The following is a 57,671-nucleotide window of genomic DNA, read 5'->3' as shown; positions in this document are numbered from 1 at the left end:
TGCGGCATACGCAACCGGAGCCCGGCGAGTTCCTGTACTGGATCGATCGCGAGGGACGTCCGCTGCAGCTCCAGCACAGCGGCGAGACCGCCAACGGCGGTCCCTACACCATGACCCTGGCGTATTCGCGCTTCAACGATCCCGCCATCACCATCGAGTCGCCCTAGCCGGTCGCGGCCGATACTCCGGCCGCGTGATCGCGCTGTGCCAGGTATTTGCCGAACGCGTAGCCGGAACCGGCGATGGCGCAGGCCAGCGCCACCATCAACAGACCCATGAGGATTTTTCTGGGCATGGCGGACACCTGCGCTTCCGGGACAAGGTCATGTCGCCGCATGTTGCGCGGCGATGCCGGGGCCGGGAACACCCGAAAGTCACATTGAATTGAAAACAGCCAGGTCTAACTCCCGTTTAACCCGCGCATGGCCACACTCCAAGGCCTGGAAAGGGGAGCGACAAGGTTGTCCGAACGCGTCAGGCACAATGGCATCGCCGTATTCGTCGTGGTCGCACTGCATGTGTTGGTGATTGGCCTGCTCTGGCGCCTGCCGACGCCGGCGACGATGACGGATGGCGAGTCCCGCCCGCGGCTCCGTTTCTGGCCGCGTGAATCGCCGGTCGCGGCCCCGGTTCCCTTCGCCGCCCCACCGGCAACATCCAATACTCCCCGATCCCCACGCCCGGCGGCCGGTCCCCGTCCCGCATCCCGTCCGGCCACGAGCCGGACCGACGACACCATCGTTCCCCCGCCCGCCAATGCGGATACCGGTACCGGCGGCGCGGCCGATCTCCTGGCACAGGGCGTCGCCTGGGCACGGGCGGGCGACCCGGTACCGGATTTCGGCAGCGACCCGCTACGGCAACGCCGGGCGCGGATGCCCGGCGGCGAGCGACCCGGGCGATTCGTGATGCGTCGTTCGGTCAGCCCGGAGCAGGTGGTCAATTTCATTGGCCAACTGTTCGCGGGCCCCGGCTACGAGACCGATCCCTGCCTGCGCATCCGCCGCAACGTGGACAGCCTGATGACCGATCTCAGCGACCGGGGGCGCGAGCGGCTGGGCTGGGAACTGGATGAATACGCGTTCCGGTGCATGCGCTGAACCTTCTCCGCCACATGGGTGTGCGAAAACGTGAAACGCACCTGATCCGGGGGTGTCCAGACGCCACAAATGTGAATGAAAGCATGGCAGAATCGGTCACGAATCTGAATCCAAACAATCACTTGCCTTGAGCCTGGAAGTTCGGATTGTTATTCTGTAACCGTTTTCAACGTTCACATGGCGACGACGACGCAACCGCGTCCTCCGCCCGCCGAGGCCCTTCATGCCCCGTCCCAACCTGCTCGCCTTGTCCCTATCCCTGTGCCTGGCAGGCGCACCGCTGGCGCATGCCCAGGATCTCGTCCCCCCGGACAACAATCTGAAGGCGGGCGCCCAGATCACCAGCGCCAAGGCCAAGGCCGGTGGTGCGGTGACCCAGAAGGAATCCCTCGCGGTCAGCCACAAGGGAGCGCCGCTGCCGGTGCCTCCTCCGCGCCCGATGGCGGAAACGCCGACCGAACCGCTGCAACCCAGTTCCCCGTGGAGCGGCGGTGGCGAACTCGGATTCGCCTCGGCCCACGGCAACAGCACCACCGAGAGCCTCAACGCGCGCCTGGATCTGAACTACGCCGACGGCGGCGCCTGGAAGTACAGCGGCAGCCTGTCCGGCCTGCGCGCCAGTTCCGAATACAAATCGACCCAGCCCGACGGGACGATCAAGCGTGATCGCCGCACCACCGCCAACCGCTACACCCTGACCGGCAACGGTGCCTACCGGACCGACTCGCGCGGCACGGTCAACACGTCGCTGCGCCACGAGGAAGACGATTTCGGTACCTTCAGCCGACAGACCTCGGTCAGTGTCAGCTACGGCAACCGGGTGGTCGATGGAGACCGCACCCAGCTGGATCTGCAGGTGGGCCCCGGCTTCCGCCGCGCCTACGACACCCTGGAGGAGCGCAACGAATCCAGCGTGATCGGACGTGGCCTGGTGGACCTGCGGGTTTCGCTGAGCGAGAACACCGAACTGGTCAACAAGCTGCTGGTGGAATCGGGCGAGTACAACACCTTCGCCCAGAACGATCTGGGCCTGTCGGTGACGATGAATTCGCACCTGGCGCTGAAGGCCGGCTGGCAGGCGCGCCACAACAGCGATGCAGCCGAGAACCTCAAGCGCACCGACACCCTGACCACGATGAACGTGGTCTACAAGTTCAAATAGAGCGGAGCTTGCTCCGCTGACGGGATACCGGAGCTCGCTTCGCTAGCCGCGGCGTCGGCTTCTTTCCGTCTCGGGTCCATCGGCGCAATCGGCAGCCCACCTTTGTATCTCTTCCCGCCTCGTCATCGGGCAGTTGAGAAGCGAAAAAGGCGAGCGGGTGAACTTGCTTTCCCACCCCAGCGCGCAAATCCCCCGTCAACCGCTGGCGCGGGTGCCCGCCCCCTTTTTCCAAGGGGGCTAGCGGCTTTTTGGCCACCTCCTTTTCAAAGGCGGCTAGCGGCTTCCTTGCCCCCCTTTGCAAAGGGGGGACTGAGGGGGATTTGCTTTTCCCACCCCAGCGCGCAAATCCCCTCTCACCCGCTGGCGCGGGTGCCCGCCCCCTTTTCCAAGAGGGCTAGCGGCTTTTTGGCCACCTCTTTTTCAAAGGCGGCTAGCGGCTTCTTTGCCTCCCCCTTTGCAAAAGGGGGACTGAGGGGGATTTGCTCTTCAGGCCAGCGCAGCCGCAAGCAACTCGCCCGCGCCATCCGCCAGCAATTGCGCGGCAACCTTCCTGCCCAGTTCTTCCGGAGACCGCGCCGCGCCGATGCCGTCGGCGCGCACCGCGCGGCCATCTTCCGCCGATCCCACCAGGCCGTGCAGGTGCAGTTCTGCGCCATCGGCCGAGAGGGTCGCGAAGGCCGCCACCGGCACATGGCAACTGCCATGCAACGCGCGGTTCATGGCCCGCTCGGCTTCCACGCAGCAACGGGTATCGGCATCGTCCAGCGCGGCGAACAGCGCCACCGTCGCCGCATCGTCGTCGCGGCATTCCACCGCGACCGCGCCCTGTGCCGGCGCCGGCAACCAGGCCGGCGGAAGCAGGCGGGCGCGGATTCGCGCGTCGAAGCCCAGACGCTGCAGGCCGGCGCAGGCCAGCACGATTGCGTCGTACTCGCCCGCATCCAGTTTCGCCAGGCGGGTGTTGACGTTGCCACGCAGATCCCGCAGTTGGAGATCCGGCCGGCGGGCGCGCAACTGCGCCTGCCGGCGCAGCGAGGACGTGCCCACGATCGCGCCTTGCGGCAACGCGTCCAGATCCGGGTAGCGATTGGAAACGAAGGCGTCGGCGGCATCGGCACGCGCCAGGATCGCGGCCAGCGCGAACGGCGGCTCCAGTTCCATCGGCACGTCCTTGAGCGAATGCACCGCGCAATCGGCTTCGCCACGCAGCATCGCCAGTTCCAGTTCCTTGAGGAACAGGCCCTTGCCGCCGATCGCCGCCAGCGAGCGATCCAGCACCTCGTCGCCACGGGTGCTCATCGGCACCAGTTCCACTTCCAGGTCCGGGTGGGCGGCGCGCAGGCGTTCGGCGACGTGTTCGCTCTGCCAGAGGGCGAGCGGGCTCTTGCGGGTGGCGATGCGGAGTTTCATCGGCGCATTATCCCGCACACCGCGCCGGTGGGCACGGTCCATCGGGCAACCCGCGCCCCGAAGGCGGCGTCAGAGATGCTTGACCGTCTCGCGCAGGCCGGCCACGCAGCGGCGGCTGACTTCCAGCGGGGCCTTGCCGTGGCGCAGGATGGCTTGGACGTGGCCGTCGCCGGCGCGCTTGAGTTCGACCAGTTCGTGCCGTGCCACCAGGCAGTTGCGGTGGATGCGCACGAAGCGGCCGTTGAACTCCTCCTCCAGCGACTTCAGCGATTCCTCGATCAGATCCTCGCCGCGTGCGTGGTGGACCACCACATACTTCTCCTCGGCCTGGAGATAGTGCACTTCCTCGATCGGAATCAACCGCAGGCTGCCGCGCATCCGCGCGCACAGATGGGTACGGACCTGGCGCGCCGGACCGGGCTCCTGCGCACCGCCGCCGTTGGCGCGGCCGGCGATGAACATGCGCGCGCGCTCCAGCGCCGCCGCCAGGCGTTCGGCCCGGATCGGCTTCATCAGGTAATCGATCGCCGCGGCCTCGAAGGCGGACAGCGCATGCGCGTCGTAGGCGGTGCAGAACACCACCGCCGGGCGCGGGTCGAAGGCGGCCAGGTGGCGCGCGGTTTCCAGTCCGTCGACGCCGGGCATGGCGATGTCCAGCAGCACCACGTCCGGCTTGTGCTCGGCGCAGGCCTGCAGGGCGCCCACGCCATTCTCGGCCTCGGCCACCACTTCCACGCCGGGCTGTTCGGCCAGCAGTGCGCGCAGGCGCTCGCGGGCAAGCGGTTCGTCGTCGGCTATGACCACCTTCACGGCACGGGCTTCCTCACGTTCGAACGCCAGGGACGTCCTCGCCGATGGTAGCCCCCGTCGTTGCGGACGTCATCCTTGGCGAAGAATCGCGATTTCTCGCGGCAATTTCTCCCTACAACGCAAAAACGCGCGACATCCAGTCACCGAGATCGCGGATTTCCTCGGCGCAGACCTGGTGGGCCATCGGATAGCGATGCCAGTCCACGGCGAATCCCATGGCCTGCAGGGCCTGCGCGCTGCGTTCGGCATGGATGAACGGGATCACCGGGTCACCGATGCCGTGCGCCATGAATACCGGTTGGCGCGTCGCGGCCGCGTCGAGATGACGGCGGGCCTGATCGATGCCGGGCAGATAGGTGGACAGGGCGATCACACCGGCCAGCGGCTGGCTGCGCCGCAGCGCGGCCGACAGGGCGATCGCGCCCCCTTGCGAGAAGCCGGCCAGCAGCAGGCGCTCCGGGGCGATGCCCCGGGCGAGCTCGCGCGCGATCAGGGCTTCGACCTGGACGATCGAGGCTTCGATGCCATCGGCCTCGGCGCGGGTGGCGAAGTCCATGCCGACGATGTCGTACCAGGCGCGCATGCGCACGCCGTTGTTGATGGTCACCGCGCGCACCGGCGCATGCGGGAACACGAAGCGCAGCGCGGGCCAGTCCGGGCGTACCAGTTCCGGTACGAGTGGCGCGAAGTCATGGCCATCGGCGCCCAGGCCGTGCAGCCACAGCACGGACCAGTCCGGCGCGGCGCCGGTTTCCTGTTCGACGGTTTCCAGCAGTTCGGTGACGTTGTCGTTCATGCCGCCATTGTCGCCGCAGCGAACGACGCGTGCCAGCACCGGCTATTGCGGCGGCAGGCGGAACCGCACGGTGCGCCGCCACGCCTGCGCGCGTCCGGTCGCCTCGAAACGCCAGCGCGCAGCCACCGCGACGGCGGCCGCGTCGAACACGCCCTGCGGCCGTGCCGCAGTCAGGCGCACGTCGCCGACGCTGCCGTCGGGACGGATCACGAACGCCAGTTCCACCTCGCCCTCCACCCGATTGCGCAGCGCCGGCAACGGATAACGCGGCTGCGCATCCTGCAGCAGGCGCGGCGAGGAGGAGGTTGTGGCCATGCGCGCAGGCGCGGCTACCGGGCTCGCCACGGCCGCGCGCGCGGGCTCCGGCGGGGGAAGCGCCGGCGCAGGCGGCGGCGAAGCCATCGCGGCGTTGGGGGTTTCCGATGCGGTCGGGCGAGGCACCTGCGCCGGTGCGGACGCGACGGGCACGGAGGTCGGCGCAGGGCCCTGCGATCGGCCGCCCTGCGGCGAGACGTCCTGCGGTGGGCGGCGCGCTTGCGTGTCCGCGCTGGCCTGCGCGGGTTCCGGCGTCGCCGGCAACGCCGTCAAGCCTGCCTGCAGACGCGGCAGCGCCGGCGCCTGCGGATCCAGCCGGCGCAACAGTTCGAACAGGCGCGCGGCCTCGGCGCCATCGCGACGCTCCAGCGCCTGTTCGGTGGCGATCAGCAGGTACGGCTGGATTTCAGTCAGCGCGGCCTGGATGGCGGCATCATCGGGACGTCGCACGCGCGCCGCCAGGTAGAACTCCACCGCGTTGTCACCGGCCGGCGCGTACAGGCGGTTCGCCTGCAGCGCCTGGCTGGCCAGGCGCCGCAGTTCACTGTTGTCGATGACGCCATCCGGCGACACCGCCGGCTGCGCGGCCACGGGCACGATTGCCGACGCCTGGGCGGCGGGCGCGGCCACGGGCGGCGCGGGCTGGCAGGCGCCGAGCGCCAGCAGAATGGGAAGGATCCGGTAACCGCGTGATTTCATCGTGAGACTGCCCCCTGAGCGGGCGGCAGAGTACGCGGCCTGGATGACGGAACCGCGTCAGCGCGATGAGTCGGCGCGGTTCCGGTATATCGCTCCGGCGATCACAGATCGAAGGCGAGCATGTCCCGGCCAGTGGCCGCGCGCACGATGCGCTGGTAAACACCCGTGCCGCCGCCGCCATTCGTCATCACCACCAGTCCCCGCCGTCGCTGCGGATCTCCGACGGTAAAGGTCTTGTAGCGACCCGCGTTGGCGCCGCCGTGGAAGAACCAGCGGGCATCGCCGTCGATGCGTTCAAGGTTCCAGCCCAGTCCCTTGTCCAACCAGCCGGCGCGCAGCGGCATCTGCGGCGCCAGCATCGCCCGCCGCGTGGTTTCACTGATTGCATGCGGCGGGCCCGCATCCGGACGCATCACATGGGCGATGAAACGCGCATAGTCCTGCACCGGTCCGCGCAGGCTGGCGGCGGCGTTGGCCAGCAGATCGCCGGGCCAGACGAACATGCCCGCGGGCGCGGCGGCCTGCGCCCGCGGCAACACGCGCACCGCGTCGTCCCAGAGCCATTCGGGCAACGGCTTGCCCTGCGCTTCGGCGATGGGTTGCAGCAGCGACCACTGGCTACGGAAGGTCTGCACGACCGGTGTCGCGCCAGGCGCTGGCTGGCCCATCACCGAGTGCCGCGCCGCATGCGCGTTCCAGGTATAGGTGCTGTCGCGCATGCCGGCCGGTTCGAACAGGTGCCGCCGTGCCAGCCGGTCCAGGCTTTCGCCGGTTACCGTCTCGGCCACCCGTTGCAACCAGAAGAAGGCCTCGCCCGAATAGTTCACGCCCTTGCCGGGTTCGGCCAGCGTGCGCAAGGGTTCGCGATCCGGATGTTCGCGCCAGTTCGGCAGGCCGCTGCTGTGGCGCAGGACGTCGCGCACGGTGATCCGATCCAGGCGCGGATCATCCTTGGCCAGGTAGTCGGGGCGATGGTAATGCGCCAGGGTCCGGTCGAGTTGCAGCACGTCCGCATCGACCAGTTGCAGGACCACGTAGGCGAACACCGGCTTGCTCAGCGAGGCGCACTCGAACACGCTGTCCGCGTCCACCGTCACGCCACTGTCCACGTCGGCCACGCCGAATGCGCGGTGCCAGGCCAACACGCCGTCCTCGACCACCGCGATGCCCACGCCGGGCACGCCGAACGCGCGCATCCATTCCGGCAAATCGGCGAGGAAGGCATCGGAGGGAATCCACGGATGGTCGTAGCGGGCCGCGTCCGCCGCGCGCAGCGGCGGCGATCGCAGTGCCGCCATCGCCGCGCAGGCCGAAGCGGCCACCAGGAAACCACGCCGGCCCATCCGGCCGGCAGAACCCTCATGCATCTGCGTCGCTCCCCGTGGTCAGGGGACCGATTGGATATCAGTCCGCACCGCCGGGCAAGCGGATTCAGTGCGTGGCACGCGCCCCGGCCGGCGGCGGCGCGCCCAGCGCGCGCAGTTGGTCGACCGCGTTGCGGTTGCCCGGATCGCGTTCCAGCGAAAGGCGGTAGTTGCGGATCGCCGCCTCGCGATCGCCGGTGATCGCATAGGCCTCGGCCAGCGAATCGAAGGTGTTGCCGCTTTTCGGGTACAGCAGGGTGTTGAGTTTCAGCACCTCGATGCCTTCCCTGCGCTGACCGTCGGTCACCAGCCGGTAGCCCCAGGCGTTGAGATCGTCCTCGCGCAGTTCGAAGTCCGGATCCTGCCGCTTGAGCCCGGCGACGATGGAGACGCCCTGGTCCCAGCCGCGTGCGATCAGGCCACGCCGCAGCGCCTTGACGTTGCGCGGCAGCCCGCCGCCGTTGGCCACGCTGAAATCCGGCAGGTAGAACCCGGCGATCTCGTCGATGAATTCTTCCGGGTTGGCGCCGGCCAGATTGGTCAGCACCACCACCGACAATCCATCCCGCGGATAGACGAAGAACGCCGAACGGCGGCCACCAATGCCCGCCACCGCCGGATGATCCTCGCGATCGATCAGCGGCCAGCCCGACGCCCACGACGTGATCCGGCCGTCATTGAACCGGCCCGGCGCCCACAGTTCACGCAGGTGTTCGCGGTCGAGCAGGCGGCCGTCCTGCAAGGCGATCAGCCAGTGCGCGACGTCCTCGGCGCTGGCGTTGATGCCGGCACCGGTGCGCAGCATGGCCGGGAACTCGTCGAACGCATGCTGCAACGCGCCGGCGGCCGGCGAGGTGGCACCGCCGGGATAGCGGTACGGCTGCGCGCGATGCGGCGTGACGTCGCGCGAGTCGCCGAAGCCGGCGTGGCGCATGCCGGCCGGCGCGAACTGGCGTTCGGTGATGAAGCGGGTGAACGGAACGCCGCCCAGCGAATCGATGACCCGGCCCAGCAGGACATAGTTGGTCTGGTTGTAGCGATAGGCACTGCCGGTCGGGAACGCCATCGGCATCGTGCGCACCGTGTCCCAGGCCGATTCCTCGCCGCCCTCGCCCACCAGCGCGCCGGTGCCCTGCGCGCGCGGCGGCACCAGGATGTCGGGCAGGCCGGACGTGTGGTTGAGCAGTTGCCGCACCGTGACCGCCTGCCACTCGCGCGGCAGATCCGCCAGATGACGCGACACCGGATCGTCCAGCGACAGCTTGCCGGCCTGCGCCAGTTGCAGGATCGCCACGCCGGTGAAGGTCTTGGTGGCCGAGTTGATCGAGAACACCGTGTCCGGCGTCACCGCCACGTCGTCCTGCAGGTTGGCCTTGCCGTAGCTGCGGGAAAACACGATGCGGCCGTCGCGGATCACCACCACCTGCATGCCAGGGATGCGGCGGTTCTGCATCTTCGTCCGCAGGTAGTCATCGAGCCCGGCCGGTGCCGTCGCTTGCGCCGTGGCGCGGGCCGGCCTGTCGTCATCGCCGGCGACCGGCAACGGCAACGAGCCAGTCGATATCTGCCACAGGGTCATCAGGGCGGCGAACAGCAACGGCAGGGTTTTCATGCGCTTCCGGTCCTTTTTGCGCTCCGCATCCGGCGGGCGGCGTCCTGTTTCGATGCCGCATGCGCGCGGAGGGTTGAAACAGGGACAAAGAAAGAGGCGGGCCGGACCTTACGTCCGACCCACCTTTTCCAGGATGCGGCGAACGCCGGAAGCGTCGCAGACGGTCAGGGCGCGAGTACGCGCCGGCCGGCCTCGGTGACCCAGCGGCGCACCTCCTCGCTGGGGGAGCCCGCCAGGCGGAACACCGACACCGCCTGTTCCAGGTCCTGCGCCTGCTGCCGCAAATCGCCGGCGGTGGCCGCCACCTCTTCCACCACCGCCGCGTTCTGCTGGGTGGTCTCGTCCATCTGGGTGATGGTCTGGTTGACCTGTTCGATGCCGGCGGACTGTTCCTGCGAGGCGGCGGCGATTTCGGCCATGATGTCGGTGACGCGCTGGACCGAGGCGACGATTTCACCCATGGTCGCGCCGGCCTGGTTGACCAGCGAAGAGCCGGTGGCCACCTGGTCCACCGAGGCCTCAATCAGGCCCTTGATTTCCTTGGCCGCATTGGCCGAGCGCTGGGCCAGGGTACGCACCTCCGAGGCCACCACCGCGAAGCCGCGGCCCTGTTCGCCGGCGCGGGCCGCTTCCACCGCCGCATTGAGGGCCAGGATGTTGGTCTGGAAGGCGATGCCGTCGATGACGGCGATGATTTCGGCAATCTTGCGCGAGGCCGCTTCGATGTCGCGCATGGTGGTGACGACCTGGCCGACGACGTTGCCGCCCTGGGAGGCGACGGAAGCCGCGCCGATGGCCAGCTGGTTGGCCTGGCGGGCGGAGTCGGCGTTCTGGCGCACGGTGGAGGTCAGTTCCTCCATGGAGGCGGCGGTTTCCTCCAGGTTGGCGGCTTGTTGTTCGGTGCGGCGGGACAGGTCGGCGTTGCCCGAAGCAATCTCCCCGGCGGCGGTGTTGATGGCGGTGGAGGCGTCCTGGATGCGGGAGACGATGTCGGTGAGCTGGGCGACGGTGGCGTTGGCGTCGTCGCGCATGCGGGCGAACACGCCGTGGAAGTCGCCGTCCATCCGTACCGTCAGGTCGCCCTGCGAGAGTGCCGACAGCAGCGTGGATACCCGATCCAGAACCAGCGCATTCGCATCGAGCAACGCATTGATGCGCTCGGACAGGGTCAGGAAGAACCCCTGCCTGCCGGCGGTGCCGATGCGTCCGCTCATGTCGCCGGTGGCGGCAGCCTGCACGATGCGGGTCATTTCCTCTTCCACTTCCACCTCGGCGGTGCGGTCGGACCACTCGACCACGAAGCCCAGCCGCCGTCCGGCGTCGTCCACCACCGGATTGATGATCAAGCGCATGACCCGCCCGCCAACCCGGATCTGGGCCTGGTGGGTGCCGCGCAGTTCCGCGAGCAGGCGCGACTGGTGTTCCGGATGCTTGTGGAAGATGTCGATGCTGCTGCCGATCAGGGTGGCCACGTCGAAGCGCGGCACGTCGCGGCGGATCTGTTCCTCCACCTGCGACAGCATCGCCAGCAGCGGTCGGTTGGCGTAGACGATGTTGCGATCGGCATCGGCGATCATCACGTGGGCGGTCACGCCATCGAGCGCTGTGCGGATGCGCAGGTTCTCCTGCCCGGCGGTGCGCTCGTGATGCAAGCGCTGCTGCAACTGGCCGCTCATCGACACCAGCGCGGTCGCCAGCGAGGCCGGCGGGAAGTCCATCCGGGCGATTTCCTCCGGCACCGGCCTGTCCGCGGCCACCTCGCGCGCCAGCGTCGTCAGCCGGCGTGGCCCGTATCCCAGCCACAGCAATTGGCGCCGCAACTGCACGGCCATGATCACCAGCAGCACGGTTTCGACCACGACGTAGGCGGCGTGCAGCAGCACGATGCCGAAGCCGCTGCCCGCCGGGAACACCGGCACCGGCCAGCCGGCCTGCTGCATGAAGAAGAACGCCACGTGATGCACGGCGATGGCCGCGGCCGCGACCACGATCGGCACCCAGTCGCGGTAGTACAGCAGCAGCGCGATCATCAGGATCACGCCGAAGTGTGCCTCGACCATGCCGCCCGACTGGTGGATCAGCACGGCCGACAGCACCATCAGCACCAGCGCCAGGGTGATCCGGCTCAGCCGCGTGCCCGGGAACAGGCGGGCCTGCACCACGGCGACCGCGACGCTGGGCAGCGCCACCGCGAGTACCGGCATCCATTGGCCGTTGCGCAGCGCCAGCAGCAGCGTGGCGGCGCCCAGCGCGGCCGCCAGCCACAGGAAGATGCGATCGGCATCGGCCGCCAGTTCCTCCAGGTAGGCGTAACGTTCGCGGCCGACGAGGTCGCCGTCGTTTCGAAGTGAATGCGGTTGGGCGGACATGCGATTCTCCTTATCTGCACGGGCAACGGGTTCCGCTGACGAGCGCGCGCGGCGCGTCTTCGCGGTGGAAAGACAGGTAGCGGGTGGCCAGCGGCGCGGACGCCGTGCCGGCGCACAGTCCATCCGGACGCATCGGGCCGGCGTAACGCAGCCGTCCCTCGGCATCCAGGGCGATCAGGGAATGGGGCAGGTCCGCGCGGGCGACGCCAGCCAGCTCGACCCAGCGGACGCCGCGCGCGCGCAGCGCGTCGCGCACCTGGCGGGTGTCTTCGCGGTCGTCGCAGGTGCACGCCACGGGCAAGTGGAAGACCACTGCGGCGCCGCGGTGGCGATCGAGGTCCACCTGTCCGCGCAGCGCGGTGAGCAGGGCATCGGCTTCGGAAGCTGGCGAGGCACGCATGGCGCCGGTTTCGAGCCGGGCCAGCGCCGGCACCATCGCGCCCAGCCAGAGCACGAGCAGGCCCGGCCCTATCCAGGCGGGTGCGATCCTTCGCGATGGCGCGGCAGTGGATTCCATTGCGGGCCCTCTCCCCAGGGCGTCAATGGTTCATCTGGCATCAGTCCCAGATACCCCCCATCGACCTCGCAACCGGAATCTTTATTACCTTCGTGGTGTCATCGCCACGGCGAAGCTCAACTGAACAGGCGCATCACCAGCCAGTTGATCGCGCCGCCGCCCAGCAGCAGGAAGGCGAACAGGCTCAGCGCCAGCAGCAGCGGCTTGACGCCGGCCTGGCGAATCGCGCCGGCATGGGTGCGCAGGCCCAGCGCCGCCATCGCGGTCGCCAGCAACACGGTGTCCAGTTGCACGATCAGCGCGACCCACGCGGTGGGCAGCAGGTGCAGGGAATTGAACAGGCTGACCGCGATGAACATCACCGCGAACCACGGAATCATCAGCTTCGGTCGCGCACCGCCCGCGTCGGCGCCCGCCTCCGCACCCAGGCGCGCGGACAGGATCAGCAGGAACGGCGCCAGCAGCATCACCCGGATCATCTTTTCGATCACCGCCACCGACGCGGCGGTTTCGCTGATCGCCTTGCCGGCGACCACGACCTGCGCGACTTCATGGATGGTCGAGCCGGCATAGACGCCATAGGCGTGCGCATCGATGCCCAGATGCGGATACAACGCTGGATACAGGAACATGCCGACAGTGCCGAACACCACCACCGTGGCCACCGCGACCGCGACCTTGTGCGCCTGCGCCTTGACCACCGGCTCGGCCGCCATCACCGCGGCGGCGCCGCAGATCGCGCTGCCCGCGCCGATCAGCATCGAGGTCTCGCGATCCAGCTTGAACAGGCGCGTGCCCAGCCACACCGCCAGCAGGAATACCGAGGCCACCACGATCACGTCGATCACCAGCCCGGCCATGCCGACCTGGGCGATGTCCTGCACGGTCACCCGGAAGCCGTACAGCACGATGCCCAGCCGCAGCAGGGTGCTCTTGGCGAAATCCACGCCCGGCGCGGTGCGCGCGGCGATGCGCGGGAACACGGTGTTGCCGGCGACGATGCCCAGCAGGATCGCGGCGGTCAGCGCGCTGACGCCCCAGCCCTGCACGGTCGGCAGGCTCGCCAGCCACAGGCCCGCGGCCGCGAGCAGCGCGGCCAGGCCGAGACCCAGCCACCAGCCGGACTGGCGGTATGGGGACCGGGGGGCGGGAGAAGCGGACGCGGAAGACACGGACTGGCTGGACATCGGAAACCCGGGAGAAACGGAGGCGTGGGCGGGACCTCCCGCCGACGGACGGCACCTTAGTCCCGGCCATTGAATGAGTCCAATGCATATAATTCCCTCATGCATGAATATTCCTCATTCAATTAATCTCCACCTCCTGCGGGTGTTCGCCACGGTCGTCGAGCAGCAGGGCTTCTCGCGCGCGGCCGAGACGATGTTCATCACCCAGTCGGCGGTGTCCAAGGCGGTGCGCGAACTGGAACACCAGCTCGAACTGCCACTGATCGACCGCGGCCCCGGTGGCGCCCGCGGCATGCGCGGCATTCGCCTCACCGAAGGCGGCCAGGTGCTGTACGAGCACGCGCGCGGCATCTTCGCGATGGAGCGGATCGCGCTGGAGGACGTCCGCGAGCGGGTCGGCCTGCGCAAGGGCGAGCTGCGCATCGGCGCCAGCACCACGGTGGCCGGCTACTGGCTACCGGTGCACGTGGCCGCCTACGCGCGCCGGCATCCGGACATCCGCACCCAGGTGATGGTCGCCAATACCGCCCAGATCGCCCAGGCGATCATCGACTGCACCGTGGACGCCGCCTTCGTCGAAGGTCCGGTCGACGATCCACGCATCGATCGGCGTGTCTGGCGCGAGGAGGCGCTGGTGGTGATCGCGCCCGACGATCTGGCAGGCAGCGGCAGCCGGCTCGCGACCGCCGCCAGCCTGAGCGAACAGACCTGGCTGCTGCGCGAGGAAGGCTCCGGTACCCGGCGGGTGGCCGAACGATTGCTGCACGCGCACGGCATCACCCCGAAGCACCAGGTGGAGATCGGCAGCAACGAAGCCATCGCCCGGGCGGTGGCGGCCGGCGCAGGGGTTGCCATCCTGCCGTCGGTGGTGGTGGAGGATCTGATCGCGATGCGCCGGGTGCGCACGCTGTCGCTGGACGGCCAGGCCGCGCTGAGTCGCCGGCTGTACCGGCTGGAACTGCTCAACCGGCGTCGCTCGCCGGCGCTGGAAGCGTTCCTGGAGCAGTTGCCGGGCGAGTGACGCCCGCTCTCCGCTGAAGCCCGCTCTTCATCGTGCCTGCACGGCGGCATGCTGCAATCCATCGGCAGCTTCCCCTGGCACACGCGATGAAGATTCCCCGCAAGCGCGCCTATCCGCTGGACGACATCCGCCGTTTCCTCGAACCCGGTCCGGTGGTGCTGGTGAGCTCGGCCCACGGCGGCCAGCGCAACATCATGACGATGGGCTGGCACATGATGATGGGCTTCGAGCCGGCGCTGTTCGCCTGTTACCTCTGGCACGGCAACCATACCTACGGATTGGTCCGGCGCAGCCGCGAATGCGTGATCAACCTGCCCGGCTCGCATCTGTTGGACGCGGTGGTCGGCATCGGCAACTGCAGCGGCGCGCAGGTGGACAAGTTCGAACGCTTCGGACTCACCGCCGGCCGCGCGAGCCAGGTTGGCGCCCCGCTGATCCGCGAGTGCCATGCGAACTTCGAGTGCCGGCTGTACGAACAGCGCCAGACCGACGCCTATCACCTGTTCATCTGGGAAGTGGTCGCGGCGCATGTGGCCATTTCCCCGCGCGTGCCCGAGACCGTGCACTATCGCGGCAACGGCGAGTTCATGATCTCCGGGCGCACGATCAGCCGTCGGCGGGCCTTCCGCCCGGAAAACTTGTGAATCCCGCTCGCGGGCGCGAGTTGCGGGTGGGGCGGAGATCGCCGTCGTGGTTGCGCCGCAGAAGGCGGCCCCCATCCCAGCCTTCCCCCGCAAGCGGGGGAAGGGGCGGTTTCCGGGTTTGGGAGAGTCTTCAACTTGCGGTGGCGGTGCATAGCGCGCGGATGCATTCCAACGTTGCGAATTGCGGAACAACGCACGGACACTGCCCCCTCCCCGCCCGCGGGGGAGGGCTGGGGGGCGAAACGTCACTGCTGCTTCGCCGCTGAAAGCGCCCCCCATCCCAACCTTCCCCCGCAAGCGGGGGAAGGGGCGGTTTCCGGGTTTGGGAGAGTCTTCAACTTGCGGCGGTGCGTAGCGCGCGGATGCATTCCAACGTTGCGAATTGCTGAACAACGCACGGATGCTGCCCCCTCCCCCGCAAGCGGGGGAAGGGGCGGTTTCCGGGTTTGGGAGAGTCTTCAACTTGCGGTGGCGGTGCGTAGCTCGCGGATGCATTCCAACGTGCGAATTGCTGAACAACGCACGGACACTGCCCCCTCCCCCGCCCGCGGGGGAGGGCTGGGGTGGGGGCGAAACGTCACTACTGCTTCGCCGCTGAAAGCGACCCCCATCCCAACCTTCCCCCGCAAGCGGGAGAAGGAGCGGTTTCCGGGTTCGGGAGAGTCTTCAACTTGCGGTGGCGGTGCGTCATGCGCGGATACAATCCAGCGTCTGTGGACTGCCAGAGGCGCACGAATACCGCTCCAGGCCCGAATTTGATCGCAAGGCGCGGAGTGTGGGCTAGGCTGGCGGGAACCAAGATGGCGTCGTCCCCACGACGAGCCTTTCCGCCATGAACGCATCCTCCCCTTCCCGCCCGCGTACCGCCGCCACCGCCATCCAGGACGACCCGCGCTGGGCCGCGCTGCGGGCGCGGGATCCGGCCGCCGATGGCCGCTTCGTCTACGCGGTGAAGACCACCGGCGTCTGGTGCCATCCCAGCAGCCCGTCGCGCCTGCCGCGGCCCGAGAACGTGGTGTTCTTCGATACCCCCGAAGCGGCCGAGGCCGCCGGCTACCGTGCCAACCGCCGCGCCGCCGCCGATCGCGGCGCGCTGGCCCGCCAGCATGCGGAACGGGTGGCGCACGCCTGCCGGCAACTGGAGAACACCGACGAGCCGCCCTCGCTGGCGCAATTGGCGGAAACCGCGGGCATGAGCCCCTACCACTTCCATCGCGTGTTCAAGGCGATCACCGGCGTGACCCCGAAGGCCTACGCGCAGGCGCAGCGCGCGCGCCGCATGCGCGAGGGACTGGAAGGCGACGCGACCATCACCGATGCGATCTTCGATGCCGGCTTCGGTTCCAACAGCCGCTTCTACGAAACCTCCAACCAGCGCCTGGGCATGCGCCCGAAGGACTGGCGCGCCGGCGGCGCCAACACCGACATCCGCTTCGCCATCGGCCAGTGCTCGCTCGGCGCGATCCTGGTCGCGCGCAGCGAGCGCGGGGTCTGCGCGATCCTGCTGGGCGAGGATCCGGAAGCGCTGGTGCGGGATCTGCAGGATCAGTTCCCGCGCGCGCACCTGATCGGCGGCGACGCCGGCTTCGAGGACTGGGTCGCGCGGGTGGTTGGCTTCGTCGAGGCGCCGGGCATCGGCCTGGACCTGCCACTGGACGTGCGCGGCACCGCCTTCCAGGAACGGGTATGGCAGGCGCTGCGGCAGATTCCGCCCGGCAGTACCGCCAGCTACGCCGAGATCGCACAGCGCATCGGCATGCCGCGGGCGGTGCGCGCGGTGGCGCAGGCCTGCGGCGCCAACCATCTGGCGGTGGCCATTCCCTGCCACCGCGTGGTCCGCAGCGACGGTGCGCTGTCGGGCTACCGCTGGGGCGTGGATCGCAAGCGCGAACTGCTGCGGCGCGAAGGCGCGGCGTGACCGGATACCGGTGCGCCGCCGGTGCGGCGTGCTACGTTCCCGGCTTCTCCATGACGACGTTGGGACGGGCATGCGCAAGACGTGGAAGCGCGCCGCAGGCGCGATGTGTCTCTGGCTGATGGCGGCGCCGCTGCTGGCGGACAATCCGGGCGAACGCGCCTATGCCGACGTCGACCCGTTCATCGGCACCGGCGGCGAGGGCCATACCTACCCTGGCGCCACCGTTCCGTTCGGGATGGTCCAGCTCAGTCCCGACACCCGCATCCAGCCGCGCAAGGACGCCTATGGCTGGGCGGCCGGCTACCGCCACGACGATCGCACCATCGTCGGCTTCTCGCACACCCACTTCTCCGGCACCGGCCATTCGGATCTCGGTGACGTGCTGCTGATGCCGATCAGCGGCGAGGTGAAGCTGGAGCGCGGCAATCCCGACCAGCCCGGCAGCGGCTACACCTCGCGCTTCCGCCACGACGACGAAACCGCGCAACCCGGCTACTACGCGGTCACCCTGGACGACTACGGCGTGCGCGCCGAGCTGACCGCGACCGCGCGGGTCGGGGTGCACCGCTACAGCTTTCCACGCGGCAAGCCCGCGCACGTGCTGATCGATCTGCGCACCAGCCTGTACGACTATCCAGGCAAGGTGCTGTGGTCGCGGCTGCGCCTGCGCCCGGATGGTACCGTCACCGGTTTCCGCGAGACCCGTGGCTGGGCGCCGGGACGGCAACTGTATTTCGCCCTGCGCTTCTCGCGGCCGATCCAGGGCCAGCAACTGCACGACACCGAACAGGACGTCGCCTACAAGGGATTCCCGCCGCCGGGCGAGAAGGATCCGCGCCAGCGCGCGCAGATCGAGGGCCGCCAGATCGTGGCCGCGTTCGATTTCGCCGATACGCAGGATCCGTTGCTGGTCAAGGTCGCGATCTCGCCGGTCAGCGAAGACAACGCCATCGCCAATCTCGACGCCGAAGTCCCGGGCTGGGATTTCGACGGCGTGCGCGCCGACGCGCGCCGGCAGTGGACGCGGGCGCTGGGGGCGATCGACGTGGACGCGCCGGAACCGCAGCGGCGCAGCTTCTACACCGCGCTTTACCACACGCTGCTGGGGCCCACCCTGTTCATGGACAGCGACGGAAGCTACCGCGGGCCGGACAATGCGGTGCACCAGGCGAAGGGCTTCACCCACTATTCGACCTTCTCGCTGTGGGACACCTATCGCGCGCTGCATCCGTTGCTGACCCTGGTGCAGCCGGAACAGCGCACCAACGACTTCGTGCAGTCGCTGCTGGCCGCGCGTCGGCACAGCCCCTATGGCGTGCTGCCGGTGTGGGCGTTCCACGGCCAGGAGACGTGGTGCATGATCGGCTACCACGCGGTGCCGGTGATCGCCGACGCCTACATGAAGGGCATCCGCGGCTACGACGCCAACGAGGCGCTGGAGGCGATGGTCGCCAGCGCCAGTTACGGCCCCTACGACGGCATCGCCCAGTACCGCGAACTCGGCTACGTGCCGATCGACGAGGAAGGCGAGGCCGCGTCCAAGACCCTCGAATACGCCTTCGACGACTGGACCATCGCGCAGGTGGCCGAGGCGATGGGACGCAAGGACGTCGCGGCCGAATTCAGCCGTCGCGCCGCCAACTGGAAGCACGCCTTCGATCCCGCCACCGGCTTCATGCGCGCGCGCAAGCGCGACGGCGCGTTCCGCGAGCCCTTCGATCCATCCGCCAGCGGCTACGGCACCGACTACACCGAGGGCAACGCCTGGCAGTACTCCTGGTACGTGCCGCAGGACGTGGCCGGACTGGCGCGGGCGCACGGTGGCGAGGACAAGCTGCTGGCGCGGCTGGACCAGGTGTTCGAAGCCAAGGTGGATCCGGAGATCTTCGCCCACATGGAAGACATCACCGGCCTGATCGGCTGGTACGCGCACGGCAACGAACCCAGCCATCACGTCGCCTACCTGTACGCGCACGCCGGCCAGCCCTGGCGCACCCAGGCGCGGCTGGGCGCGATCATGGCCAGCCAGTACGCCCCGCGTCCGGACGGCCTGGCGGGCAATGACGACCTCGGCCAGATGTCGGCGTGGTACGTGTTCACCGCGCTCGGTTTCTATCCGTTCGCGCCGGCCAGCAACCAGTACGTGATCGGCCGGCCGTTCCTGCCACGCGCCACCCTCAACCTGCCCAACGGAAAACGCTTCACCGTGATCGCCGAGGGCCTGGACGAGGCGCATCCCTACATCGGCGGCGCGACCCTCAATGGCAAGCCGCTGGACCGCGCCTACCTGGAGCACGCCGAAATCCTGGCCGGCGGCGAGTTGCGCTTCACCATGCAGGCCGAGCCGAACCGCGCATGGGGACGCGACGCGCGTCCCTATTCGATGAGCCGCTGAAGCAGGGACGCCGCACGCATCCTGTCCTGAAGCGCGAAGGGGACGCGCTGCGCGTGCCCTTCCCTGCCGGCGCGCCGGTTCGCGCCAATGAGCGCGGCATCAGAACCCGCGCGAGAAACCGATCATCACGGTGGCGCCGCCATCGGTATCGCGCTCGATCAGCGGGCTGTCGCGCAGCGCCGACGGCAACCGGCGGTATTCGGCGCTGGCGATGAATAGCCACTTCTCCGCGAATGGACGCATCAGAATCAGGCTGGCGGTGGGCACGGTGACGCTGCCGGGGCGGTAGCGCACCACCCCGCGGGCGATTTCCTCGTCGAGGGTGCCGTAGTAGTAGTCGGCCAGATCCGAGGACAGCCAGCGCACGCCCACGCCGGGCGTGAGTTGCCAGCCGCCGGCCTTGAACGGATAGCGGTAGGTGACTGAGGCCTGCTGGCCTTCACTGGTGCTGGTCACGTCGGCGCGGGCATCCAGTTCCAATTCGCCGGCCGCGCCGCGCCAACGCGCGCTCATGCCCGCATCCGCGCCATCGTCGCGATCTTCCAGCAGGCGGCGATCGATACCGCGTTCGGCCAGTTCCGGAGCGCCGAAATCGTCGGCGTCCACGCCATCCAGGCGCCCGGCGACATAGCCGTCCAGGGCGAAGCCGCCGCGCGAGAACAGGTGCACGCCGGCCTGGGCGCCACGCCAGAAAAAGCGCTCGCCCTCGTACGACACGTTGGGGAACACCAGCGTCCGGCCGTCTTCGCCGGCATAGATGCCTTCGCGGCTGGCGACCGCCAGGCCGATCCGCCAGCGTGACGCCGACACCTGTCCCGCTTCGCGATTGGATTCGGACACGACCTGCGCGGACACGGGCGCGGCGGCACAGACAAGCAGACCCAGGCAGACCAGGGGGCGGACGGGCGACATGCAGACTCCTGCGGAGAAGGCGTGGGGGGGCACGCGGGAGGCGCACGATAGGCACATCCGTTTTAAGCGGGCTTTAAAGCGGACGCGCTGCTCCCGCGACGAGGCTTTCACGAAACGGTCATCCCAACCGGGCCGACAATCGGTGCAAACCCGACGGAGTCCCCCCATGGAATACCTCCGCAGTCCGTACGGTCCCGCCAGCCTGGAGCGCGCGAGCCAGCAGGTCGCCGCCTGCCTCGTCTTCGACGAGCCGCCCGACATTCCCGAGGACTTCGAAGCCTTCAGCCGCGAGGACTTCCAGCGACGGATACGCCTGCATCCGGATCTGGACTGGAACGACGCGTGCCGCGCCTACGCGCTTGGATTGGCCACGCACGCCAGCCACGCGGGGCGCGCCGATTCAGCGGCGGACGACGATCTGGAAATGCAGTGGGACCGCCTGCCCAGCCCGCCCGCCGCGGCGTGGCCGGTGGCGCGCATGCTGATCCACGAAACCTGGCGCTGGCTGTCGCGGTAGGACGCGAGGAAGAGACCTTCCTCCTCCTTTTCCCACTTCGACGCGTTATCCCCCGACGCGCTCAGACCGGCGGCGGCGGCTGGCGCGTCTCCGGCCGGGAGCGCGCGCGCGCCGTGGCGGGAACACGGCAAGCCTGGAGTCGTCCTCCCATGCGTTCCCACACCGCGGCCACGATCGTCATCACGGTTTCGCGATCCAGGCGATCGCAGGGTGGCAACTGGCGTTCGTAGGCGCCTTCGATGCGATCGCCCAATGCATCGAGCGGTTCGCGATGCCACTGCAGATAAAGGTCGTAGGCGAAACGGAACGTCGGCTCGAAACGCCTGAACGCCCGATCGCGATGGCCGGCCATCGGGCCGCAATGCTGCCACCGCTGCAGCTCGGCCTCGACGTCGATGACTTCGCACTTGCTTTCCGGGGTGAGTCCCTGCAACAGCATCCTTCTGCCTCCTTTCTCCGGCGGACACCCCCAATATCCGCGTCCAACATGACAGCAATCAGCAGAAACAACGCATTCGACGCCCAAAAAACGGACGTCGGCGAGACCGTTCGTCGGAAATGCGCGCGCCTTGCGTGACGCTGTTCGCGGATGAGCCCGGTACGCGTATCGTGGCGTCGGCCCTCACGTGGTCATCAAGACCTTCCACCACCGACCGCCGATACCGACAGGCGTCTCCCGTGCTGAAGAAAGTGGCGTTCACCATGTATCCCGTCCGCGATGTGCCGCGTGCCCGCGACTTCTACGAGAACGCACTGGGCCTGCGCGCCGGTTCGGTCGGCAATCACGGTGACAGGTACTGGGTGGAATACGATCTGCCGGGCGGCGGTTGCCTGGCACTGACCAATTTCATCGAGGACCAGCCCAGCGCGACCGCGGGCGGCACGATAGCGTTCGAGGTGGAGGATCTGGACAGCCTGATGCGGCAGTTGGAGGATCGCGGCGTACCGTTTCGCAGCGATGTCATCCACAGCCCGGTCTGCCGGATGGCGGTGTGCGAGGACAGCGAGGGCAATTCGATCCTGCTGCACCAGCTCAAGCCCAGGGCGTGAACCGGCGCGGGATTCAGTACTTGAGGTTCAGTTCGGTGACGTGCGCGCGGTTGGCTTCGTACAGCTCCTGGAACTCTTCTTCGGTCAGATCATCGGAGGCGTAGATCGAAACCGGCTCCCAGTCGTGATCGGTCGGCAGCGGCGTGCGTGGTCCGGCCTTGCGCGACAGCACCAGGCCGCGGCGCTCGACCAGCTCGGGAAGATCGTCCCAGCGCTCGCGCTCGAAGTCGTTGGTACCGTAGAGCAGGATCACATCGTTCATCGCTTCGCCATCCATCGACCGGTTGGAATCCCCAAGTCTAGAAGCCCGGGCCATCATTGCAACAACCCGCGCGCAAAGCAGCGTGCCAGCGATGGCACGTTTTCGATGTCACGCCGGTCGCCGTCGCGCCGTCATCGCCTGCAGGGCGCTGCCCGCCAGCATCGCCGCGGCGAAGATCAACGCGCTGTCCACGCCCGCGGCGGCACCGACCAGCGCGGGCCCCGGACAGTAGCCGGCCAATCCCCAGCCAATGCCGAACAACAGCGCGCCGGCCACCAGCCGGCGGTCGATCGCGTGTGACAGCGGCAGGCGGAAACGATCCGCCAGCAACGGACGCCGGCGACGCAACACCAGACGGAACGCCAACCCCGTGGTGGCGACCGCACCCGCCAGCACGAACGCCAGGCGCGGATCGAAGTCGCCGGCCACGTCGAGGAAGCCGATCACGACATTCGGATCGGTCATGCGCGAAAGCGCCAGGCCGGCGCCGAACAACGCGCCCGCCAGCAGCGCGGCGAACCAGCGCTTCATGCCCCGCCTCCCGCCAGATGCCGGGTCACGAACACGGTGAGCACCGCCGCCGCCATGAACACCAGTACCGCCACCAGCGAACGCAACGACAGCCGCGCCAGCCCGCACACCCCGTGCCCGCTGGTGCAGCCACTGCCCAGCCGGGTACCGAAGCCCACCAGCAGTCCTGCCAGCACCAGCACCGGCGTCGTGGCCGGCGATGCGGAGGCCTGTCCGGTCAGTTTCATCACCAGCATGCCGGCGCCGGCCAGCCCGAGCAGGAAGGCGATCCGCCAACCGCGTTCACCCGCGCCCTGCCCGACCAGGCCATTGACGATGCCGCTGATGCCCGCGATACGCCCGTTGAAAAGCAGCAGCGCCGTGGCGGCCAGGCCGATCAACACGCCGCCCAGCAACGCCTCGGACATCCCGCTCACGAAGGACGGCCCAGTTGGTTGATCGGCAGGCGCAGATAGGCGATGCCGTTGGCATCGGTCTCCGGCAGGCGGCCGCCACGGATGTTCACCTGCAACGCCGGCAGGATCAGGCGCGGTACCGGCAGGCTCGCATCGCGGGTTTCGCGCAGGGCGACGAACTCGTCTTCGCCGCGCCGGTTGCCGACGTGGATGTTGCCGTCGCGCTGTGCCGCGACGCTGCTCTCCGCGCGCGGCTCGCGCCCGGCGGGATAGTCGTGGCACAGGAACACCCGCGTTTCCGGCGGCAGCGCAAGCAATTTCTGGATCGAGGCGTACAGCTTGCGGGCATCCCCGCCCGGGAAGTCGACCCGCGCAGTGCCGGTTTCCGGCGCGAACATCGTGTCGCCGATGAAGGCGGCATCGCCGATGAGGTAGCTGAGGCTGTCGTCGGTATGTCCGGGCGTGGCGATGACGCGCACGCCCAGTCCACCGGCATCCAGGCGGTCGCCGTCCTGGAGCAGGCGGTCGAACTGGCCGCCATCGGCGACGAAGTCGTCGCCCAACCCGAACAGCGTCTTGAAGCGGGCCTGCACCTGCACGATGCCGCGACCGATCGCCAGCGGTGCATTCAACGCATCGCGTAGGTAGCCGCCCGCGCTGAGATGGTCGGCATGCGCATGGGTTTCCAGGATCCATTCGACCTCCAGGCGATGCTGGTGGATGTACCCGAGTATCGCGTCGGCGGAGGCGGTGGAAGTGCGGGCGCTCGTGGCGTCGTAGTCCAGCACCGGATCGATGACGATGGCCGTGCCGCCATCGGCGCCCGCGGACACGACATAGCTGAAGGTGCTGGTGTCGGCGTGGAAGAAACTCTCGACGCGTGGATGGGTGACAGTGGTGAGCATGTCCTGCCCCTTGCGATATTATTCAAGTATTTGCTAAATTAGCATCGTCTTAAATAAGGTGCAAGCCGATGCCTTCCTCCCATGACATGCAACGGATGGCCAGCCACGCGGAGGACGCGGCCGGCCTGTTGAAGGCGCTGGCGCACCCCGCCCGCTTGCTGGTGATGTGCCGAATCATGGAGGGCGAGGCGAGCGTGTCGGATCTGCAGGGCCTGACCGGGCTGTCGATGTCGGCGCTGTCCCAGCACCTGGCGGTGTTGCGCGAAGCGGGACTGGTCGGCAACCGGCGGGTGGCGCAATCGATCCTCTACTCGCCCGTGCCGGGGCCGGCGTTCGGCGTCATGCGGGCGCTGTACGACGCCTATTGCGCTCCGGTCGCGCGCGCCTCGCGCGCACGCCGCGGCCGCTGATCACAGCCAGCGCCGGACCCGCCGGCGATAGGCCGGGTAGGCATCGGGAAACCGCTCGGCGAGCATCCGTTCCTCCGGAAGAATCTGGAACCGGGTAATCCAGGCGAGATAGAGCCCCACGCCGGCCAGCGCGAACGGCTGGGCGAGCATGCTGGCCCAGGCCAGCAGCAACAACGCGTGGCCCAGGTACATCGGATTGCGGCTGAAGCGATACGGACCAGCGACCACCAGGCGGCTTGTCGCCTGTGGACGCATCGGGTTGACCGTGGTGCCGGCGCGGCCGAACCACCACTTCGGCACCAGGTTCAGCGCCAGTCCCGCCGTGCCCAGCACGGCCGCCAACCATCCCGTGCCAGGCCAACGCAGCGAGGCGGGCGACATGTTCGCCAGGCACCACATCATCGCGGCGGCGAACAACAGGACGACAGGTGGCGGGACGCGGGTTTCCAGTACGTGGAGCATGCGGGTTCCGGGGGCAGGCGGCACCCGGTCGGGGCCGCGCTTCCCTATACCAGCATTTCCAGCAACGCGCAGATCGCCTGCCGCTTGCGTACCGGCATCCGGCGCAGCAATACCAGGACCCGGGCCTCCACGTCGTCCAGCACCTGGCCGGACGCCGCCGCTGGCACTTCGAACACCGGATGGTTGCCCGCCTCCCCACGGCCGGTCGCCAGCCATTCGAACGGTACGTGGGTCGCGACGGCGATCAGGGTCAGGTGCTCGAGACTGGGATGGGTGCCCCCCTCGCGCTCCCATTGTGTGACCGCGCTCCGCTTTACGCCCGCGCGCTGCGCGAGCTCCGCCTGCGACAGGTTTGCCAGCACGCGCGCGCGTCTGATGCGCAATGCCATCGGAATCATCAGGAACTCCTTTCCCGCATGGGACCAAAAGTCAGTGCTGCTGCCCCACAAGTGACACTGCCCAAAACTTGACCGGTTCCGCTTGCCTCCCCTCTCGCACCAATGTGAAACGGCGCGAAATGCAGTGACTGGCAAGTGGCGCTTACTGCAATGACGTTCCTCCCGCGTTGCCAACGCGACGGTCACGCATTAGTAACGACGCCGGGGAATGTAACGACAGCGCGCCCATCTATCAACGACCCACGTCGCGTTGTCCGCACACCGGATCGATCGCCGCAGGCGTAATCCGGAATCCAAGAAAAAGAAAACGCTTACAGACGGATTTGGACATCGACTACGGGGGGTAGTTTGATGGATACGAAAGGGTTTGCGCGGCGCTTTGCCCGCCGCATCGTCATGGCCGCCCTGCTGGCCATCACCGCCATCGCGTTCGTGCCCGCGCCGCTGAAGGCGCAGACCGGCTGCACCACCGGCGCCTGCATCTCCGCCGGACCGCGGCTGGTGTCGGTGGACAGCACCCAGGGGCCCGTGCTCAACCTGCTGCTGCAAACGCTGTTGCCGGGAACCACCGTCAATCTGTCGGTGCTGGACTGGAACGCGCTTGCCGGCGCCGACATCAACCTCAATGCGCTGATCACGCAGCTCGGGCTGAACCTGGGCATCAGCGACACCAGCCAGGTGCTCGGCACCAACATCACCCTGGCCCAGCTGCAATTGGCGATGGTGCAGGTGCTGCAGGCCGACGGACAGACGGCCGCCGCCAACGCGCTCAACCTGCTGCCGCTCAACGTCGCCGGCCTGACCGGCCAGTTCCAGCTGGGCGATCTGCTGCAGATCAGCCTGCCGCAGGGATCGCTGGCCGACATCGATCTGGACCTGCTGGACCTGATCACCGGTTCGGCCCAGCTCTACAACTTCGAGAACGTGCTGACCACGCCCACGCCGATCACGGTCAACACCGCGGCACTGGGCCTGACCGGCCTGGCCAACCTGCAGCTGTGGTTGCAGGTGGTGGAACCGCCGGTGATCGTCTGCGGCCCGCAGGGCACCTCGTTCCACAGCAGCGCCATCCGCATCAAGATGAATGTCGATGTGCTGCAGGGTTTCAATACCCAGGCGATCATCAACGCGCTCAACGCAGCCGGCCTGGGGCTGACCAACATCACCCTGACCGCCGATGTGCTCAAGCTGCAGCTGTACGCCGACGTGGCGCGCGCCGAGGGCACCATCACCGCCATCGACTACGTCGCCGGCGCGGTGACCTTCCAGGCCCGGCCCGGCCTGGTGAACTTCTATGTCGGCACCATCGCCGATGGCATCTTCTTCAATCGCACGCGGGTGGTGACCAACGCCGATGTCTCGCCGGTGGTCATCAACAACCTCCAGCTCGGTTTCCGCCTCAATCTTCTCGGCGTCGGCCTGATCGACGTACAGGTGCCATTGACGGTGACCGGCCGCGCCGCCGCGACCGGCTCGCCCGAACTGCGCACCTTCACCGTCAACGCGCCGTATCCGCAGACGCGCACCGCCAGCAGCGGCACCGTCAGCGCCGGCACGCTGATCGTGGATCTGCTCAACAACCTGGACATCGAAGTCAGCCGCGGAACCCCGACCGTCACCTTGATACCGCCATTCCCGCTGCCGCCGGTAGTGATCGCGCTGCCACCGGCGTTGGCCCCGATACTGGACACCATCGTCGACACCGTCGAAGCGACCCTGCAGGGCGCGGTGGTTCCGATCCTGCAGCCGGTGCTGACCACGCTGCTCGGCGGATTGGTCGACAATCTGCTCGCGCTGCTCGGCATCCGGGTCGGCAACGCGGTGTTCACCGTCGAAGGCGTCACCCGCTCCTGCGTCGCCACCCTGGCGCTGGCGAAAATCCTCGCGCCGACCACCGACCCGGGCCGCTTCAATCTCAGCATTTCCCAGGCCGGTACTTCCGTGGCGACCGTCGGCGATGTCGGCAACAACGGCACCACCACGCCCGCCCTGACCACGCCCGGTCTGAGCTACGACCTTTCCGAAACCGCCGGCACCGGCACCCTGCTGAGCAGTTACACCACCACCTGGGCGTGCACGGACCAGAACGGCACGGCGATCAGTTCCGGCAGCGGCACCAGCTTCAGCCTGACCGCGCCGGCCGCCGGCGCCGATCCGGTCAGCATCACCTGCCGGATCACCAACACCCGCGCGCTGCGCGCCGACGTGTCGGTAAGCAAGACCGACAGCCAGGGCAGCTATACGCCCGGCGGCAGCGCCAGCTACGTGATCACCGTCAGCAATGCCGGACCCGACGCGGTCAGCGGCGTGGTGGTCAACGACACCCTGCCCGACGGCGCACGACTATCCGCGCCGTGGACATGCACGGCCACCGGCGCGGGCAGCAGTTGTCCGGCCAGCGGCGGCGCGACGGGGGACGCGGTCATCACCCTGAGCGTGAGCCTGGATGCGACGGGCACCGCGACGATCACCGTCCCGGTCACCTTCAGCGCCGACCCCGCGGCGTACTGACCGCGCGCCCCGATGCCGTCGGCATCGCACCACCGAATCCACCCGCACGACCCGCTTGCCCGCGCACCCGGCGCCGCAAGCCACCGCGAGGAACGCCATATGGACAGTCGAGCGCCAACCACCTCCAAGACCCGGATCCCGTCGCCCGCCGGTTTCAGGCGCGCGGCCGGCGGCGCGGCGGTACTGCTGGGATGGCTGTTGTCGAGCGGCGTATCGGCGCAGACCTATCCGGCGAACCTGAGCAATACCGCCACCGTGACCCTGCCGCCGACGGTGACCGATCCGCAGGCGGGCAACAACAGTGGCACCGACACCAACGCCCTCGCGGCGGTGGCCGCGCTGACCCTCGACAAGACCCTGCTGACCGCTTCCCCGGTAGTCACCGGCGGCACCGTCACCTATCGGATCACGGTCACCAACGCCGGCCCCTCGGCCGCCCTCGGCGCCAGCCTCGCCGACACCGTTCCCGCCGAACTGACCAATGTCAGCTGGACCTGCTCCGCCAGCGCCGGTTCCACCTGCAGCGCCGGCAGCGGCACCGGCAACGTCGCGCTCGTCCTCGACATCGGCGCCGCCGGCGCCGTCACCGTCGAGGTCACCGGCACGGCGCCGCAGACCACGCCATCCACCATCGGCGCGAACACCGCCACCGTCACCCCGCCGGCCGGCACCACCGATCCCGATCCCGCCGACAACACCGACACCACGCCACCGGTGCCGGTCGCGGCGCGCCCGATCGCGGCGGTGGACGACAGCGCGGGTCCGATCAACGGCATCGTCGGCCAGGCCAACGTGGTCAACGTGCTGGCCAACGACACGCTCGGCGGCGCGGCGGTGATTCCCGCGCAGATCACCTTCACGCCGGTCAGCACCGCGCAGTTGATTGTCAACGCGGACGGTTCGGTGGACGTGCCGCCCGGCACGGCGAACGGCACCTACACCACGACCTACCAGATCTGCGAGAACGCCAATCCCGGCAACTGCGACAGCGCCACCATCACGGTGACGGTCAACGCCACGGCGACCATCAACGCGGTCGACGATACGCTGCCCGCGCAGGCGTCCGGCAGCATCGCGCTGACCGCGAACGTGCTGGACAACGACACCCTCGCCGGCGCACCGGTGGTTGCCGCGCTGATCACCCTCACCTCCACGCCCAGCGGTCCGCTCACCATCGCCGGCGACGGCGCGGTGACGCTGGATCCGGCCGCGGCGCCGGGTACCTATTCGGCGACCTACCAGATCTGCGAAACCGCCGTGCCCGCCAACTGCGATACCGCCACCGCCACCGTGCGCGTGGTCGCGGCGATCGACGCGGTCGCCGACGTGGCCGGCCCGGTCAACGGCACCACCGGCGCCACCTCGCTGATCAACGTACTGACCAATGACAGCGCCGGCGGCAGCAGCCCGGCCTCGTTGGCCACGGTGAGCCTGGCCGGCGTGAGCACGCCGGAAATCGTCTTCAACGCCGATGGCAGCATCACGGTGCCCGCTGGCACCGCCGCCGGCACCCACTCCACCACCTACACGATCTGCTATCTGGATCCGCCGACCGTCTGCGACAGCGCCAGCGTGCAGATCAGCGTGATCGCGCCGGGCACGCTGATCGCCAACGACGACGCCTACAACGGCATCAACGGCACCAGCGGCAATCCCACTGTCGGCAACGTGCTCGACAACGACACCCTCAACGGAACGCCGGTGGCGCCGGGCGACATCGTGCTCACGCCGACGAACGCGGGGCCGGTCACCATCGCGGCCGATGGCACGATAAGCGTCGCGCCGAACACGCCAGCCGGCACCTACACGCCGAGCTATCAAATCTGCGAAGCCGCGTTGCCGGACAACTGCGACACCGCCACGGTCGCCGTGACGGTCTCCACCATCGACGCGGTCACCGACGCGCTGGGTCCGGCACCAGCCGGTACCTCGGCGGGCAACGTGCTCAACAACGACTTCGTCGACGGCGCGCCGGCCACGCCCGGCGCGGTCACCCTGACCCAGACCGGCGGCGGCCCGGCCCTGACCATCGCGCCCGACGGCAGCGTCACCATCGCCCCGGGCACGCCGGCCGGTCCGCTCAGCGGCGGCTACCAGATCTGCCAGGTCGCCAATCCGTCCATCTGCGACAGCGTCACCATCACCGTCACCGTCGCCGCCGGCACCCTGATCGCGGTCGACGACACACTCGGTCCGGTCAATGGCGCCACCGGCGGCGCGGCCGCCGGCGACGTGCGCGACAACGACACTCTCAACGGTGCGCCGGTCACGCCCACCGACGTGACGGTGGCGCCGAACAACGTGGCGCCGGTCACCATCGGCACCGACGGTACCGTCTCGGTGGCGCCGGGAACTCCGGCCGGCAGCTATTCCGCCAGCTACGACCTCTGCGAAGTCGTCAATCCGGCCAACTGCGACACCGCCACGGTCACCGTCGCGGTGAGCACGCTCGACGCCGTCGACGACGCCCTGGGACCGGTCAACGGCGGCATCGGCGGCATCGCCGGCAACGTCCTGACCAACGATCGCCTCGACGGCGCGCCCTTCGCCACCACCGCGGTCACGCTCACGCCGACCAATACGCCGCAGCTGACGATTGGCGCGGACGGCAATGTGACGGTCACCGCCGGCACCGCCGCCGGCAACTATTCCGCCAGCTACCAGATCTGCCAGGTGTCCAATCCGTCCATCTGCGACACCGCCACGATCGGCGTCACCGTGATCGCCGACGCGGCGCTGAACGCGGTGGACGACAGCTTTGGTCCGATCGATGGCGTCGCCGGCAGCACCAACGCGGGCAACGTACTGGGCAACGACAGCCTCGACGGTGGCGCGGTCACGCCGTCCAACGTGGTGTTCACGCCCAACGCGAGTTCGCCGCTGGCCATCGACGCCAACGGCGTGGTCTCGGTCGCCGCGGGCACGCCCGCCGGCATCTACAACGCCAGCTACCAGATCTGCGAAACCGGCAACCTCTCCAATTGCGACAGCGCGCAGGTGACGGTCACCGTGCAGGTGCTGGCCGCCATCGACGCGATCGACGACGGCCCCTACGTGGTGAATGGCGCGACCGGCAACGCCAGCGTCGCCAACGTGACGGGTAACGACACCTTCAACGGCGGCGCCGTCACTCCCGGCAGCGTGACCCTGACCAGCACCGCGGCCGCGCCGCTGGCGGTCGATGCCAACGGCGTGCTGTCGGTCGCGCCCGGTGCGCCGGCCGGCACGCTCACCGCGAACTACACGATCTGCGAGACCGCCAATCCGGGCAATTGCGACACCGCCGCGATCAGCGTGCAGGTGGTGGTGGTGGACGCGCAGGACGATGGCCTGAGCCTGGCCAACGGCACCGCCGGCGGCGTGGCCGGCAATGTGCTGGGCAACGACAGTGTCGACGGCGCCACCGCATCCGGCGCGAACGCGACCGTGAGCGCGACCGCCACGCCCCCGCTGAGCCTGGGCGCCAACGGCGACGTGATCGTCGCCGCGGGTACGCCGCCCGGCAGCTACACCCTCACCTACACCCTGTGCTCGCTCGCGGCTCCCTCGATCTGCGACACCGCCACGGTGACGGTCGCCGTGGCCGCCGGCCCGCTGCCGATCAGCGCGGGCAACGACAGCGGCGCGGCCGCCGGCCGCGGCGGCGGCACCGCGATCGCCAACGTGCTCGCCAACGATCAGCTCGGCGGCGCAACGCCGACCCCTGCCAACGTCACGCTGACCCAGACGACCGCGCCCTCGCACCCCGGCATCGTGCTGGATACCGCCAGCGGCGCGGTGACGGTGGCGGCGGGAACGCCGGCCGGCAGTTACACGCTCGGATACACGATCTGCCAGATCGCCGCACCGGCCAATTGCGCGGGCGCCACCGCGTCGATCACGGTCAATCCCGCGGCGGTGGACGCGATCGATGATCCGGCCGGCCCCGTCAACGGCCTCACCGGCGCCACCGGCGTGGTCAACCTGCTGGCCAACGACACCCTGGACGGCGCCGCCGCGCCACCGGCGGACGTGGTCTTCACCGTGCTGTCCGCGGATCCGGCGCTGACCGTGCAGGCCAACGGCCAGGTGGACGTCGCCGCCGGCACGCCGGCCGGCAGCTACACCGTGACCTATCGCCTGTGCGAAGTGCTCAATCCCGCCAACTGCGACCAGGCCACGGTGACCGTGCAGGTGCAGGCCGCGGCCATCGACGCAGTGGACGACACCGCGCCTTCCGCGGTGGGATCCGTGGCCGGCGGGCAGGCGATCGCCAATGTCGCGGCCAACGATCTGCTCAACGGCGTGGCGGTGGATCCGGCCCGGGTCGTGCTGAGCCAGACCACCACCAGCCATGCCAGCGTGCAGCTGCAAGCCGGCAGTGGCGCGGTGACCGTGTTGCCGCGCACGCCGGCGGGCACCTACTCGGTCGTTTACCGCCTGTGCGAACGACTCAACCCCGCCAACTGCGACAGCGCCACCGCCAGCCTGGTGGTGGCCTTGCCGGCCATCGATGCGCAGGACGACACCGCGCCTCCGATTCCCGGCGGCGTGGCCGCCACCGGCGTGCTCAATGTGCTGGCCAATGATCACTACGATGGGGGCGCGGCCGCGCCGCCGGGCGTGATCCTGGCCCCGCTGGTACAGGGGCCGCTGACCCTCAACGCCGACGGCAGCATCGATGTGGCGGCCGGCACGCCGGGCGGCAGCTACACCCTGACCTACACGCTGTGCGACGCCATCAATCCCGCCAGCTGCGACAGTGCCACCGTCACGATAGTCGTCAACGCCACCGCGATCGCGGCGGCCGACGACAATGGCGAAACCCCGCAGGGAACGATGCTGGTGATACCGGTGCTGTCCAACGACAGCTATGCCGGTGCGCCCTCCGATGCGACCCGCCTGCTGGTGCAGAACCTCACCACGCCCGCGCACGGCACCGTGGCGGTGAATGCCGACGGCAGCGTGAGCTACACGCCGACCGGCTACTTCAGCGGCGCCGACAGCTTCCAGTACGACGCCTGCGAACGTGCTGTCCCCACCAACTGCGCCACCGCCACCGTCAACGTCACGGTGCTGGCGAACGTCATCACAGCGGTCGATGACCAGGCCCGCGCGCGCCAGGCGCCGGTGGCCATCCCGGTACTGGCCAACGACACGGCCAGCCACGCGCCGCTGGATCCGGCTTCCCTGACCGTCGCGGTCGCCCCCGCGCACGGCCAGGTGACCTGCGCGCAGGGCGTCTGCACCTATACCGCCACGCCGCGCTACGTGGGCCAGGACCGGTTCGAGTACCGCGTATGCGATGTGTCGGTCCCCACGCCGGTATGTGCCCAGGCCGCCGTCGAGATCGAGGTAGAAGCCGAACCGGTGGTCCTGCGCCTGAGCAAGACCGCCGCGCAGCGTACCGCCCGCATCGGCGATCTGGTCCGCTACACCCTGCGCATCGACAACGTCGGCGAGGCCGACGCCGAACAGGTCAGCCTGCTCGATCGCCTGCCCGAGGGTTTCGTGATGGTGCCCGAATCGCTGCAGGTCATCGATGGCGACGCCGCCGGTTCCCTGTCCAACGCCCGCCCGTTGCGGGTAGGCGCGCTGGACATCGCGGTGGGCCGCAGCGCGACCGTGATCTACGTGCTGCGGGTGGGCGCCGGCGTCGGTCCGGGCGTGCACACCAACCGCGCCATCGTCCGCGACGACGAAGGCGCCGCGCTGAGCAACGAGGCCACCGCCGACGTGGAAGTCACCGGCGATCCCCTGCTGGACGACAGCCTGATCATCGGCAGCGTCTTCCACGACGCCAATGGCAATGGCCGCCAGGACGACGGCGAACGCGGCCTGCCCGGGGTGCGCCTGGGCACGGTCGAAGGCCTGCTGATCGAGACCGATCGCCACGGCCGCTTCCACCTGGCCGGCATCGACGGCGGTCGCTGGGCGCGCGGGCGCAATTTCCTGATCAAGGTCGACACCGCGACCCTGCCGCCGGGCAGCCGCTTCACCACCGAAAACCCGCGCGTCCTGCGCATCACCCCCGGCGTGCCGGTGCGCTTCGATTTCGGTGTGCAGGTGCCGGGCATGCCGCTGGGCGGCGGCACCGGCGAGGTGGAAATCGATCTGGGACAGGTGTTCTTCGCCAATGGCAGCGCTGAGGTTCCGGCCGAGCACGCGGCGTTGTTCGAACGCATCGCCGGACGCCTGCGCGAAGGCCGGGGCGGGCGCGTGATCATCACCGCGCAGGCCGACGGGCTGGTACTGGCGTTCCACCGCGCCGCCGCGGTGCGGGCCGCGCTGGATGCACGGCTTGCGCCGGATCTGCGCGGGGCGACCGCGATCGAACTGCGTACCCAGGTGGACGGCCGCACCGCGCTGGTCACCCTGGATCGCGACATCGGGCTGGGCAACCTGCTGTTCGATACCGACAGCGCCGGCATCCGTCCGCAATACCAACCGCTGCTGCGGGCGATCGCGGAGCGGATCGAAAGCGGCCCGGAAGTGATCGTGAGCATCGCCGGCCACGCCGACGCGCGCGGTACGCAGGAACACAACCTGCGCCTGAGCCGCGATCGCGCCGACGCGGTGGCCGGGGCGCTGGCCGCGCTGCTTTCGCCGGCGGCGCGCTCGCGCCTGCGGGTGGAAACCGGGCCACCCACACCGACCGCGGCACGCGGGGAAGGACGCTGAGGGGGACATGACCATGGACATCAGCAAACACGTTCCGAGCCGCGTCGCCCTGGCCCTGTGCGGCCTGCTTGCCAGTGCCGCCAGCGCGCAATCGACCACGCCGTCGTCCGCACCGGATGCACCGCCGTCGCCGTTGCACTGCGACGCGGACGGCTGCGCCAGCGCCCAGGGCAGCCTGTTCCGCATCAGCGCCTACGGCGAGGACCGGCCGGCCGCGACCGGCGAGGACGGCGATGCGCTGCAGCGGAACCGTCGGGTGGAAACGGTGACCGCGCAGAGCTATGCCGGCACCAGCCAGGTGCTGGCCGAGGACCAGGCGCGCATCACCGGCCGCTTCACCGTGGATCTCCCACAGGGCGGCACCCTCTGGGCAACCGAGGATCCCACCCTGGGCCTGCCCATCCTCAACGTGCAGGCCGGCTCGCTGGCACCGTTCGAGGATGGCCGCATCACCCAACCGCTGCGCTTCCACGCCTACAGCAACTACGCCGCGTTCTACGACCGGCTGGAGGTGGTGATCTATCGCGGCGACGACGCCGACCGGGTAACCCCGCTCGCCACCGTCGATCTGCCGGTCGGCGCGGTGACCGACACCCGCTGGGATGGCGCGCTGCCGGCGGGCCTGCGCCTGCAGGCGGGCGACGTACTGCAATACGTGGCGCGCGCCCGCGCCGCCGACGGCAGCTTCGACGAGACCCATCCGCGCCGCATCCAGTTGGTCACGCCCGGCGACTACGCCCGCGGCGCGCAGGTGCTGCGCGACGAGGTGCAGCGCAGTCATGCCGACACCCTGGACGCGGCCACCGCCGAGTCGGTGCAGATCATCGAGTCGATCTACGGCAAGAGCGATCTGCGCCTGCGCAACATCCCGGTGTACGGTTCACGCGTTCGCATCCTCGGGCGGGATATCCCCGAAGGCATGCAGGTGGTGATCGACGGACAATCCTTCCCGGTCGACCAGGAACGCAAGTTCGTCGCCGAGTTCCTGCAGCCGGTGGGTACGCATCGCTACCAGGTGCAGGTGAAGTCCTCGCAGGGCGTGCTCGCCGACACCCCGCTGGAGGTGGATGTCAGCGGCCGCTACGCCTTCGTCGCCGCGTTGGCGGACCTGACCCTGTCCAGCAACGATGCCAGCGGGGGACTGGATGCGCTGGCCGGCGACATCCGCCAGGACGACGGTTTCCTGCGCGAGGGCCGGCTGGCGTTCTACGCCAAGGGAAAATGGAAAGGGCGCTACCTGCTCACCGCCCAGGCCGACACCTGGGAGAACGATCTGGAGCACCTGTTCGACGGCTTCCTGGATGCGCGCCCGACCGACATCTTCCGGCGCCTGGATCCGGATCTGTACTACCCGGTGTACGGCGACGATTCGCGCACGTGGCGCGACGTCGACACCCAGGGCAAGTTGTACCTGCGCCTGGACTGGGATCAGAACCAGGCGCTGTGGGGCAACTACGCCACCGGCTTCACCGGCACCGAGTACGCCCAGTACAACCGCGCGCTGTACGGCGCGGCGCTGCACTGGCGCTCCCGCTCGGCGACCGCGCTGGGCGATCCGCGCAGCCTGCTCAAGGTGTTCGGCGCCGAGGCGCGCACCGCGCTCGGCCACACCGAATTCCTCGGCACCGGCGGCAGCCTGTACTACCTGCGCCACACCGACGTGCTGCCCGGATCCGAACAGGTGGTGATGGAAGTGCGCGATCCCACCACCGGCCGGGTCGAGGCGCGGGTCAGCCTGCAACCGGGCGTGGACTACGAGATGGACGATCTGCAGGGCCGCCTGTTCCTGACCCGCGCGCTCTCGCAAATCACCCGCGAGAACGTGCGCACGCTGACCCGCGACACCCCGCTGGACGGTTACCGGCAGGTGCTGCTGGTGGACTACGAGTACGTGCCCTCCGGATTCGACTCCGACGACGCCACCGTCGGCCTGCGCGGACGCCAGTGGCTGGGCGATCATGTCGCCATCGGCGCCACCTACGTCGACGAGAACCGCAGCGGCGACGACTACTCGCTCAAGGGTGCGGACGTGACCCTGCAGGCCGGCCGCGGTACCTACCTGCGGATGGAAGCCACCCGTAGCGAGTCCACGGTCGCGCCGATTTTCTATTCCGACAACGGCGGCCTGAGTTTCATCCAGCGCAATCCGATCGCCGGCGCGCGCTCCGGCGACGCGCGCATGATCGAGGCGCGCGCCAACCTGCAGGAGTTGGGCTGGACCCGGCGAGAATGGTCGTTCGGCGCCTGGTGGCGCGACGTCGATGCCGGCTTCTCGATCGGCCGCCAGGACACCGGCCTGGTGATCGAGGAATACGGCGCCGAGTTCACCGGCCAGCTCAACGCCGACTTCACCCTGTATGGCCGCTACAGCCACGCCTCGCATGGCGCGCAGGAACTGGAACAGTCGCAGCTGACCTTCGACTGGCAGATCACCGGGGACGGGCGCTTCGGCGGCGAACTGCGCCAACTGCGCGAGCGCGACGCCAACCGCGATGCCGACGCCACCCTGCTGGCGCTCAGCTACCGCCAGCGCTTCGGCGACAAGTGGGAACTCTACGGCGTCGGCCAGTACACGCTGGACGACGATTCCGGCCGCTATGATCGCAACAACCTGCTCACCGTGGGCGGCAAATACCTGTTCGGCGATCGCTCCAGCATCGGCGCCGAAGTCAGCAGCGGCAGCCGCGGCCACGGCGGAAAACTGGACGCCGAATACCGGCTGGGTCCGGACCATACGCTCTACGGCGCCTATAACTACAGCACCGACCGCACTGAACGCGACGGGCTGTTCGACACCGCGCTGCAATCGGGCTGGACCCTCGGCCAGCGCTGGCGGCTGAACAACCAGGTCAACGTCTACAACGAAAGCCAATACGTGCGCGACAACCGCCGCGACGGCGACGGCATCGTCCACACCTTCGGCCTGGATTTCCGTCCGGCACCGGGCTGGAACCTCGGCTTCACCGTGATGGACGGCGAACTGGACGCGCGCGACGGCCGGGTCGACCGACGCGCGTACAGCGTCAGCGGCGGCCGCACCGACGCGCGCACCGACTGGTCGAGCAAGCTGGAGTACCGCCGCGATCGCGGTGCCGAGCAGCGCACCCAGTGGGTGACCACCAACCGGCTGTTCTACCGGGTCAACGAGGACTGGCGGCTGGCGCTGCGCGCCAACTACGCCGATACCGACGACGATCTCAATCCCGCCGCCGGCGCGCGCCTGGCCGAAGCCAACCTCGGTTTCGCCTGGCGTCCGCATGACAACACCCGCTGGGCCGCATTCGGCAAGTACACCTACCTGTACGACCGCGCCTCGCCGGGCCAGGAAGACGCGGACCTGTACGACCAGCGTTCGCACGTGCTGTCGTTCGAGGGCACGGCGCAGTTGGGCGATCGCTGGCAACTGGCGGGCAAGCTCGCCGGGCGCTGGGGTGACTACCGGATGGGGCGCGGCACCGGCAACTGGCTGGACAGCCGCACCGACTTCGCCGCGTTGCAGGCGCGCTACCACCTGATCGGACGCTGGGACGGACTGGCCGAATACCGCTGGCTGAAAGTCCGCGACGGCGGCGATCGGCGCGGCTGGCTGATCGGGCTGGACCGCCAGATCCGGGAGAACTTCAAGGTCGGCGTGGGCTACAACTTCACCGACTTCAGCGGCGACCTGACCCAACTCGATTACCGCCACAAAGGCTGGTTCCTCAACATCACCGGGTACTACTGACGTGCGGTCGGCGGCCTGGTGATCCCCTCTCCAGCCAGCCGCCGCCGCACGGCAGTTCCGTGGTGCCCCCATCCCAACCTTCACCCGCAGGCGGGGGAAGGGGCGATACCGCTTGCGGGGAAACGAATGAGCCACGGATTCCGCTCCCTCCCCCGCTTGCGGGGGAGGGGCCGGAGTGGGGGCGAACGCGCACGCACTGCTTGCACCGCTGAAAGCGGCCCCCATCCCAACCTTCCCCCGCAAGCGGGGGAAGGGGCGGCGCCGCTTCAGCGCTCTGAGTGGCGGATCACTCCGGACCCGCGCCCTGCATCGCGCGCGAGCGCCGCAGGAACGCGATGAAATCCGCTGCCGGCAGCGGCCGCGAGAACAGCCAGCCCTGCGCGTAATCCACCCCACGCGCCTTCAGATAGTCCAATTGCGCCTGGGTCTCGACGCCTTCGGCGACGATGCGCAGGTCCAGTTCCTGCGCCATCTCGACGATGTGCGCGGTAACCAGGCTGGTGGCGGTGTCCAGGCCGATGGTATCGACGAACGATTTGTCGATCTTCAACGCGTCCAGCGGCAGATCCTGGAGATGGCGCAGGCTGGAGTAGCCGGTACCGAAATCATCGATGGCCACCGAATGGCCCGCTTCGCGTGCCTCGCCCAGGGTGAGCCTGGCGGCCTCGATGTCGATGAAGCCGCGCTCGGTGGCTTCCAGCCAGATCTGTTCCGGCCGGATCCGGGTGCGCGGCAGTGCCTCGCGGACCACGTCCAGGAAACGCCCGCTGCGGATGTCCTGCGCGCTCAGGTTGATGGCGATGTGCAGCGAACTATCCCGCGCCAGCTCCGCTTCCAAATCACCGATGATCCCGTCCAGCACCTGATCGGTGAGTGGTGCGATCAGGCCGCTCTCCTCGGCCAGCGGTATGAATTCGTTCGGCGGCACCAACTCGCCCTCGCGACGCCAGCGCACCAGCGCCTCGGCGCCGACGCACGCGCCGGTGCGCAGTTCGATGATGGGCTGGTAATGCACGAGAAACTGGCGCCGGCGAATCCCGCGTTCCAGTTCCGCCAGGGGCGACAGCCGCTGGCGGATCAGCCAGACCGACAGCGCCACCAGCGCGGCCACCAGCACCAGCGCCAGGGGCAGCAGCTTCAGTTGTTCTTCGCGCAGGTGATCGGAAATCCCCGCCAGCGGCCGGACCGCCACCGCGCGCCAACCGTCCTGCGTGGCCGTGCCGTACAGTTGGCCGGCGCGGATGCCGCGTGATGCGCCCGCCCCCGCGCGCGCCGGCAACCCGGAAGCGGCCGGCGTATTGGCCGTGATCGAAGCGCCGCCCGGCGCATACACCGCGATCCGCACATCGTCGTCGGCCAGCACGTCCACCAGCCGTGCTGGATTGACCAGCGCGCTGTAGCCGCCGCGATGCAGCACCAGCATGGACGGCGCGTCGCGGATGTGCGGCTGCACCTGCGTGCTGACGCCGATGCCATCGCCGGTGGTGAAGTCGCTCGCCGCGCGCGGGATGTGTCCACGCAGTGCGCCCCAGGAACTGCAAAGCAGCCGGCCGTCCCGGAAATACGCCACGTCCTCGGCCGAACGCGTATCGAGCGTGGCCCGGCGCAGTTCCTCGATGTGCCGCGGCGAACACGGCACCGCGTTCGAGCCGGAAAGGGTGTCGAACGCATCCTCGATTTCGGTGAAGGCATCGCGGGTGCGCTCGATCGCGCCGGCCGCGTAGCGCTGCAGATGTGCCTGTTCCTGGCGCAGGCCGGATTGCCAGCTCAGGTAGCCCATTCCGCCCAGTGCGCCCAGGCTGGCGAACACCGCCAGTGACACGCCCAGCAGCAACACACGTTCCCTGTACATGCGGCCTTCCGGTTGCGGCGAAGGCGACAGGTTAGGCCGCCCCCGCGCACCTGCCAACCGTCCGGCCGTCCGTCACTTCGCCCCGGGCAGCACATAGGCCACCCGGAACACGTCCATGCCGCCGGCGGCGTCGCGCTGGCCGGAAAACAGCAGGTGCCGGGGCCGCGACCAGTCCAGCATCGGCGCATAGCTGTCGTAGCGCGGATGGTTCAAGCCATCCGCCAGGCGATGGCCGGCGTCGTAGCCGGCGCCGGCGGCGTCGACCGCGGCCACGAACAGGTCCACGCGATCGCGACGCAGATCACCCGCGCGCGTGAACACAATCGTCGTCCCGTCATCCAGGAAGGTGGCGTCGAATTCATCGGCATCGGTGTTGATGCCGCCCGGCAGGGATTCGGCGCTTGCAAACCCCGCGCCGCGCCGTTCGGCGACATACAGATCCTGCCGCCCCGCGCCACCCGCGCGATCGCTGGAGAACAGCAGCCTTTCGCCATCCGGCGACAACATCGGCGCGAACTCGTTGCCGGCGCTGTTCACCGCCGGCCCCAGCCATTCCACCTCGCCGAAAGCGTCGCCGCGTACCGCCACCCGGTACAGGTCGTCGCCACCGGCGCCGCCGGGTCGATCCGAACAGAAGTACAGCTGGCGTCCGTCCGCCGAGAACGCCGGATCGAAATCGCGGCCCGTGGTGTTGAACGGCACTGGTGTCGGCGGCGACCACCTGCCCGCTTTCCGTCGCGACATCCACAGATCGTAACCGCCCGCGCCGCCGGGCCGATCCCGGCTGAACCACACCGCGGTATCGCCATCCGGACTGAGGGTCAGGCGCACCTCGCTGTAGGAGGTGGACACCTCACCCGGCGCGAAGCGCTCGACCGCGCCGGTCACCCACATCGGCCGATCGCCCGCAGCGTCGGCCGCCATCATCCCGAGAATCAGCGCCATGTATCGCATCATCATCACGATCCTCTAGCCGTTCCGGGTGAAGTCGCTGATCCAGTCGGTGTTCCAGCTCGTCCCGCCATCGCGGGAACTGGCCTGTTCCCAGCGCGCCGAGCGCGGCGTGATCCGCGACCAGATCACCCGCGTGCGGATCACTTGTCCGTCGACCACCTCCTCGCCGGTGAACACGCGCTCGCCGTTGCAGATCCGGCCGCGCAGCGGCGCGCCGATGCGATCCGGCGTGCGTCCGTCGAGCCACCAGCTCGACCATTCCCCGCGCACCGGGTCGAACGCGCGGATACCCATCCCGCGCACGTCGCCACCGGGCATCCGCATCAGGTTGTCGCCGACGTTGCCGAACCCGCCCAGCACCGGCCAGTTGTGGAAGGTGCCATCGAACTCGTCCCAGTCCTCGGCCCGCGACAACCGCGGGCGGCGCCGGTGTCGCACCCGCCATTGCCCGGCCAGGAAGTGCCAGTCGTCCGGCGCCTGCGGCAGTCGCGGCAGCGGTGTGGGTTCGGCAGCCGTGCGGGTGAACCAGTTGCGCCAGTTGACCTCCCAGCTGGCGCCCTCGTCGCCCGAGAACGCCTGTTCCCACCACGGCCGCGGGCCGTGGATGTCGTGCCAGCGGAAACGCATGAGGATCGGTTGGCCGCGCAGGGTGTCGCGCCCGAGGAAGGTGCCGTCGTCGCCGGCGAAACCACCGCGCACCGGCGGGTCGATGCGGGTGGGATTGCGCGCATCCAGCCACCAGATTGCCCACTGGCGTGTGGCCGGATCGAACGCGCGGATGCTCATGCCGTGATAGCTGCCGCCGGGCAAGTCCATCTGGTTGTCGTCGATCGTGCCGAGTCCATCCAGGGTCGACCATACCGCGCCGCGGCCGGCAAACGACTCCCACTCGTCGCTGCCGGCCAGACGCTCCTTCAGGCGCCGGTGACGAACGTTCCAGTTGCCGATCAGCCAGCGCCAATCCGCGCGCGGATCGGTTGCCGCCACCGGGTTCCCCGCCATCGCCATCGTCGGGACCGGCCAAGGCAGCGCGGCGGCCGCGCCAGCGGCGAAGGCCATCAGCAGGCGGCGGCGACCGGAATCGGTGTCGGCGGAGGGAGCAATCGGCATGGCGGACCCGGCGGTGGAGTGAGGTTCACCGCCATGCTGCCGCCCCGGCCCGCACGTTGACCACGCGAACATCGGTGCCCAGACTAAGCCGCACTTATGGTCGGTGAACACCGCTTCCCTTCGCTTGCTGCCATCCGCGCCTTCGAGGCGGCCGCGCGGTCGGGCAGTTTCGCGCGCGCGGCCGAGGAACTGGACACCACCGCCGCCTCGGTGAGCTACCACGTGCGCCGGCTGGAACAGCAGATCGGCGCGCCGCTGTTCCTGCGCGGCGCCAACCGGGTGCAGCTGACCGAATCCGGCGAAATCGTCGCGCAGGAGGCCATCCGCGCATTCGCCGCGCTGCGCGCCAGCTTCATCCGCGCCGCTGCGGTCAACGAGTCGCGGCTGTCCCTGACCACCCTGCCGACCCTGGGCGCCAGCTGGCTGACGCCGAAACTCGGTGGCTTCCGCCAGCGCCATCCGGACATCGCGATCGAACTGGATCTGTCGGCCACCGCCGAGGATCTGGCGGGTGGCCGTTTCGACGCGGCGATCCGCAACGGCCACGGGCAGTGGCCCGGCCTGCGCGCAATCGAACTGTTCCCGAGCATCTTCATGCCGTTGTGCGCGCCGGCGCTGGAGGCCGCCGCCATCGGCCTCGCCCAACCCGGGCACGCCCTGCCGGTGCCGCTGCTGGGCCGGCCGGACTGGTGGGCGTTATGGTTCCGCAGCCTCGGCAACGACACGCATGCGCCGCCCGAACGTTTCGCCACCCAGTTGTCCGCCGAACACCTGGACATCGCCGCGGCCATCGCCGGCCAGGGCATCGCGATCGGCTCGCCGCTGCTGTTCCATGACGAAATCGCCGCCGGCCGGCTGGTGCCCGCGCATCCGCACGTTGCCGGCGACGGTCGCACGTTCTGGTTCACCTATCCGGTGGCGCGCCACGCCAGTCGCAAGATCGCCTGCTTCGGCGAGTGGCTGGAAGGTGAAGCGGCACGGGCGCGCGAGCGCGCGCGCGGCTGGCTGCGCGCGGCACGGGTTCCGGTCGCCTGACCGCGCGCCCCGTCAGGGCGTGGTCGCCTGGCGCAGATCCAGTTGGTCCCGCGGCGGCCGCTGCACGCGCAGCGCCTGCAGGCCGCAGATGTCGACGTTCTCGTAGACCATCTTCTGGCCGGTGCGGAAGGTGAAGCGCACGTCGTAGCGGCAACCGACGCCGTGCAGCTCCACGGTCGAGGAGTCGCCGCCGCCCCGCACCGCTTCGCCCAGGGCCACGTCCTGGAACCGGCCGCTGCCGGGTTCGGCCACTTCCAGCCGATCGATGCTGTCGTGGGCGCGATTGACCAATGCCAGATAACGGATGCCGGCGGATGCGGGAGGTTCCGCCGCGTCCGCGCGTGCGGCGGGAAGGACCATCAGTACCGCGACCAGCGCGGCAATCGGGAAGCAAGGACGCTGACGCATGACGAACTCTCCAGGGCAACCGGCCGCCGTCATGGCCGCCGTCGCAAGCATCAGGCGACGTCCCGCGCACTCCCGGCAACGGAGTCGGGACGAATCGTCGTGGCCGGATTCCCAATCGTAGTGGGCGGGCCCTTGCTTTTTCTTTGCGCGGAAGTGCGCTTAGGATGCCCTGCCCCACCCGCCACCGACCCACCGCGACCGCCGCATGAAGATTCGTCTGGGAACCATCGAAATCGGCCTGGCCCGCTACCTGGCCCTGTGGCTGCCGGTGACTTTTGTATTCATCGTGCAGGGCATCATTGACGACCTCGCCTCCGGCCACCTGTGGGCGCTCACGGATTACGTGCGCTGGTCGGTCATCGTCTGGTACATCTGGGCCGCGCTGGCGCCGTGGGTGTTCCGCCTGGCCGAACGCCACCCCGTGCAGCCGCCGTATCGCGCCGGGCCACTGCTCTTCCATCTGTTCGCGGCCAGCGGCTTGACCTTTCTGTCGATGGTGGCCGGTGCCTTCATCTCCACCTTCTTCGAACCCAGTTCCTTCGGCGAGCAGCTCGCCCAGTTCTTCACCAAGTACATCACCATCGGCGTGGTGACCTACTGCGCGCTGGTGGCCATCCAGCATTCGTTGCGCTTCCAGGCCGAGAAGGCCCGCCGCGAACTGGAGGCCAGCCAGCTGGCCACCGAACTGGCGCAGTCGCGCCTGCAGGTGCTGAAGACCCAGTTGCAGCCGCACTTCCTGTTCAACACGCTGCATGCCATCGTCACCCTGCTGGACGAGGACAAGGTCAGCGCCGAGGACATGCTGCTGCGGCTGAGCGATCTGCTGCGCGCGTTCCTGGAAGACTACGACGGCCAAGAGATCACCCTGCGGCGCGAACTGGCGCTGCTGGATCTGTACCTGGGCATCCAGCGCAAGCGCTACGGCGATCGCCTGACCACCCAGATCTATATCGCTCCGGATCTGCTCGATTGCGCCGTGCCCAGCCTGCTGCTTCAGCCGATCGTCGAGAACGCCATCCGCCATGGCATCGGCCAACGCGTGGGCGGCGACCGCATCGAGATCGAGGCGCGGCGCGAGGGCGAACACCTGCTGCTCGAAGTGCGCAACGGCAACAGCGTGCTGGAGGAAGGCGGCAGCCCGGGCGGCCATGGCATCGGCCTGTCCAACACCCGCCTGCGCCTGCGCGAACTGTACGGCGAGGGCGCCGATCTGCGCCTGGACATGATCTGGCCGCAGGGCGTGGCCTGCCGCATCCGCCTGCCCTACCGGCTGCTGGAGGAACTGGACGACGTCCCGGAGCACGTGCCGGCATGAGCATCGGCGTGCTGGTGGTCGACGACGAGCCAATCGCGCGCCATGCGATCGTGCGCCACCTGCGCACCGATCCGGACATCGAACTGCTGGGCGAATGCGGCGACGGCGCCTCGGCGCTGGCGGCGATCCGCGCGCAGTCACCGGATCTGGTGTTCCTGGACATCCAGATGCCGGCGATGACGGGCATCGAGGTGGTCGACGCGATCGGCCAGGCGCGGATGCCGGCGATGGTGTTCGTCACCGCCTACGAGCAGTACGCGGTCAAGGCCTTCGAGGCCAATGCGGTGGATTACCTGGTCAAGCCGTTCAGCCGCGAGCGCTTCGCGGCGACGCTCGCGCGCGCCAAGGATCGGCTTTCGGCCGATCGCGGTCCGCGCGACGGCGAGTCCCGGCGGATCCTGCAGGCGCTGGAGGAGTTGCGCCAGCGCGACGCCTGGCTGCAACGGATTCCGGTGCGCGTGGACGAACACGTGGTGCTGGTGCCGGTGGACGACATCGTCTGGATCAAGGCCAACCGCAATACGGTGGAACTGCATCTGGCCGATCGCGTGCATGAGCTGCGCGAAACCATGGCGGCGCTGGCCGAGCGACTGGACCCGCGCCACTTCGCCCGCATCCACCGTTCGGCGATCATCAACGTGCGCCGGGTCAAGGCGATCCATCCCTGGTTCAACGGCCACCACGTGGTCACCCTGGACACCGGCCAGGAACTGCGCATGAGCCGCTACCAGCACGAAGCCTTCCTGCGGCTGGTGACCACGCGCCAGGCGGAGCGCTGAGCGCAGACCGCGGGCTTTTTTGGTCCGGGATGGCGGGGCGCGAGATGTTCCCTCCGGCAACGGCGTTCCCCTCTATCCTGCCTTGCGGACAGGAGCGCCCTCCGATCGCGCGCGCTTCACGGGCGCGGAGAGGATGCGGGAAGCCCGCGCCGGCGACGGCGCGCCTGCCGCGTTGTCCTCGATGACGAACACGTCGACGGCCTCGGCGAGGCTCTGCGCTTGTTGCTCCATGCTGCGGGCGGCGGCGGAGGCTTCCTCGACCAGGGCGGCGTTCTGCTGGGTGGTCTCGTCCATCTGGGTGATGGTCTGGTTGACCTGCTCGATGCCGGCGGACTGTTCCTGCGAGGCGGCGGCGATTTCGGCCATGATGTCGGTGACCCGCTGGACCGAGGCGACGATTTCACCCATGGTCGCGCCGGCCTGGTTGACCAGCGAAGAGCCGGTGGCCACCTGGTCCACCGAGGCCTCAATCAGGCCCTTGATTTCCTTGGCCGCGTTGGCGCTGCGCTGGGCCAGGGTACGCACCTCCGAGGCCACCACCGCGAAGCCGCGGCCCTGTTCGCCGGCACGGGCCGCTTCCACCGCTGCATTGAGGGCCAGGATGTTGGTCTGGAAGGCGATGCCGTCGATGACGGCGATGATTTCGGCAATCTTGCGCGAGGCCGCTTCGATGTCGCGCATGGTGGTGACGACCTGGCCGACGACGTTGCCGCCCTGGGAGGCGACGGAAGCCGCGCCGATGGCCAGCTGGTTGGCCTGGCGGGCCGAGTCGGCGTTCTGGCGCACGGTGGAGGTCAGTTCCTCCATGGAGGCGGCGGTTTCCTCCAGGTTGGCGGCTTGTTGTTCGGTGCGGCGGGACAGGTCGGCGTTGCCGGAGGCAATCTCGCCGGCGGCGGTGTTGATGGCGGTGGAGGCGTCCTGGATGCGGGAGACGATGTCGGTGAGCTGGGCGACGGTGGCGTTGGCGTCGTCGCGCATGCGGGCGAACACGCCGTGGAAGTCGCCGTCCATGCGTACCGTCAGGTCGCCCCGCGAGAGCGCGGACAACACGTATTGGAGTCTGGACAGATTGCCCTGCAGGACCTCGAACAGCGCGTTGATGCTGTGCGCCAACGGTTGCAGGTAGCCCTGCTTGCCGGACACCTCGATGCGGCAGGCGAGGTCGCCCTCCGCCGCCGCGCGCAGCAGCGCGGTGATCTCGCGCTCCACCATCTTCTCCATCGCCAGGCTCTTCCATTCCAGGGTGGCACCCATCCGCTCGCCATCGATCCGGATCGGGCTCGCGACCAGCAGATAGTCTTCCCCACCCAGCGCGACGGTCTGCTCGAAACCCGCCTCCTCGTCCCGGATGCGCCGTGCCACCGGCGCCAGCGCGTCGTCCAGCCGTTCCAGTGGCTGGCCGTCCGGCGCGACGATGCCGTGACCCGCCAGCGCCTCGCGCAGACCGTGGTTGGCGAAAGCGATCGTGCCGTCGGCGGCGAGCACCATCAATCCCGCATGCGCGTGGTCCATCGCCTGGCGGATGCGCGCGTTCTCGCGGGCCGCCGCGCGTTCGCCGTCGATGCGTTCGCGCAGGCGGGCCTGCATGTGCGCCAGCGACGTCATCAGCTGGCCGATTTCATCATGCGGATTGTCGACCCGCACGACCGTGTCGAGGCGGTCGTCGGCGATGGCGCCCGCCACTTCGGCGGCTTCGGCCAGCGGCCGGCGCACCGCCCGCCGCACCGCCCACAGCACGCCGCCCAACACCAGCGCCACGCCGGCCAGCGTGACGACGAACAATACCGCCATGCCGATCCGTTGCGAGCGCTGCTGGCGCGCCGCGACGGCCAGCCCGCGTTCGCGGGCCTGCTCCAGATCCGCCAGCGCCGGCGCGATGGCGGCGGCGGTGTCTTCCAGCGACGAAATTTCCACGTCCAGTCCGACCCGCGCGGCGGTATACGCCAGCAGTGCCGCCTGGTAAGCCTCCGCCTGCTGGCGAAGCTCGTCGCGCCGAACCTCGTCGATGCGGCTCGCCGACAGCGCCAGTTCGAACGGCAGCTTCTCCTCGCTGACCCGGTCCGCCAATGCGGAATCGCCGCTGCGCAGGAATTCGCTCTCGAAACGGCGCATCCGTTGCATCGGGGCGTCCAGCGTCGCGACCTGTTCGGCCTGCACTGCCTCTTCCAGCGCCTGGCCGGCACCGCGCAAGGTCGCGGACAGGCTGGCGTCGCCCTGTCCCATCTCGTCCACCCGCGTATTCAGCGCATCGATGCCGGCGGCGAACTCGTCGATGCGGCCGGCGGCCGCGTCCAGCAGTTTCCTGTCCGCCGCGCCGGCCGGATGCTTGCGCAGTCGTTCCAGGTCGCGACGCAGGCGCTGCTGCGCCTGCCGCAGGGCATCGCGGTCGGCGCTGTCCAGGCGGGTCGCATAGACCGTCTGCAATCGCCGGGTCTGCTCGACCTGCCGTTCCAGCGCGGCGAGCAGCGCGCCGTAACCCTGCTGCGCCTGGAAGCTGGCGGCGGCGCGCGCCTGCCCGGCGCTGGCCTGCCAGTACGACAGCGCGATCAGCGACAATCCCGCGCCGGCCACCCACGCGCACAGGCGCAGCTTGCCGGCAATCGTCATCCGGCCCAGCCACCGCGCCAGCACGGCGCGGGTGTCGTGGAAGGAAAGGCGTCGGGGGAACGGGCGCTTCCAGGAGAAAGGCGGGAGGAAGGCGGTCGGCATGGCGGACTCCGGGCAGAATTCTGCATCGGTATCGGCCGTTTTTTGCCGGACTTTAGCGCTGGTTTTCATGCCGCTCGCGCACGGCATCGGCGGCCGCGATGTTTTACCCGGCGCATGCGACACCGCGATGACGTCGCGCAATCACCGCCATGTCGAAGCGCCGCATGCAGATGACGGAACGTCATCAGCCGCGTCTCGGAACTGTCATACAGGCACGCTAGGTTCGCGGCCCCATGTGCATACCCGATTCCGTCGTCTCGTCAGATCCGTTGCTGGACACGGTCCTGCGCGGCCGCGAACTGCTGGCGGCGTTCCAGCCCGTAGTACGGCTGGAGGACAACAAGGTGGTCGCGCACGAGGGGCTGATGCGCATCGCCGGCCGCACCTGTTCGCCGCTGGAGCTGCTGGATCGCGCGCGCGCCGCCGGCCGCCTGGGCGAGTTGGAAACCGTCGCCGCCGGCACGCTGGCGCGCGGTTTCGACTTCGATCGCGGCGGCCGCCTGCTCGTCAACCTGAGCGCCCACGCGATCCTTCAGGGCGCGCTGCGCCCGCAGCAGGTCATCGAGGTGCTGCTATCGGCCGGCCGCGACCTGGGTCGCTTCGTCATCGAGATTACCGAGCGCGACATCGTCGAGGACGTCGGCCGGCTGGCCGACGCGCTGGGCTACCTGCGCGCGGCCGGCATTCGCATCGCCCTGGACGACTTCGGCAACGGCCATTCCAACTTCGAGCTCTGGCACGAGCTGTCGCCGGAATACGTCAAGCTCGATCGCTACCTGATCCATCACATCGCCGACAGCCCGGGCCGGCTGAGCATCGTCCGCTCGTTGGTGCAGGTGGCCGAGAGCCTCGGCGCGGAGCTGATCGCCGAAGGCGTGGAACGGCTGCAGGATCTGGCCATCATCAAGGACCTCGGCATTCCCTATGCGCAGGGCTACCTGCTCGGACGCCCGGCCAGCGAGGTGGCGCTGGCGGTGCCGGAGGAAGTCCGCGAAGCGCGCTTCGAGAAGCTGCCGGTGTGGCCGCGCGCCCGGCGCGCCTCCGATTTCCGCGGGGTCACCGCCGCGCACCTGCTGATCGATGCGCCGTCGCTGACCGACGAGGCCAGCAACTTCGACGCCGAGCAGCTGTTCCGCAACCATCCCGATTTGCCGTCGTTGCCGGTGGTGGATCTTCACGGCCAGCCATTGGGCCTGATCAACCGACGGGTGTTCAACGAGCGCATGGCGGTACCGTTCGCGCGCGAACTCGACGGCCGCAAGTCCTGCGTGCTGCTGATGCACGCCTCGCCGATCGTCTGCGACGTCGGCCAGAGCATCGACGCGATGTCGGAGATCCTGCTGGGCGAGGACCAGCGCTACCTGTCGGATGGCTTCATCATCACCCGCGACGGGCGCTACCTGGGCGTGGGCACCGGCGAAGCGCTGGTGCGGCGGGTGACCGAACTGCGCATCGAGGCCGCGCGCTACGCCAATCCGCTGACCCTGCTGCCCGGCAACATCCCCATCTCCGAGCACATCGGCCGCCTGCTCGAAACCGGCCGCCCCTTCGTCGCGGCGTACTGCGATCTCAACAGCTTCAAGCCGTACAACGATCAGTACGGCTACTTCCGCGGCGATCGCATGATCCGGCTGGTCGCCTCCACCCTGCTCAAGCACGTGCAGCCGAGCATGGATTTCGTCGGCCATGTCGGCGGCGACGATTTCGTGGTGCTGTTGCAGAGCGAGGATTGGGAACGGCGCTGCCGCGACATCATCGCCGACTTCAACGCGGCCTCGCGGGCGCTGTTCGACGAACCGGACCTGGCCCGCGGCGTGCTGGAAAGCGAGGACCGCAGCGGCCGCTATACCACCTTCCCGCTGACCACCCTGACCATCGGCGTGGTCCAGGTGGATCCGGCCCGCTACGACAGCGCCGAGCAGGTCGCCTCCGACGCCGCCGCCGCCAAACGCCATGCCAAGCGGCACGGCCTGGGCCTGCACGGGGCGTCAATCGCGGAACCGGTCACGGAATAGGATCGCCCGCGCCGGCTGTCACACAATCAGAACGCGGCCCTCGTATAGTCCGCCGCATGGAGACCTTGGCCGAAATCCGGATTGCCCTGGATGCCGCCAGCGACCGGCTGGCGCGCGGCCTCGTGCGCCAGCCCGCGCAGGAATTCCTCGACGATCTATGGACCCGCGTCTACACCGGCGCATCGGTGGACCTGCAACCCTACATCTGGTCGCGCCTGGTCGAACTCGGCGCCGGGCTGATGCTGCCGGCGGACCAGAACAGCCGCTTCCAGCCGCCGGCCAGCCACTACCGTCTCTGACCACTGTTCAGGCCGGCAGGGCCTGCGGGCGCTCGCCGGGACAATAGCCGCGAAGATAGTCCATGTGCGCAGGCAGCTGGCGCACCGTGGCGTTCACGCCTTCCCGGATTTCACGCATGAAACGGGCCAGTTCGGCTTCGCCCATCACATCGGCCAGCGGGTGATGGCGCTTCGGCACGATGCCCTGCCCGGTCATCACCTGGATCCAGGAATTCTCCGCGAACAGTTCCGTCGGCACGTGGTAGACATTCCCCGTTTCGCGGAACAGGTCGATCCGCCGCTGCAGCGACGGCGGCAGCTCCATCGTCCCGACCGTACGCCAGTAGGGCGTATCCCTCCGCCGGGTCGCATGGTAGTGCAGGACGACGAAATCCCGGACGTGCTGCAGTTCCGCGTCCAGGCGCGCGTTGTAGTCGTCGATGGCTTCCTGGGTGATGACATGCGGAAACGCGTGCAGCAGGCGCAGGATGCCGCGCTGGATCAGGTGGATGGTGGTGGATTCCAGCGGCTCGATGAAGCTGCCCGCCAGCCCGAGCGCCACGCAGTTCCGGCTCCAGCACTTGTGCCGCTGGCCGGGCCGGAACCGGACCGGCCAGGGCTGCTTGATGATCTCCCCTTCCAGGCTGGACAGGAACTCCTCGCGCGCCTCTTCGTCACTGATGAAACGGCTGGAATAAACAATGCCGTTGCCCACGCGATGCTGCAGGGGAATCCGCCACTGCCAACCGGCCCTGCCGGCGATCGCTCGCGTGTACGGCACCGCGTCGCGCACGGCAGTGGTCTGGGTGGCCAGCGCGCTGTCGTTGAGCAACCAGTGCGACCAGTCGGTGAATCCGACGTTGAGCGCCTTGCCGATCAGGAGCGCGCGGAAGCCGGTGCAGTCCACGAACAGGTCGCCTTCGATCACGTCGCCATTTTCAAGGCGCAGCGCGTCGATGCAGCCCGATGCCCCGTCGATCTGCACGTCCGCGATCTTGCCTTCCACCCTGCGAACCCCGTAGCCCTCGCTGAACCGGCGCAGGAAGCGCGCGTACAGGCTGGCGTCCAGGTGGTAGGCGTAGTTCATCTGGTAGCGCGGCAGGTGCGCGAACCGGTCCTCCAGCGCCGCCTTCAGTTCGATGCAATAGTCGTCGTAGCTCCCGGCGAGTCCCAGCGCATGGGCACGCATCCAGAAGTGGTGGAAATTCGCCATCCAGTGATCGCGCCCGGTGACGCCGAACGAGTGGATGTAGCGATGCCCGACTTCGCGCCATCCTTCGAAGGAAATGCCGAGCTTGATCGTGCCCTGGGTCGCGGCCATGAACTCCTGCTCGTTGATCTCCAGCAGGCGATGGAACGTCACGAGCGTGGGAATGGTGGCCTCGCCGACGCCGACCGTCCCGATCTCCTCCGATTCCACCAGGGTGATGTCCAGGACCTTGCCCAGCATCCGCGACAGCGCCGCCGCCGCCATCCAGCCCGCCGTGCCGCCGCCGGCGATGACCACCCGCCTGACGGTTTTTCCGTTGATGCCTTCGGCCTGCGACATGGATTTTCCTCAGCGGTTGAGTCGTTTCAGCAATCGCGCGCGCAACTCGCGCACCCGGTTCTCGTCCATCGGCCCGAGCACGCGGCGGGCCGCTTCCGGCATGTGGTCGGCGGTGGCCTCGCCAGGCACGAACACGTAGTGATCGAACACGTCTCGCCAGATGGCACGCTGTTCAGGCGGAAGATCGCGCACCGTCATCAGCGCCAGCATCAGCGCGTTCATCGGCGTGTCCATCCAGGCCGGCGATTGCCGCCACCAGTAGTTGACCAGCACGTTGAAAGGTTCCAGTCCCTCCATGTGGTGCCACCACATCGAGGGAATCAGCACCGCGTCGCCGGGCGCCAGTTCGGCCACCCGCGCGTGCTTCCACGCCTCGGCGAAACGCGGGTGGCGCTCCAGATCGGGCGCGGCGAAATCGACCAGGCTGATCGGCTGTCCCGCCGGGGTGAAATCGAGTGGCCCCACGTACAGGTTCGCGAGCTGATCCGGCGGAAACAGGGTGACGCGTCGCCGGCCGGCGACGACGCAGGCCAGGTTGTCGGGCACGTCCTGGTGCGCGGCGATGCGGGTCCGGTTGCCGATCCAGATGCTCGCGAGCGCCTCGTGCTCCCCAAGCCGGAGATCGTTGTGTCCGCGAAACCCGGGCAGCCAGGTATCGAGGGTGGTGGAGGCGACATAGATGGCCGGCGGTGCCGGATCCGGCAGGTACTTGCGCAGCGTGTCCAGCGCCACGCCCAGTGGGACTTTCTCCTGGCGGAAGTTGAAACCCTGCAGATCGGCGTCATAGAAGAAGCGACCCCGGATATCCGGAGGCCCCACCGTCGCCACCACCGGCGGCGCACCGGGACGTTCGAATCCCTTCAGATACGCGATCGCCTCCTCCGTCGAGCGCCGCGCTGCCTGGACCATCGGCCAATGGGCAACCAGTCCGCGCATGACCCGCGGGCGTGAGGATTCCAGCAAGCGGGCCGGCAACGCGTGCGGATCGACGCCGGTAATCTCCTCGATGGGTTCAGCGGTGGGCAGCATGGCGGCGGTTGAGCCTGGCAATGAGGCCGCGGAAATTGGAGAGCGAGGCAATTGCCATGTAGATCGCTTCCAGGTGGCCGGCGGCATGCAGGCTGGCCAGCGCCCCGGCGTCCAGCGCTTTCAGGCGTTCCTCGTGGATCGTGTGGAAGCCCGCCAGCCGGCAAGGCGTGCCATCGTCCAGGGCGATATCGAGTACGAACGATTCCAGAAGGCCATGCGCCAGCAACGCGGCCGACAACGCCGGATTGGCGGCAAGCCCTTCGTGCAATGCCAGCAGCACGGAATTTACCCGCTCCAGATAGTCGGTGGTTCCGCCATGTTCACGGAACACGGCCTCTCCCGCATCCCCGCCGACGCGGGGATGGTCCAGGTCCACATGAATGAGCAGTTCCCCGCCCGAGGCGCCGATCAGGAACGGTTGCCGCTCCACCGACAGCGGAAGGTAGGGCGCCTGCCAATCGTCCCCTTCCAGGAACAGGTTCTGCCCCGGCTGGAACCCGAACAGCGCCACCGGCTGGAAGCTACCGTCCTGCAAGCGCTGGAACACGATTGGATAATGCGGCTGGACGGCGCGGAACTCGGCCGGGAAGATCGGTGCCAGCATGAGCGCGTCGCCCAGTGCCTCGCCGCGACGGACGTCGACGCGCAGATCGCGATGATCGATGTTGTTGAGCAGGGCGTATCGGGGCATTGCGGGAACCATGCTGTCCGGGCTGGCCCCATGATAGGCCGGTCGCCGCACGCTGGCGGCGGCCCGGCCGTTCATGGGTCCCGTTTCAGAACTTGTAGCGCAACCCGAACATGTAGCGCGGCCCGTTCTGGGTGACCCACAACGCCTGGTTCACGTGCCGCCCATGGACGCGCTGGGTTTCGTCGGTCAGGTTGATGCCTTCCAGGCTCAGGCTCAGGTGATCGTTGACCTGATAGCTGACGTTGGCATCCAGTTGCCCGTAGGGCTCGGTGTAGTTCGGGTTCGGACCCTGGCCGTCGAAGCGGCTGGACAGGAACTTGTCGCGCCAGTTGTAGGCCAGCCGTATCTGCCACTTGTCCTTGTCGTAGAACCCGACCACGTTGAACGAATCGCTGAGGCCTTCCAGCGCGAACTGTTCGCCGAGGTTGTAGTTGTCGTAGGTGAGGCTCGAGTTGACGATGGTGTAGTTGGCGGCGATGCCGAATCCGGTGTCCTCGATCATGTGCTGGACGTTGAACTCCCAGCCGTCCAGTGATGCCGATTTCTGGTTGGCCGGAACGGTGATGTCGAAGCTGGCGACGGGGTCCCCCGGCTGGCCGACGATGGTTCCGGTCTCCTCGCCGTTGCTGTTGGTGCCGGTGTGGGTCACCCCGGGGTCGCCGTCATGGTTGCGGAAGATGTAGTTGCGGATGCATACCATGTCGGTAGCCGGGCAGCCGGCATCGATCGCGTTGTTCCAGTAAGTGCCACCCACCGGCGTATGCAGCCCGAACGAGGTGTCGGCGACCTGGCTGGTGCCGATGTAGTTGTCGATGTTCTTGCGGAAGTAGCCCACCGACACGAAGCTGGCCTCGTCGTAGTACCACTCGAATGAAACGTCGAAGTTGTCCGACACCAGCGGTTTGAGTGCCGGGTTGCCCTGGCTGCCGTCGCCGCCGTCCACGCGCACGATGTTGGCGATGGTCTTGCCGCCCTGGATCTGCTCCCAGCCGGGCCGGCCGATGGTCCGGCCGTAGCTGGCACGCAGGACCATGTTGTCGCTCAGGTCCGCGCGCAGATCGAGATTGGGCAGCCAGTAGGCGTAGTCGCCTTCCAGCTGGGTGAAGCCGGCCTCGCCGTAGTTCACCACCATCTCGTTGGCGGACAGCCAGGTGATGGTCTGTCCGATCGGCACCAGCGCGGTGGATTCCACGTCGGTCTTTTCGTAGCGGACCCCGACCGCGGCGTGGATGGGCACCTTCCAGTCCCAGGTCGTGGTCCACTGCAGGAACGCGCTCTTGGACTTCTCCGTCGTGCGCATGTCGCGGGTGAACTCGTCCGGCGCCACGTAGCAGGTCGGGCAGGCCGGATTGTTCGCATCGCCGACCTGTGCGGCGCGCTGGCGCAGGCGTTCGAAATCGAACACCAGGAACCGGCTGCTCCAGCGCGGATCACTGTGGTTGTCGAAGCTGCTGAAGTAGCGCGACATGTCGTCCGCATACCAGATGTCGTCGTCGTAGTCGCCAGGCTGGCCCACGCCGCCCCAGGTATCGCGCTGCATGTACCCGTAGGCCGTGCGGTTCTGCACTTCGGTCGAGGCCACGCCGAAATCCAGCCCGGAGTAGTCGCCGAACTTGAAGCGTCCCTTGACCTGTCCCTGTTCCACTTCCGACTTGGTGTAGCTGTTGTGGAAGACCGATCCGGTCACCAGCGCGCGCGAAGGTTCCACTCCACCATTGGGGAACTCCATGTGCACGATTGGCAGCGGACGGCTGTAGTCGACGGTGGTGGTGCCGCGTACGAAGGCGGCCGCGGCCAGCACGCCGGCCGACCCATAGGGGCTGTCCGGCATCGTCTCGGCGGTGGAGTCGTGATAGTCGAATTCGAGGTTCAGCGCGTCGTTGACCTCCCACTCGACGTTGAAGCCAAGCGACTTGTTCTCGCTCTTGGTGGCGAACTGCGCACCGCCCATCGCCACGTCCGCCGTTCCCGAGGTGAACTCGGAGTAGGAGGTGGGCGCCGATACCGGACCATCGGTCCAGGTACTCTCGCCCGGCTGGTAGTTGAACCAGACCGACAGCTCGCTGCGTTGCTGCTGGATCTTGTTTTCCGAATAGGTGTAGTCCAGCGTGGTGGTCACCCGGTCGGTGGGAGCCCATTGCAGGACGAGCTGGCCGTTGGTGCGCTGGCGCTGCACGCCATTGACGCTGTAGCCGGTGTTCTGCGGGCGTGAGTAGACGTCGTTGGGTCCGGGCCGGTTGGTGATGAGCTCTGAGTTGGGCTCGCCCGGTTGCGGCAACCGGTTCCAACTGGTGGTGTCGTCGCCACGGAACTTGGCCCAGCCGTTGGCGACCGACGCCTGGCTGAAACCGAAATCACGCTCCTGGTAGCTGGCCGACAGCGCCACGCCGAACTTCCCGTCGGCGAAGGTGTTGCTGAATATTCCCGAGATCTCCGGGGTGATCGACTCGCCCTTGAAGGTACGGGGCAGATTGTCCACGGTGGTGTCGTTGACCGCCTTGAGTCCGACGCTGGCGACCAGGCCGGGATTGTCGAGCGGACGCGCCGTCTTGATGTTGATGGTGGCGCCAATGCCGCCACTGGGCGTATCCGAACGCGCCGTCTTGTAGACCTCGATGGCGCTGATCGCTTCGGAAGCCAGGTTGGCGAAATCGAAGGCCCGCGAATTGGAAACGCCCGAGCCGCCCGGTCCCAGCAGCGCGCCGGGCATCTGCCGCCCGTTCAACAGCACGAGGTTGAAGTCCGGTCCCACGCCGCGCACGGTGACCTTGGAGCCTTCTCCCAATGAACGATCGATGGATACGCCGCTGATCCGCTGCAGGGATTCGGCAAGATTGGTGTCGGGGAATTTGCCGATATCCTCGGCGACGATGCCGTCGACCACGCCCTGCGAATCACGCTTCAGGTTCATCGACGACATGAAGCTGCCACGGATGCCGGTGACCGTGACGGTATCGAGCGTGGCGGGGTCGGCCTGCGGTGGCGTGGACTGCGCATCGCCCTGGTTCTGCGCGTTCTGCTGCGACCAGGCCGGACTGGCCAATGCCAGCAGCAGTGCCGATGTCAGGAGCTTCTTCTTCGGAACGAACTGCACCTGCTTCATGGATCTTCCTCCCCGGAAATTCACGAACTGCACGACGCGCGTTTGCTCAAGCGATAGCTGTCACCTCTGTTGGCGCCGAATTGGACGCTCGATTGACAGCGTTGTCAACTTTTCTGTCATTTTTCCTTTTCGGATGAAAAAACCGCTTGTTTTCGGCTATTTTTTCATTTGTGCAATGCAACTGAAATCGTTTTCCCCTCGTCAGGCATGCGATATTTTTCTGCTGGAACGCGCATCTGCTTTTTTCTATACACGTGTGCACAAACAGCCGGAGAAAAGACGCGCGCATAGCCCACGGCGCCGTTTCACCTGGCCTGGACACACGGTTTGTCTGCCGATGTCCTGCGCATGTCCGATGCGGACTTGATCGGACAACGGCTCTAGCGCGCGCGTGGCGGACGCCCCGTCGATTCCCGGAACAACACTTCGTGCTCCACATGCACCATCCGCCCAGCATCGGGCGAGCGGATCCGCGCCAGCAGTTCCATCGTCGCCAGCCGCCCCATTTCCGACGTTGGCTGGCGCACCGTGGTCAGGGCGGGATGGATGTGTCGCGCGATGGGCGTGTCATCGAATCCGCAGATGGAAAGATCGGCGGGCACGCGAAGTCCGCGCAGGCAGGCAACCCGGATGCACCCTGCCGCCATGTCGTCGTTGGCCGCGAAGATGGCCGTGGGCGGGTGCGCCATCTCCAGCAAGCGCTGCGCGGCTTCGATGCCGGATTCGAAGGAGAACTTCCCCTGCACGACCAGGCCCGGTTCTTCCTCGATACCCGCCGCTTCCAGCGC

General features: G+C 68.4%; 46 protein-coding genes (1 of these 46 running past the window's edge). 18 read left to right on the top strand and 28 right to left on the bottom strand.

Going from position 1 to position 57,671, the window contains the following annotated elements:
• Nucleotides 1–167 carry the 3' portion of a hypothetical protein gene (locus FG323_RS14280; RefSeq protein ID WP_141455381.1) on the top strand. 505 nt of this gene lie to the left of the window's left edge, so the window shows 167 of its 672 coding nt (coding positions 506–672); the start codon falls outside the window, past its left edge; the stop codon is at nucleotides 165–167.
• Here the strand turns inward: FG323_RS14280 and FG323_RS19885 are convergent.
• Nucleotides 164–295, bottom strand: coding sequence for a hypothetical protein (locus FG323_RS19885; RefSeq protein ID WP_255470193.1), 132 nt, complete (start codon nucleotides 293–295; stop codon nucleotides 164–166). The two genes, FG323_RS14280 and FG323_RS19885, sit on opposite strands and share 4 nt — an antisense overlap.
• Nucleotides 296–461: 166 nt before the next feature.
• On the opposite strand from FG323_RS19885, the gene FG323_RS14275 reads away from it, so the two are divergent.
• Nucleotides 462–1,100, top strand: coding sequence for a hypothetical protein (locus tag FG323_RS14275; RefSeq protein WP_141455380.1), 639 nt, complete (start codon nucleotides 462–464; stop codon nucleotides 1,098–1,100).
• A 223-nt stretch (nucleotides 1,101–1,323) separates the two neighbouring features.
• Nucleotides 1,324–2,262, top strand: a complete 939-nt coding sequence (locus FG323_RS14270; RefSeq protein WP_249888861.1) for a DUF481 domain-containing protein — start codon at nucleotides 1,324–1,326, stop codon at nucleotides 2,260–2,262.
• Between the two features lie 486 nt (nucleotides 2,263–2,748).
• Here the strand turns inward: FG323_RS14270 and hemC are convergent, their stop codons facing one another.
• The 9 genes from hemC to FG323_RS14225 all read right to left on the bottom strand — a co-directional run bounded on the left by hemC (nucleotide 2,749) and on the right by FG323_RS14225 (nucleotide 13,341).
• Nucleotides 2,749–3,672: a hydroxymethylbilane synthase gene (gene hemC / locus FG323_RS14265; protein ID WP_141455379.1), complete on the bottom strand. Its 924-nt coding sequence runs from the start codon at nucleotides 3,670–3,672 to the stop codon at nucleotides 2,749–2,751.
• Between the two features lie 69 nt (nucleotides 3,673–3,741).
• Nucleotides 3,742–4,482, bottom strand: a complete 741-nt coding sequence (locus FG323_RS14260) for a LytTR family DNA-binding domain-containing protein (RefSeq protein WP_141455378.1) — start codon at nucleotides 4,480–4,482, stop codon at nucleotides 3,742–3,744.
• Between the two features lie 112 nt (nucleotides 4,483–4,594).
• Nucleotides 4,595–5,278 carry an alpha/beta hydrolase gene (locus tag FG323_RS14255; RefSeq protein ID WP_141455377.1) on the bottom strand — a complete coding sequence of 228 codons (684 nt, stop codon included), beginning with the start codon at nucleotides 5,276–5,278 and terminating at the stop codon, nucleotides 4,595–4,597.
• Between the two features lie 42 nt (nucleotides 5,279–5,320).
• The gene (locus FG323_RS14250) at nucleotides 5,321–6,292 is read right to left on the bottom strand and encodes a TonB family protein (RefSeq protein ID WP_141455376.1); all 972 of its coding nucleotides are present in this window, start codon (nucleotides 6,290–6,292) and stop codon (nucleotides 5,321–5,323) included.
• A gap of 101 nt (nucleotides 6,293–6,393) precedes the next feature.
• Nucleotides 6,394–7,659 (bottom strand): serine hydrolase domain-containing protein, encoded by a 1,266-nt coding sequence (locus FG323_RS14245; RefSeq protein ID WP_141455375.1) that lies wholly within the window; start codon nucleotides 7,657–7,659, stop codon nucleotides 6,394–6,396.
• 64 nt (nucleotides 7,660–7,723) lie between these two features.
• Nucleotides 7,724–9,268, bottom strand: a complete 1,545-nt coding sequence (locus FG323_RS14240; protein ID WP_220094178.1) for a serine hydrolase domain-containing protein — start codon at nucleotides 9,266–9,268, stop codon at nucleotides 7,724–7,726.
• Between the two features lie 164 nt (nucleotides 9,269–9,432).
• Nucleotides 9,433–11,637, bottom strand: coding sequence for a methyl-accepting chemotaxis protein (locus tag FG323_RS14235; RefSeq protein ID WP_141455374.1), 2,205 nt, complete (start codon nucleotides 11,635–11,637; stop codon nucleotides 9,433–9,435).
• Nucleotides 11,638–11,647: 10 nt separating this feature from the next.
• Nucleotides 11,648–12,154, bottom strand: a complete 507-nt coding sequence (locus tag FG323_RS14230; protein WP_141455373.1) for a hypothetical protein — start codon at nucleotides 12,152–12,154, stop codon at nucleotides 11,648–11,650.
• 116 nt (nucleotides 12,155–12,270) lie between these two features.
• On the bottom strand, nucleotides 12,271–13,341 hold the full coding sequence (locus FG323_RS14225; protein ID WP_141455372.1) for a YeiH family protein: 1,071 nt from the start codon (nucleotides 13,339–13,341) through the stop codon (nucleotides 12,271–12,273).
• Nucleotides 13,342–13,444: 103 nt separating this feature from the next.
• Here FG323_RS14225 and FG323_RS14220 point away from each other — a divergent pair, with 103 nt between their 5' ends.
• The 4 genes from FG323_RS14220 to FG323_RS14205 all read left to right on the top strand — a co-directional run bounded on the left by FG323_RS14220 (nucleotide 13,445) and on the right by FG323_RS14205 (nucleotide 19,319).
• Entirely contained in the window at nucleotides 13,445–14,362 is a 918-nt protein-coding gene (locus FG323_RS14220) for a LysR substrate-binding domain-containing protein (protein WP_249888869.1), read from the top strand.
• An 86-nt stretch (nucleotides 14,363–14,448) separates the two neighbouring features.
• Nucleotides 14,449–15,006 (top strand): flavin reductase family protein, encoded by a 558-nt coding sequence (locus tag FG323_RS14215; protein ID WP_141455371.1) that lies wholly within the window; start codon nucleotides 14,449–14,451, stop codon nucleotides 15,004–15,006.
• Between the two features lie 832 nt (nucleotides 15,007–15,838).
• Nucleotides 15,839–16,924 carry a bifunctional DNA-binding transcriptional regulator/O6-methylguanine-DNA methyltransferase Ada gene (ada, locus tag FG323_RS14210; RefSeq protein ID WP_141455370.1) on the top strand — a complete coding sequence of 362 codons (1,086 nt, stop codon included), beginning with the start codon at nucleotides 15,839–15,841 and terminating at the stop codon, nucleotides 16,922–16,924.
• Between the two features lie 118 nt (nucleotides 16,925–17,042).
• Nucleotides 17,043–19,319, top strand: a complete 2,277-nt coding sequence (locus tag FG323_RS14205) for a GH92 family glycosyl hydrolase (RefSeq protein ID WP_255470206.1) — start codon at nucleotides 17,043–17,045, stop codon at nucleotides 19,317–19,319.
• A gap of 99 nt (nucleotides 19,320–19,418) precedes the next feature.
• Here the strand turns inward: FG323_RS14205 and FG323_RS14200 are convergent, their stop codons facing one another.
• A complete protein-coding gene (locus tag FG323_RS14200; protein ID WP_220094177.1) occupies nucleotides 19,419–20,231 on the bottom strand; it encodes a MipA/OmpV family protein in 813 nt (270 codons plus the stop codon).
• A 166-nt stretch (nucleotides 20,232–20,397) separates the two neighbouring features.
• Here FG323_RS14200 and FG323_RS14195 point away from each other — a divergent pair, with 166 nt between their 5' ends.
• Nucleotides 20,398–20,748, top strand: a complete 351-nt coding sequence (locus FG323_RS14195; RefSeq protein WP_141455368.1) for a hypothetical protein — start codon at nucleotides 20,398–20,400, stop codon at nucleotides 20,746–20,748.
• A 61-nt stretch (nucleotides 20,749–20,809) separates the two neighbouring features.
• Here the strand turns inward: FG323_RS14195 and FG323_RS14190 are convergent, their stop codons facing one another.
• Nucleotides 20,810–21,187, bottom strand: a complete 378-nt coding sequence (locus FG323_RS14190) for a hypothetical protein (RefSeq protein WP_141455367.1) — start codon at nucleotides 21,185–21,187, stop codon at nucleotides 20,810–20,812.
• Between the two features lie 239 nt (nucleotides 21,188–21,426).
• On the opposite strand from FG323_RS14190, the gene FG323_RS14185 reads away from it, so the two are divergent.
• Nucleotides 21,427–21,798: a VOC family protein gene (locus FG323_RS14185; protein ID WP_141455366.1), complete on the top strand. Its 372-nt coding sequence runs from the start codon at nucleotides 21,427–21,429 to the stop codon at nucleotides 21,796–21,798.
• Nucleotides 21,799–21,811: 13 nt separating this feature from the next.
• Here the strand turns inward: FG323_RS14185 and FG323_RS14180 are convergent, their stop codons facing one another.
• From FG323_RS14180 to FG323_RS14165, 4 genes are all read right to left on the bottom strand, one after another.
• Nucleotides 21,812–22,060: a hypothetical protein gene (locus FG323_RS14180; RefSeq protein WP_141455365.1), complete on the bottom strand. Its 249-nt coding sequence runs from the start codon at nucleotides 22,058–22,060 to the stop codon at nucleotides 21,812–21,814.
• A gap of 108 nt (nucleotides 22,061–22,168) precedes the next feature.
• A complete protein-coding gene (locus FG323_RS14175; protein ID WP_141455364.1) occupies nucleotides 22,169–22,591 on the bottom strand; it encodes a DUF6691 family protein in 423 nt (140 codons plus the stop codon).
• Complete coding sequence (locus tag FG323_RS14170; RefSeq protein ID WP_141455363.1) at nucleotides 22,588–22,998, bottom strand: YeeE/YedE family protein; 411 nt, start codon at nucleotides 22,996–22,998, stop codon at nucleotides 22,588–22,590. Before FG323_RS14170 ends, FG323_RS14175 begins: the two co-directional genes overlap by 4 nt.
• A 5-nt stretch (nucleotides 22,999–23,003) precedes the next feature.
• On the bottom strand, nucleotides 23,004–23,891 hold the full coding sequence (locus tag FG323_RS14165; RefSeq protein ID WP_141455362.1) for an MBL fold metallo-hydrolase: 888 nt from the start codon (nucleotides 23,889–23,891) through the stop codon (nucleotides 23,004–23,006).
• Between the two features lie 68 nt (nucleotides 23,892–23,959).
• Here FG323_RS14165 and FG323_RS14160 point away from each other — a divergent pair, with 68 nt between their 5' ends.
• The gene (locus tag FG323_RS14160; RefSeq protein ID WP_141455361.1) at nucleotides 23,960–24,301 is read left to right on the top strand and encodes a metalloregulator ArsR/SmtB family transcription factor; all 342 of its coding nucleotides are present in this window, start codon (nucleotides 23,960–23,962) and stop codon (nucleotides 24,299–24,301) included.
• Here FG323_RS14160 and FG323_RS14155 read toward each other — a convergent pair whose 3' ends face one another.
• Both FG323_RS14155 and FG323_RS14150 read right to left on the bottom strand, forming a co-directional pair.
• Nucleotides 24,302–24,763, bottom strand: a complete 462-nt coding sequence (locus FG323_RS14155; RefSeq protein WP_141455360.1) for an isoprenylcysteine carboxylmethyltransferase family protein — start codon at nucleotides 24,761–24,763, stop codon at nucleotides 24,302–24,304.
• A gap of 44 nt (nucleotides 24,764–24,807) precedes the next feature.
• The gene (locus tag FG323_RS14150) at nucleotides 24,808–25,161 is read right to left on the bottom strand and encodes a helix-turn-helix transcriptional regulator (RefSeq protein WP_141455359.1); all 354 of its coding nucleotides are present in this window, start codon (nucleotides 25,159–25,161) and stop codon (nucleotides 24,808–24,810) included.
• 351 nt (nucleotides 25,162–25,512) lie between these two features.
• Here FG323_RS14150 and FG323_RS14145 point away from each other — a divergent pair, with 351 nt between their 5' ends.
• The 3 genes from FG323_RS14145 (at nucleotide 25,513) to FG323_RS14135 (ending at nucleotide 38,056) form a co-directional block, all read left to right on the top strand.
• The gene (locus FG323_RS14145; RefSeq protein ID WP_141455358.1) at nucleotides 25,513–27,672 is read left to right on the top strand and encodes a DUF11 domain-containing protein; all 2,160 of its coding nucleotides are present in this window, start codon (nucleotides 25,513–25,515) and stop codon (nucleotides 27,670–27,672) included.
• Between the two features lie 99 nt (nucleotides 27,673–27,771).
• Entirely contained in the window at nucleotides 27,772–34,332 is a 6,561-nt protein-coding gene (locus FG323_RS14140) for an Ig-like domain-containing protein (RefSeq protein ID WP_181444245.1), read from the top strand.
• Between the two features lie 13 nt (nucleotides 34,333–34,345).
• A complete protein-coding gene (locus FG323_RS14135) occupies nucleotides 34,346–38,056 on the top strand; it encodes a hypothetical protein (RefSeq protein ID WP_141455356.1) in 3,711 nt (1,236 codons plus the stop codon).
• Nucleotides 38,057–38,342: 286 nt separating this feature from the next.
• Here the strand turns inward: FG323_RS14135 and FG323_RS14130 are convergent, their stop codons facing one another.
• The 3 genes from FG323_RS14130 to FG323_RS14120 form a co-directional block, all read right to left on the bottom strand.
• The gene (locus tag FG323_RS14130; protein WP_141455355.1) at nucleotides 38,343–39,908 is read right to left on the bottom strand and encodes an EAL domain-containing protein; all 1,566 of its coding nucleotides are present in this window, start codon (nucleotides 39,906–39,908) and stop codon (nucleotides 38,343–38,345) included.
• Between the two features lie 72 nt (nucleotides 39,909–39,980).
• Complete coding sequence (locus FG323_RS14125; protein ID WP_255470192.1) at nucleotides 39,981–40,865, bottom strand: hypothetical protein; 885 nt, start codon at nucleotides 40,863–40,865, stop codon at nucleotides 39,981–39,983.
• Nucleotides 40,866–40,877: 12 nt separating this feature from the next.
• Nucleotides 40,878–41,972, bottom strand: a complete 1,095-nt coding sequence (locus FG323_RS14120) for a hypothetical protein (RefSeq protein ID WP_141455354.1) — start codon at nucleotides 41,970–41,972, stop codon at nucleotides 40,878–40,880.
• Between the two features lie 96 nt (nucleotides 41,973–42,068).
• On the opposite strand from FG323_RS14120, the gene FG323_RS14115 reads away from it, so the two are divergent.
• A complete protein-coding gene (locus tag FG323_RS14115) occupies nucleotides 42,069–43,007 on the top strand; it encodes a LysR substrate-binding domain-containing protein (protein WP_141455353.1) in 939 nt (312 codons plus the stop codon).
• A 12-nt stretch (nucleotides 43,008–43,019) separates the two neighbouring features.
• Here FG323_RS14115 and FG323_RS14110 read toward each other — a convergent pair whose 3' ends face one another.
• Nucleotides 43,020–43,415, bottom strand: coding sequence for a hypothetical protein (locus tag FG323_RS14110; protein WP_141455352.1), 396 nt, complete (start codon nucleotides 43,413–43,415; stop codon nucleotides 43,020–43,022).
• 205 nt (nucleotides 43,416–43,620) lie between these two features.
• On the opposite strand from FG323_RS14110, the gene FG323_RS14105 reads away from it, so the two are divergent.
• Both FG323_RS14105 and FG323_RS14100 read left to right on the top strand, forming a co-directional pair.
• Entirely contained in the window at nucleotides 43,621–44,730 is a 1,110-nt protein-coding gene (locus FG323_RS14105) for a histidine kinase (RefSeq protein ID WP_141455351.1), read from the top strand.
• Entirely contained in the window at nucleotides 44,727–45,509 is a 783-nt protein-coding gene (locus FG323_RS14100; RefSeq protein ID WP_141455350.1) for a LytTR family DNA-binding domain-containing protein, read from the top strand. Before FG323_RS14105 ends, FG323_RS14100 begins: the two co-directional genes overlap by 4 nt.
• Nucleotides 45,510–45,581: 72 nt before the next feature.
• Here the strand turns inward: FG323_RS14100 and FG323_RS14095 are convergent, their stop codons facing one another.
• Nucleotides 45,582–48,218 carry a methyl-accepting chemotaxis protein gene (locus FG323_RS14095; RefSeq protein ID WP_305000912.1) on the bottom strand — a complete coding sequence of 879 codons (2,637 nt, stop codon included), beginning with the start codon at nucleotides 48,216–48,218 and terminating at the stop codon, nucleotides 45,582–45,584.
• A 233-nt stretch (nucleotides 48,219–48,451) separates the two neighbouring features.
• On the opposite strand from FG323_RS14095, the gene FG323_RS14090 reads away from it, so the two are divergent.
• The gene (locus FG323_RS14090; protein ID WP_141455349.1) at nucleotides 48,452–50,233 is read left to right on the top strand and encodes an EAL domain-containing protein; all 1,782 of its coding nucleotides are present in this window, start codon (nucleotides 48,452–48,454) and stop codon (nucleotides 50,231–50,233) included.
• A 56-nt stretch (nucleotides 50,234–50,289) separates the two neighbouring features.
• On the top strand, nucleotides 50,290–50,532 hold the full coding sequence (locus FG323_RS14085; RefSeq protein WP_141455348.1) for a hypothetical protein: 243 nt from the start codon (nucleotides 50,290–50,292) through the stop codon (nucleotides 50,530–50,532).
• 7 nt (nucleotides 50,533–50,539) lie between these two features.
• Here the strand turns inward: FG323_RS14085 and FG323_RS14080 are convergent, their stop codons facing one another.
• The 5 genes from FG323_RS14080 to FG323_RS14060 form a co-directional block, all read right to left on the bottom strand.
• Nucleotides 50,540–52,060 (bottom strand): tryptophan halogenase family protein, encoded by a 1,521-nt coding sequence (locus FG323_RS14080; RefSeq protein ID WP_141455347.1) that lies wholly within the window; start codon nucleotides 52,058–52,060, stop codon nucleotides 50,540–50,542.
• Nucleotides 52,061–52,069: 9 nt separating this feature from the next.
• Entirely contained in the window at nucleotides 52,070–53,086 is a 1,017-nt protein-coding gene (locus FG323_RS14075; protein WP_181444259.1) for a cupin-like domain-containing protein, read from the bottom strand.
• Nucleotides 53,073–53,780: a SapC family protein gene (locus FG323_RS14070; RefSeq protein WP_141455345.1), complete on the bottom strand. Its 708-nt coding sequence runs from the start codon at nucleotides 53,778–53,780 to the stop codon at nucleotides 53,073–53,075. The genes FG323_RS14075 and FG323_RS14070 overlap by 14 nt, the downstream gene beginning before the upstream one ends.
• Nucleotides 53,781–53,865: 85 nt before the next feature.
• On the bottom strand, nucleotides 53,866–56,883 hold the full coding sequence (locus FG323_RS14065) for a TonB-dependent receptor (protein ID WP_141455344.1): 3,018 nt from the start codon (nucleotides 56,881–56,883) through the stop codon (nucleotides 53,866–53,868).
• Between the two features lie 380 nt (nucleotides 56,884–57,263).
• On the bottom strand, nucleotides 57,264–57,671 hold a 408-nt coding region (locus FG323_RS14060; protein WP_181444244.1), incomplete at its 5' end, for a substrate-binding domain-containing protein.

It is taken from the genome of Pseudoxanthomonas sp. z9, assembly GCF_006542425.1.
GTDB lineage: Bacteria > Pseudomonadota > Gammaproteobacteria > Xanthomonadales > Xanthomonadaceae > Pseudoxanthomonas_A.
Note: the sequence above shows the minus strand (reverse complement) of the source record. Positions and strands in the feature narration are given on the sequence as shown.

What these genes read in the sequence shown, in the direction of transcription:
- FG323_RS14100 (WP_141455350.1), top strand. Translation starts at nt 44,727, where the DNA reads ATGAGCATCGGCGTGCTGGTGGTCGACGACGAGCCAATCGCGCGCCAT.
- FG323_RS14115 (WP_141455353.1), top strand. Translation starts at nt 42,069, where the DNA reads ATGGTCGGTGAACACCGCTTCCCTTCGCTTGCTGCCATCCGCGCCTTC.
- FG323_RS14220 (WP_249888869.1), top strand. Translation starts at nt 13,445, where the DNA reads ATGAATATTCCTCATTCAATTAATCTCCACCTCCTGCGGGTGTTCGCC.
- FG323_RS14065 (WP_141455344.1), bottom strand. Translation starts at nt 56,883, where the DNA reads ATGAAGCAGGTGCAGTTCGTTCCGAAGAAGAAGCTCCTGACATCGGCA.
- hemC (WP_141455379.1), bottom strand. Translation starts at nt 3,672, where the DNA reads ATGAAACTCCGCATCGCCACCCGCAAGAGCCCGCTCGCCCTCTGGCAG.
- FG323_RS19885 (WP_255470193.1), bottom strand. Translation starts at nt 295, where the DNA reads ATGCCCAGAAAAATCCTCATGGGTCTGTTGATGGTGGCGCTGGCCTGC.
- FG323_RS14235 (WP_141455374.1), bottom strand. Translation starts at nt 11,637, where the DNA reads ATGTCCGCCCAACCGCATTCACTTCGAAACGACGGCGACCTCGTCGGC.
- FG323_RS14135 (WP_141455356.1), top strand. Translation starts at nt 34,346, where the DNA reads ATGGACATCAGCAAACACGTTCCGAGCCGCGTCGCCCTGGCCCTGTGC.
- FG323_RS14175 (WP_141455364.1), bottom strand. Translation starts at nt 22,591, where the DNA reads ATGAAGCGCTGGTTCGCCGCGCTGCTGGCGGGCGCGTTGTTCGGCGCC.
- FG323_RS14200 (WP_220094177.1), bottom strand. Translation starts at nt 20,231, where the DNA reads ATGTCGCCCGTCCGCCCCCTGGTCTGCCTGGGTCTGCTTGTCTGTGCC.
- FG323_RS14195 (WP_141455368.1), top strand. Translation starts at nt 20,398, where the DNA reads ATGGAATACCTCCGCAGTCCGTACGGTCCCGCCAGCCTGGAGCGCGCG.
- ada (WP_141455370.1), top strand. Translation starts at nt 15,839, where the DNA reads ATGAACGCATCCTCCCCTTCCCGCCCGCGTACCGCCGCCACCGCCATC.
- FG323_RS14070 (WP_141455345.1), bottom strand. Translation starts at nt 53,780, where the DNA reads ATGCCCCGATACGCCCTGCTCAACAACATCGATCATCGCGATCTGCGC.
- FG323_RS14190 (WP_141455367.1), bottom strand. Translation starts at nt 21,187, where the DNA reads ATGCTGTTGCAGGGACTCACCCCGGAAAGCAAGTGCGAAGTCATCGAC.
- FG323_RS14095 (WP_305000912.1), bottom strand. Translation starts at nt 48,218, where the DNA reads ATGCCGACCGCCTTCCTCCCGCCTTTCTCCTGGAAGCGCCCGTTCCCC.
- FG323_RS14155 (WP_141455360.1), bottom strand. Translation starts at nt 24,763, where the DNA reads ATGCTCCACGTACTGGAAACCCGCGTCCCGCCACCTGTCGTCCTGTTG.
- FG323_RS14180 (WP_141455365.1), bottom strand. Translation starts at nt 22,060, where the DNA reads ATGAACGATGTGATCCTGCTCTACGGTACCAACGACTTCGAGCGCGAG.
- FG323_RS14230 (WP_141455373.1), bottom strand. Translation starts at nt 12,154, where the DNA reads ATGGAATCCACTGCCGCGCCATCGCGAAGGATCGCACCCGCCTGGATA.
- FG323_RS14105 (WP_141455351.1), top strand. Translation starts at nt 43,621, where the DNA reads ATGAAGATTCGTCTGGGAACCATCGAAATCGGCCTGGCCCGCTACCTG.
- FG323_RS14140 (WP_181444245.1), top strand. Translation starts at nt 27,772, where the DNA reads ATGGACAGTCGAGCGCCAACCACCTCCAAGACCCGGATCCCGTCGCCC.
- FG323_RS14130 (WP_141455355.1), bottom strand. Translation starts at nt 39,908, where the DNA reads ATGTACAGGGAACGTGTGTTGCTGCTGGGCGTGTCACTGGCGGTGTTC.
- FG323_RS14205 (WP_255470206.1), top strand. Translation starts at nt 17,043, where the DNA reads ATGGCGGCGCCGCTGCTGGCGGACAATCCGGGCGAACGCGCCTATGCC.
- FG323_RS14125 (WP_255470192.1), bottom strand. Translation starts at nt 40,865, where the DNA reads ATGATGCGATACATGGCGCTGATTCTCGGGATGATGGCGGCCGACGCT.
- FG323_RS14250 (WP_141455376.1), bottom strand. Translation starts at nt 6,292, where the DNA reads ATGAAATCACGCGGTTACCGGATCCTTCCCATTCTGCTGGCGCTCGGC.
- FG323_RS14270 (WP_249888861.1), top strand. Translation starts at nt 1,324, where the DNA reads ATGCCCCGTCCCAACCTGCTCGCCTTGTCCCTATCCCTGTGCCTGGCA.
- FG323_RS14245 (WP_141455375.1), bottom strand. Translation starts at nt 7,659, where the DNA reads ATGCATGAGGGTTCTGCCGGCCGGATGGGCCGGCGTGGTTTCCTGGTG.
- FG323_RS14150 (WP_141455359.1), bottom strand. Translation starts at nt 25,161, where the DNA reads ATGATTCCGATGGCATTGCGCATCAGACGCGCGCGCGTGCTGGCAAAC.
- FG323_RS14160 (WP_141455361.1), top strand. Translation starts at nt 23,960, where the DNA reads ATGCCTTCCTCCCATGACATGCAACGGATGGCCAGCCACGCGGAGGAC.
- FG323_RS14225 (WP_141455372.1), bottom strand. Translation starts at nt 13,341, where the DNA reads ATGTCCAGCCAGTCCGTGTCTTCCGCGTCCGCTTCTCCCGCCCCCCGG.
- FG323_RS14170 (WP_141455363.1), bottom strand. Translation starts at nt 22,998, where the DNA reads ATGTCCGAGGCGTTGCTGGGCGGCGTGTTGATCGGCCTGGCCGCCACG.
- FG323_RS14080 (WP_141455347.1), bottom strand. Translation starts at nt 52,060, where the DNA reads ATGTCGCAGGCCGAAGGCATCAACGGAAAAACCGTCAGGCGGGTGGTC.
- FG323_RS14090 (WP_141455349.1), top strand. Translation starts at nt 48,452, where the DNA reads ATGTGCATACCCGATTCCGTCGTCTCGTCAGATCCGTTGCTGGACACG.
- FG323_RS14165 (WP_141455362.1), bottom strand. Translation starts at nt 23,891, where the DNA reads ATGCTCACCACTGTCACCCATCCACGCGTCGAGAGTTTCTTCCACGCC.
- FG323_RS14085 (WP_141455348.1), top strand. Translation starts at nt 50,290, where the DNA reads ATGGAGACCTTGGCCGAAATCCGGATTGCCCTGGATGCCGCCAGCGAC.
- FG323_RS14110 (WP_141455352.1), bottom strand. Translation starts at nt 43,415, where the DNA reads ATGCGTCAGCGTCCTTGCTTCCCGATTGCCGCGCTGGTCGCGGTACTG.
- FG323_RS14215 (WP_141455371.1), top strand. Translation starts at nt 14,449, where the DNA reads ATGAAGATTCCCCGCAAGCGCGCCTATCCGCTGGACGACATCCGCCGT.
- FG323_RS14240 (WP_220094178.1), bottom strand. Translation starts at nt 9,268, where the DNA reads ATGAAAACCCTGCCGTTGCTGTTCGCCGCCCTGATGACCCTGTGGCAG.
- FG323_RS14255 (WP_141455377.1), bottom strand. Translation starts at nt 5,278, where the DNA reads ATGAACGACAACGTCACCGAACTGCTGGAAACCGTCGAACAGGAAACC.
- FG323_RS14145 (WP_141455358.1), top strand. Translation starts at nt 25,513, where the DNA reads ATGGATACGAAAGGGTTTGCGCGGCGCTTTGCCCGCCGCATCGTCATG.
- FG323_RS14120 (WP_141455354.1), bottom strand. Translation starts at nt 41,972, where the DNA reads ATGCCGATTGCTCCCTCCGCCGACACCGATTCCGGTCGCCGCCGCCTG.